The organism is Mesorhizobium sp. 1M-11, from assembly GCF_001303895.1.
Taxonomy (GTDB): Bacteria; Pseudomonadota; Alphaproteobacteria; order Rhizobiales; family Rhizobiaceae; genus Mesorhizobium.
In genome coordinates, this window is record NZ_LJSD01000062.1 from 55913 (window position 1) to 108466 (window position 52554).

The window sequence follows — 52554 nt, forward strand, 5'->3', positions numbered from 1 at the left end:
CACCGACATTTTTCGCAGCCGCTTCGAGGAGCAGGCACGGAAGAATCTCAGGCGCTCTGTCGATGTGCTTGAGGCACGCTCCGGCAGTTAATCCGGAAACCTCTCCATCCGCCTTTCGCGAATGGCAAAGCCGGCGCGCAGATAGACGGACAACGCCTTCGGATGATCATTGGTATCGGTGTGCAGCCATACGCGCTCCGGCTGGCTGGCCCAGACCGCACGCAACGAACCGTCCAGCAGATAGAGGCCCAACCTCTTCCCCCGAAAGGCATCGACCAAACCGAAATGAGCCAGTTCGACGACCGGCTCGCCGACGCCGTTGAATTCGCAGAAGCCAGCGGCGACGCCATCGACCCGCAGGACGTTCAGCCATGTGGACGGGCTGGCCAACAGGACCGCGAGATCATTCTTCGGCATGCGCAGCCTCTGATCCCAATCCAGCGACGCGCCGACCGCGCGATAAAGATCCAGGTAGTCGACGAGCGGGAGGTTTTCGCGCTTCAGGCAGGCCGCGCTATCTGGACTGCTCAGTGCCGCCCCCGACGGCGACGCAGTCATATCCAGATATGTTACGAGAAGGTCGACCATCACGCCGTTCAGAGCGGGTGTTCGGCGTAAAACTCCAGCACCCGCTTCTTGAAGGTGTGGTCCCCTACCGACAGCATGTGATCGCGTCCTTCGATGTGGAATGCCACCGCGTTGGGCATCAGCGCCGCGAGGTCGTCGGCCGAACCGGCGATGTCGTCGGTCGTGCCGACCGCCACCAGCGTTGGTTGCGCGATGCGCGAAACCTCGTCCTCGGAAAGCAGTTCTCGCGAGGTGACGATGCAGGCGGCAAGTGCCTGTCGGTCGCTCCTGGTCTGGTCGGCAAAGCTGCGGAACATCTTGCCGCGTGTGTGCGTGATGGCGGCGGCATCCGGCGCCATCAGTGCTTCGGCGATCGGGTCCCAGTCGCCAACGCCGTCAACCATGCCGATGCCCAGTCCGCCCAGCACCAGCGTGGCGACCTTGTCGGGGTTGGAAAGCGCGAGGAACGCTGACACGCGCGCGCCCATGGAGTAGCCCATCACATGAGCCCGCTCGATGCCGAGATGGTCGAGCAATGCCGCCGCATCCGAAGCCATCTTGTCCGGCGTATAATCCGCGCCTTCATAGCTTTTCGTCGATGCGCCATGGCCGCGATGATCGAAGGCGATGGCACGGTAGCCGGCATCGTTCAGCGTCTTGAACCAGCCCGGCGAGACCCAGTTGACATAGTGGCTGGAAGCAAAGCCGTGGATCATCAACACCGGATCGCCGCTACCTGTGGCAGGTTGACGATCAAGAAACGCGAGGTCGAAGCCGTCATGGCTGAAAAACTGCATTGCGTGGAATGACCTTCAGTTGATGCCAGAAACAGCGTTGACGGCGGGGTGCTTGACCAGGTCGCCTTCCTTGATGTTTTCGCGCTCGGCGGTGCCGGCTTTCAATTCCAGGACGAAACGCACCGGTTCGTTGGGCGCAATGACGGCCTCCGATTGCGGCTCACCCTGGCGGATCGCCTTGATGCGGCCATCCTGCCCGATGAACAGCAGATCAAGCTGCATCGGCGTGTTCTTCATCCAGAAACCGACGCCTTCGGTTTGCGGGAAGACGAACAGCATGCCGCGGTCGTTCGGCATGGTCTGGCGGAACATCAGCCCAGCTTCGCGCTCGGCATCGTCGTCGGCAATCTCGATCTGGAACGGACGGTCGCCCTTGGCGGTGACCGCCACCAGCGGCACCGGGTCGACGGGTAACATCATCGCCTGTCCTTCCGCCGCCATCGACCTGCCGGCGAGAAGGAAGACAACAGCCATGACAGCGAGGCTGAACCGCGGCAGGAACTGCCAAAGCGAAAATCGAACCATTTCCAATCCTTGCTCGAGACCAGCCCGAGACCTCACCCTAGAGCAATTCCAGCAAAAGTGTGTAGCGGTTTTGCGTCCGGAATTGCGTAAAAACAAAGAGTTGGAGCATTTCCATGAAAACGAAAACGCTGCCAGACAGCACGCGAACCGGCGCAAGCGCCTTGCAATATGGTGCCCCAGCAAAGCCAGGCAAGGGCCAACAAAATCATGACGTCGGCCAATGGCCACATCCATGCATCGGCAAGTGCCGGATAAACAAAAAGGCCGCATAAGCGGCCTGGTTCTCAAGAATGCTGGAGGGGCGCCTAGTGAGCCACCGGCAGCGTTCCCATATCCGGATGGATTTCCGCCGCCATCAGGCCCTTGTCACCGCGACCGTAGCGCACAAGGACAACCTGACCGGGCCTGAGCTCCGTCACACCGTAGCGGCGCAGCGTTTCCATATGCACGAAGATATCCTCGGTGCCCTCACCCCGGCTCAGGAAACCAAAGCCCTTGGTGCGGTTGAACCACTTGACCAGCGCGCGCTCCAGCCCGCTTTCCGGCGTGACTGTAACGTGCGTGCGCTGCTCCTGCTGTTCGGCTGGATGGACTGCCGTCGAGGTATCCATCGAGAGAACGCGAAATGCCTGCAGGCCACGGTCGCCCTGCTTGACGAGGCAGACCACGCGTGCGCCCTCCAGCGCAGTCTGGAAGCCGTCGCGTCGCAAGCACGTTACATGCAACAGAATATCGCCGGAGACACCGTCGTCAGGAAGAATAAAGCCGTATCCCTTGGCAACATCGAACCATTTGATCGCGCCGGAAACCTCCAGCAGATCCGCAGATTCGCCGATCTCGTCATGTCCAGCGGTGTCGCCAAGAGGCGCATCCCGACCGGCCAGAGAGGCTTTTTCCCCCATCAGAATGCCCCCTTTCTCCGAAACTGCAGCCACTGATTCTTTACACGAGATTAACACTTCGGCTTCCCGGGTGTGCAAGACCTGACGTGCCTTTTTTCACCAGCTCATTCTAAGATATATTCAATCAGCCTCATATAGACTGTTTGTTGGCTGCCGTTACGTTGCTTTTCCGCGTTGCGGCATACACCGACCACCCCTATGGTGCGCGCGATCCTAAGCAGACTTGCGCAGCTTCGACAACGCTTCGTCAGCTTAGCTTGTTCTTTTTCTTTTGTTGCAGGTTCTCATCGCAAAACCGTGGGACACTTTTGCGGAACCTGCTTAGGTCTGGAGACGAATATGCGCTATCTGCACACAATGATCCGCGTGACTGATGTCGGAGAATCCCTCGATTTCTATTGCAACAAGCTGGGCCTCAAGGAAGTCCGCCGCATCGAGAACGAACAGGGTCGCTTCACGCTGATCTTCCTGGCCGCGTCGGAGGACGAGAAAAGTGGCGCCGAGGCACGCGCGCCGCTGATCGAACTGACCCACAATTGGGACCCCGAGGAATACAAGGGCGGGCGCAATTTCGGCCACCTCGCCTATGAGGTCGACGATATCTATGCCACCTGCCAACGCCTGCAGGATCAGGGGGTCACCATCAACCGTCCGCCGCGGGACGGCTACATGGCCTTCATCAAATCGCCCGACGGCATTTCGATCGAACTCCTGCAAAAGGGTGCAGCCAAGGAAAAGGCGGAACCCTGGACCTCAATGGCGAATACTGGAACCTGGTAATTTCCAAAGCGGGAGCAAACGCCATCCCATCACTTCCGGCGGGACCGGCCGATATGAACCGGGCCCGCTCCATCAGCCAGCGTGACGCCAGCCAGACAGCCGAACGGAGAATTCCATGTCGACCAGCAATGCCGACGTCACCACCGAACACGCCAGCCGCTACCTGCAGCAACTCTGCAAGCACTGGGCGCACAAGTTTCCCGTCACTTTCGACCCGAACCACGGCGAAATCGAACTGACCATCGGTAGCACGGTAATGGACGCGAACGCGACAACGCTGCACATCGCGCTGACCGCGAGCGACGCAACTCAGATCGAACAGCTCGAACGCGTCGTGGAGGACCATATCAAGCGTTTTGCCTTCCGCGAGGAACTGGCATTCCGCTGGCGACGCGCCGCGGCATAGCTCAGCCTGATGCCCGACCGATCATTTCGGCCAGCGCGAGAACGCTGCGCCAGTTGCGCATGGTGCCGGGCACTTTGAGCGTGCGCGGCAGGATTTCGGCGAATTTCGATTTGCCCAAGCCATCTGGGGCATGCAGGTAGAGGACGTCGCCCTTCACCTCGAACCGCTCCGGTCCTGTGCATTTCTCGGCCAGCCTGCCGATCTCCTCCGGGGTGGGTTCACGCTCCAGGGCCATCGCGTGCAATTTGGTCGGATCCTCCGCTATCTCTGGATAGGGATTGTCCGCCACCAGCCGCGCAAACCAGGTCGCGTCACGCACCATGATGCGCGAATGAAAACCCCAGCGTTTCTCGAATGCGTCCTGCAGTGCCTTCGTCAGCGACACGACGTCGGCCTGTGTCGAGCGGAAAACCACATTGCCGCTCTGCACGTAGCTTGCAACATCGGCGAAGCCAAGCTCCTCGAAAAAGGCACGCAGTTCCGCCATCCTGACAATGCGGTTGCCACCGACATTGATACCGGAAAACAGCGCGACGAACCCGCTCATATGATGAAACCCGCCAGCGTCTCGTTGTCGGTGATATCCTGATACTGCACTCCATGCGTGGCGAAATTGGCGGTCAGCAGATCAAAGTTGCGGCGATCCTTCGTCTCGATGCCGATCAGCACCGAACCGAAGTTGCGCGCCGATTTCTTGAGATATTCGAAGCGTGCGATATCGTCGTCGGGGCCCAGCATCTCGAGGAAATCACGCAGCGCGCCCGGCCTCTGCGGGAAACGGATGATAAAATACTTCTTCAAGCCCTCGAAACGCAGCGCCCGCTCCTTGACGTCGGGCAAGCGCTCGAAATCGAAATTGCCTCCCGACACCACCGCAACGACGGTCTTGCCCCTGATTTCCTTACGCGGAAAATCCTTGAGCGCATCGATCGCCAGCGCCCCCGCAGGCTCCAGCACCACGCCCTCGACATTCAGCATCTCGACCATGGTGGCGCAGAGCCGGTTTTCCGGCACCAGCCGCACGTCGTCCTGCGAATAATCCTTCAGATGACGAAATGGCTCGCGGCCGATCTCGGCAACGGCGGCTCCATCAACGAAGTTGTCGACCCGGGCGAGTTTCACGCGCTTATCCGAGGCAAGGCTTTCCCTGAGGCTCGGCGCGCCGGCGGGTTCGCAGAAAACGAAACGCGGCGCTCTCCCAGCCTGAGTGAAGTAGTGTGAAACGCCGGCCGAAAGTCCGCCGCCGCCAACCGGTAGCATGATGATGTCGGGCAGCCGCGCGCCTGGCATCTGGTCGGCGATCTCATAAGCCACGGTCGCCTGGCCCTCGATGATGTCCTTATGATCGAAGGGGGGCACCATATGCGCCCCGCTCTGCTCGGTGAATTCAAAGGCGGCGCGGTAGCATTCGTCAAAGAAGTCGCCGACCAGCTTGATTTCGACGAACTCGCCGCCAAACAGCCGCGTCTTGTCGATCTTCTGCTGCGGCGTCGTCACCGGCATGAAGACGACCCCCTTGCGGCCGAAATGCCGGCACACGAAAGCGAAACCTTGCGCATGGTTGCCTGCCGACGCACAGACGAACAGCTCTGCTTCGTTGCCTTCCGCCAGGGCCTTGCGGAAAAAATTGAAAGCGCCCCTGATCTTGTAGGAGCGCACGGGCGTCAGATCCTCGCGTTTCAAAAGCACGCGCGCGCCATATTTGCGCGACAGGTAATCGTTCTCCTGCAGAGGCGTCTCGGGAAAGATCTGGCGCACCGCGGCGGCTGCGTTGGCGACCCGGTCGGCAAAGCTGGTCATGAGGCAAGTCCTTGTAGAAATTGCAGCAATCGTTCCTGCCGTCATTTTGGCTTTGGTGCAACACCTTGCTCCCGACGGACACTCCGTGGCGTAATTTTCACGGCCATGGACTTACTTTAGCCGTACTTCGCCTGTCCGGAGACTGCTTTCAAAAGATAAGAACCGACCGGAGTCGGATTTAGCAGGGCTGGACGTATCGTGCGCTTGAGAAGGTTCCTGATCGTTGCGATGACGCTTGTTGCCGCCGGCTGCGCCAGCCAAGGGCCGCAGGAGGTTCTGGGCAGCGCCATCGTAACGGCTTCGGTTTCCGACATCGTCGGAAACCACGCGATCTTCATCACCACAACGCGCAAGCGCTCCGACGATCCCAACCAAGGGTTCGACGGAAGCCGCTCTTCAACGCTGAACTACGCACGCGTCAACGTCACCGTGCCGAAGGTACACGAGGTTGGTCAGATCGAGCGGAAGAGCCGCGGCAGGTCTGATGATCCCTCGAAATACTTCATGGCCTCGCAGATGGTCGGCTATGACACCGAACCGAAGTTCGAGGCAGCGCTCAATGCCGATATCGCCGCTCGCGGCGGTCGCGCCATGGTGTTCGTGCACGGCTACAACACTTCTTTCGACGACGGTGTCTACAGACTGGCGCAGGTCGTCAACGATTCAGGTTATCCCGGCACGCCGGTTCTGTTTTCCTGGGCCTCCGGGGCTTCGACGACCGGCTATGTCTACGACCGCGAAAGCGCCAGCGTCGCCCGTGACCAGCTCGAAGTGACTTTGCGAACGCTGGCCCGTTCCGGCGCCCGCCGCATCGATATCGTCGCGCATTCGATGGGTACGTGGGTGACGATGGAGGCGCTGCGCCAGCTGGCCATCACCGGTGACCGCAACCTGAACGGCAAGCTGGGCGACGTGGTGCTCGCCTCGCCAGATATCGACGTCGACGTGTTCAAGAGCCAGATGCGCCGCTACGGCAAGCCCGACAAGCCGTTCATCGTGCTTCTTTCCGATGACGACCGGGCGCTGCGTCTGTCCGGCATGCTGGCCGGCTCGCGACCCCGCCTTGGCGACTACAAGGACGCCGCCGAGCTTGCCGACTATGGCGTGACTGTCGTCGACCTGTCATCCAAGGCCGGTACGGACCGGTTCAACCACAACAAGTTCGCGGACAATCCCGAGATGGTCAAGCTGCTCGGCCAGCGGCTGCGCGAGGACGACGGCTATGCCAGTGACCGTTCGGTCACAGATCGCATGAAGCAGTTGGGCATGATGTAAGCTGCGGCTCAATTAATCTGGACTGAGGCTGCTTCTGCCTCTATTCGAGATTGGAGGCGCCACGCTCGGGCGCCAAGGCATCGGGATCGGCTTCATGCGCTGGAAGGCATTGTTCTTCGTCGCCGTCGCGCTCTCAGTCACCGGTTGCGCCGGATCCAACACGCACGACTTGCTCAACAAGACGGCGATCGAAGCGCCTGCTTCAACGATTGCCGCCACGCACGACATCTATGTCGCAACCACGCGTCAGGCTGCAAAAACCGAGCCACGCCAGGTATTTGCCAGTGAACGCTCACTGCGCACGCAATATGCGCGCATCGATGTTTCCGTGCCGAAGATCCATCAAGTCGGCCAGATCGAGCGGGCGAAGGGGCGCGCGCAGAGCAACCCTGCCAAGCACTTCACCGCAACCCGCGCTGTTCTCTACGGCAACACAAAGGAATTCGAACAGGCGGTAAGCGCCGATATCGCCCGCGGCGACGGACGTGTGCTTGTCTTCGTGCACGGCTACAACAACGGCTTCGACGACGGCGTCTTTCGTCTGACCCAGATCGTGCAGGATACGAACTACCCCGGCACGCCGGTGCTGTTCTCCTGGGCCTCTGCCGGCAAGACCACTGGCTACATCTACGACAAGGAAAGCGCCAACGCCGCCCGCGACGACCTCGAGGCAACGTTGCGGCTCCTGGCCAAGACCAAAGCCAAAAGCATCGACATCATCGCGCATTCGATGGGCAATTGGGTGGCGATGGAGGCCCTGCGGCAGTTGGCCATCACAGGCGACCGCGACCTTTCCGGCAAGCTTGGCTATGTCGTGCTCGCTTCGCCCGACATCGATGTCGACGTGTTCAAGAAGCAGATGATCCGTTACGGCAAACCGGATCGGCCATTTACGGTCCTTCTGTCGGCGGACGATCGCGCGCTTCAGATCTCCTCCTTCATCTCCGGCGCCAAGCCGCGCGTGGGTGACTATGGCAATGCCTCCGATCTCGCCCAATATGGCGTCACGGTCGTCGACCTGACCAAGACCACCGGCGGCGACAGGCTGAACCATGCCAAATTCGCCGACAATCCGCTTCTGGTTCAGTTGCTGGGCAAGCAGTTGCAGACGCCGGCGGCGCTTTCGGAGGCCGAGCCCGCCGGCAACCAGCCGATCGAACAACTTGGGACCGGTCTGGGGCAAGCGGTCGGATCCGTGGCGGAAATCGTCATCACCACACCGTTCAAGGTTCTGACTGTGGTCACCGGCGGGCAATAGGCGCAGGCGAAAGACAAGATTACCGGACAGACAGATATTGCTGTTCTGAAACGACAGTCGTCACAAAGTCCATGACCGCCCGGACCGCCGGTGTCTTTCGCAGATCGCGGTGAACCACCAGCCAGATGTCACGCGCGAAGGACGGAGCGCTATCGTCTATCCTGACCAGATCGCGGTCGTGTTCTCCGATAAAACAAGGCAGGCCGGCAACGCCAACCCCTGCCTTGACGGCGACCAGATGTTCGCTGGAATAGGTCAATTCGCAGACCACGGGACGATCGCCGGCAATGCCGAGCAGCCATGATTGTGCAGGCATGTCGGCAAAGGTTTGCGCCCAAACGATGAACTCCCAGCGCTCCTGCGAAGCCAGATGAGCATAGGACCGATGTGCGTAGAGACCGAACGGCATCGTGCCGATCTTACGCGTCACGCTGTCGGGCTCATCCGGCCTTACGAACCGCACCGCGACATCGGCTTCGCGGCGGGCCAGCGAAACCCGCTCCGCTTGCGCGGAAAGCGAAAGCCGGATGTCAGGGTAGTTCGCCCTGAAGCGCGGCAGATGTTCGGCCAGAAGATGCGTGACGAGAACCGGCGGGGCACTGAGTGCGATCCGTCCAACAAGCGGAGCTCGAGAGGCCTTGGCCAGGCGTGCGATACCGTCTGCCGCGCCTTCCATCTCCCGCGCCCGCTCGAACACTTGTCTGCCCAGGGTGGTAAGGCGGCTGGATCGCGGCAGCCGATCGATGAGCCGCACGTCGAGCGCCGTCTCCAGTGCAGCCAGCCGCCGGCTGACGGTTGCATGATCCACCTTCAGGCTGCGGGCGGCACCGGAGAGCGTGCCGTTCTGCGCGACGGCGAGGAAATGCCGGACGTCTTCCCAATCGATCATCTGTGCGAAATCTCAAGGTTGATCCGCAGATATGCCGAATTTTCGCATGGAATGCACTGGGGTATTTTCGATCGCAAGCAAACCCCAGCGAGGATCACCGCATGACCGAACGCCGCTTCAAGGTTGGCATCGTTGGCTTGCAGCCAGGAAGGAGTTGGGCTGCGAGAGCGCATGTGCCTGCGCTGCGAGCCCTATCCGACACCTTCGAAATCGCCGGCGTCGCCAACTCCAGCCTGGCCAGCGCGCAAGCAGCGGTGGCCGACATGGATCTGTCCTCGAACGCCTTCGCCAGCGTAGCCGAACTGGTGGCGGCACCGGAAATCGACATCATCACCGTCGCGGTGAAGGTACCGCCGCATTTCGAGATCGTGAAAGCGGCGATCGCTGCCGGCAAGCATGTCTATTGCGAATGGCCGCTGGGCAACGGCTTGGCGGAGGCCGAAGCAATGGCAAAGCTTGCACGGCAAAAGGGCATCTTGGGCGTGGTTGGAACCCAAGCGCGCCTCGCTCCGGAAATTGACTATTTGAGGCAACTGATTGCCGACGGCTTTGTCGGCAAGGTGCTGTCAACCACCCTGGTTGGCCGCGCCGGGGCCGCACTCGGTGCCGGCACCATTTCCGATACAAGAACCTACGGTTACCTTCTGGACCGCGCCAATGGTGCCACCGCGCTTACAATCCCCGTGGGGCATACGCTGGCGGCGCTGCGCGATGTGCTCGGCGAGATCGCGGAAGTCTCCGCAGTGCTGGCGACGCGGCGACCCACTGCGCTCGCGCTCGACACACAGGAGTGGTTGCCGGTATCCGCCCCCGACCAGGTGCTGGTCAACGGCGTCATGGCCAGCGGTGCGCCAATCTCCATCCACTACCGCGGCGGCCCAGCGCGCGATGGTGACGGCCTGTTCTGGGAAATCCATGGCACCGAAGGCGACATCCGGATCACGGGTGCTTCCGGCCACACGCAGATGGTTCAGCTCTCGCTCACGGGCGCGCGCGGTGATGACAAGGTGTTTCGGCCACTGGAAGTTCCCGCCTCGCACCGTGCTGGCTGGTCGAAGGAAGTGGAGGCAGGCAATGTTGCCCGGCTCTATGCCAGAATGGCGGAGGACCTACGCAACGGCACGCACACCGCACCGAGCTTTGACGACGCCGTTGCTGTGCACCGTATCATCGCTGCCATCGAGAAAGCCGCGGAGAGCGGAAATCGTGTTTTTCTGGCCTGATCAAAATTGCGAGAAGTCGTCCCATGGATACCATGGGCCGCTATGTGTGCGTCACAGGCGACAGCATTATCCTGCGTAGGCAAAATAGACTTTGCCGCGCTTGGGATCGACAATCGCGATGCTTCGAGCTCCCGGAGATTTCCACTCGACTATTCAGGTCGCGATATTATTGATCACCGGCGATGGAGCCGGAAGACTGGTTTCGCCAAGCGACCTGCGCAGCTCGATCTCGATGTCCCGGCAAATCTGGGAAATCGGGACGTCGTTGGCGCCGCCCTCGAACGGATTTGCGCTGCTCTCGCCGACCAGGTCGAGCGACATGTAGACCCAACCCAGAAGCGCGCTGAACGGGATCGTCAGCCAGATCGCGACAGGACCGAGCAAGCCGCCCAGCTTGCCCATCTCCGCAAAGACCGGAACGATGCCGAAAGGCAGCATGGTGCAGAAGATGACCATGAACATCGAGCTGATGATCGCGTATTGGCGCGGGTAAGGGTTGTTCTTTATACGATCGCAGCGTGCCTGCTGATCATGGAAGTCGCGCATCAGCTTGGTAAGCTCGGAATAGACCTGCGTCGGAACGGCGGAGTTCTTGAGCAGGCCGTTGATCTGGACAGACTGCATCTCAAGAAGGGTTACCGCTGGCTGCGGTGTTTTCAGCACGCGCTCGGCATCTTCGGCCAGCAGCGCGCGCAATTCATCGGCGACCGCGCTTTTGTCCTCCTGGATGTGATAGCGCCGTCGGCGGAATTCGATATTGGCGGCGCGCGCCAGCGACTCCCATGGCATCGGCCGGCGCAACGAGAACCGCAGAGCCGTCAACCAGGCCAGGTGCCGGTAGATCAACTGCTTCGCGGTCGTCGCGTCGGTGAAGTCCCTGCGGAAATTGGACCACATCCGGCTGCTTGCCGTGATCTGGGAAAAAGCCTGCAGGGCCTCATTGCTGCGGGTGAACACCTGCGAATTCTTGAAGCCGGTGACGAGTGACACGGTGGTGCCGAGCACAAGCACGACGGACCACGGCACAGAGAAACCCGCAGTGGCGGGAAGGCGATAAAGCGCGATCGCCAGTCCGCTCACCACGACCATGTAGATGACGCTGCGCCGCGACCAGAGCGCGAAATCCAGCAATCTGTAAGACCGGCCTACATACATGGGATGTCCCGAAATCCTTGACGCTCAGACGAACAGGTCAACCTTCTCGAAGGTCCTCACGTCGACCAGCCCGACGTCCGAGATGCGCAATTCCGGGATCACCACCAGCGCCAGAAGCGAGTGCTGCATGTAGGCGTTGTTCAGCGAGCAACCCATCTTGCCCATCGCCTCGGTCAGCTTCTCGGCCTTGGCGGCCACGATCTCGGCGCGCTCGTCGGACATCAGGCCGGCGATCGGCATTTCGACCAGTGCCAGTTCCTTGCCCTTCGAATAAAGCACCACGCCGCCGCCGACTTCCGCCAAGCGGTTGGCGGCCAGCGCCATGTCCTGCTTGTTGGTACCAACGACGATGATGTGGTGGCTGTCATGCGCGACCGACGAAGCCATCGCACAGTCCTCCCCGTAGCCGAAGCCAGACACAAACGCATTGGTGACGCCGCCGGTACCGCGATGGCGCTCCACCAGCGCGATCTGGCAGACATCCCCTGCCCGGTCGATGGCGACCAGACCATCCTCGACGGCCAGATCCGCCTCCAGCGCGCGGGTCGGCGCCTGGTTCTCGATGACGCCGATGACCCGGGCGCGCACCTTGTTGGCGCCTTCCGGCGCCTTGATGTCGAAATCGGTTGCTGCGAGCCGTTTGCCCAGCTTCACCGTGTTCTTGGCACTCGCGGGATAATCGTAGGCCGGGATATCAGCCTCCAGCCGGCCGCTCGCCGCGAGGCGAACGCCGCGACCATAGACCTCGTCGATGGTCATTTCGGCAAGGTTCGACACGATCAGGAGATCGGCCAGCCGCCCTGGCGCGATCGAGCCGATTTCGCGCTCCAGCCGGAAATGCTGGGCAGTGTTGATCGTAGCCATCTGGATCGCCGTCACCGGCTTCAAGCCCTGCTGGATGGCGTGCCTGACGACACGGTCCATGTGGCCCTCGTTCACCAGCGTGCCGGAATGGCTGTCGTCGGTGCACAGGATGAAGTTGCGGGGGTCAATGCCTTGTTCCGTCACGGCTTTTATCTGCTCGGCAACGTCGTACCAGGCAGAGCCAAGTCGCAGCATCGCCTTCATGCCCTGGCGCACGCGCGCAATCGCGTCCTCGGCACGCGTGCCCTCGTGGTCGTCCTCCGGCCCGCCGGCGACATAACCGTGGAACGGCAAGCCGAGGTCGGGCGAAGCATAGTGGCCGCCCACTGTCTTGCCGGCCCTGACCGTCGCGGCGATCTCGCCGGACATGACGGGGTTGTTGGCAGCGACGCCGGGGAAATTCATGACTTCGCCGAGCCCGATGATGTTCTCCCAGGTCATCGCCTCGGCGACGTCCTCGACGGTGAGCACCGCGCCAGCATTCTCCAGCCCGGGCGCGGAAGGCACGCAGGACGGCATCTGCACGTGCACGTTGATCGGCATGGCGAGCGCCTCGTCATGCATCAGCCGGACACCGGGCAGTCCGAGCACGTTGGCGATCTCGTGCGGATCGATGAACATCGAAGTCGTGCCATGCGGGATAACCGCACGGCTGAACTCAGTGACGGTGACCATGCCGCTTTCGACATGCATGTGCGCATCGCACAGGCCAGGCACCAGATAGCGTCCGCCGGCATCGACCACCACGGTCTGCGGGCCGATGGCATGTGAGGCGTCTGGCCCGCAATAGGCAAAACGCCCCCCGACCACGGCAATGTCGGTGCCGCCGATGATCTCGCCCGAATGAACGTTGACCCAGCGGCCGTTGCGCACCACCAGGTCGGCTGGCTTGCGCCCCGTTGCGACATCGACAAGCAACGTCGCCATCTCGGCCCAGGGTTTCGGTCGGGGGAATTTTGCTGGAATCACGTTTCACTTCCGTCGATCGCTGAATTTCCCAGTCTGGCAAAACTGCCGGCGGGAAACCAGTTCGATGATGACAAGCTAACGGCTCATTTGCGCCTGCGACCCCGCTCCACTCCACATTGCCCCTTTCGGGGGCAACGATCGGGTGAAGCAGAGAAGCAAGAAAACCATGTCAAAGGGCGGAATTTAAAACGTAAGTTCGACAGGAACGCCTTTTTCCAAGACCTTCAACCGGTGGGCGATGCCTAATGCTCCGAAGGCTTGGGCAAGCTGTTCCTGCGTTTCGGTGAAATGCTCCCAGCCCTCATTGTGGATGGCGACAATGGTGGCATTGGCAAAGGCGGCGGCCGCTTCGATCGCGTCATTGGCATCCATGGTGACATGGAAGGCGCCGCGCGGTTTGGCAGAGCCGGTGAACAGCACCGCCAGACGCACGTCGAAACGCCGCGCGACCTCGGCAACCCCCTCGAACCAGACCGTATCGCCAGAAATATAGAGGCTCGGCCCCTTTTCGTCGCCCAGCGATATGATGAAACCGATGACATCGCCGGAGATCGGCTCGAAGCCATGCGGGCCGTGACGCGCGGGCGCTGCCGTTATCACCAGACGCTGACCTTGCGGCGTCACAACGTCCACGCTCTGCCAGGGCGCAAGACCTTCAGTAAGACCTCCCAGGCGTTCGGCCCCCACTTTAGTGGTCAGAACGCGGCCTGCTTTAGGTAGGAAGGCGCGGCCGGCATGATCGAGATTGTCAAAATGCTGGTCATGGCTGAGGAGGACCGCATCGATGGGCGGCAGTTCGTCAGGGCCGAAAGCCGGACCGGTCAGCTTCACCAGGCGCACGCCGCCATCATAGGCCTGCGGCGTATCGAATGCCGGATCGGTGAGAAGATTGAGACCACCGATATTGATCAGTGCGGTCGGACCGCCGATCAGCGTTGCGGTGATGTCTGCAGGCAATCGATCAGGTCGGTTCGTCATGTCGCTCTCCATATCCTGGTACCCCCGGGAGAGCGGATATCGGGATCGCCGATCGATCATCCAACGCGTTTGCGGGAACAGCGGATGTGTCGAAATACGCCCGCGGCGGTTTCCCGTCAGGACGGATAGCGTGTCATGCGATTGCCGATCCGTTGAACAAGATGGCGCGCTGGCTATACTGCAGGCGGGTCAACCGGCGATGCTGATGTTCAAGCCTTTTTCCGATCGACGCTGGTTCTGGATCACGCTTCTGCTCGCAGTCACGGCGGCGCTCGCTTTCTATGGCAGCAGCTTTGCAACGCGTGCCTATCTCGACCAGGCGGCATCGCGCGGCAAAACCACGCTGAGGCTCGCTGTTGCCGCATTGCAGGGACAGTTGAACCGCTTCGAACCACTCCCGTCCCTGATCGCCGACAACGACAGCATCAAGGACCTTCTGGCGGCCCCAGACAACCCGGGACTTCGTGCGAGAGGTAACGCTTATCTCAGGCAAATCAACGCGTTGCTGCAATCTTCCGACATCTATGTGATAGGCCCGGACGGTGAAACGATCATTGCCAGCAATTTCGACCGGCCCGTCAGCTTCGTCGGGGAGAATTTCTCCTACCGTCCCTACTTCCAGGACGCGATCAAGGGCAAGCGCGGCCGCTTCTTCGCACTTGGCACCACCTCACTGAAGCGCGGCTATTATTTCTCGGCTCCCGTGCATGTCGGCGATGCCATCCGTGGCGTCGTGGTGTTCAAGGTCGAGGTGGACGCCATCGAAGCGTCATGGCTGGGCGGCGACGACGAGATCATCGTTACCGATCCGGAAGGCATCATCTTCATGGCGGAGCGGCCGGAGTGGCTCTATGCCAGTCTGCTGCCGCTGACGGCCGAACGACGCGCCCGCACGGCCGCCTCGCGGCGCTATGCGAACGCCACGTTGCGCGAATTGCCGGTCACACGCGGCAATTTCGAAGACCGGCTTTCGCTGATGACGGTGAATTTCGACAGACAGCAAAGTGAGTATCTGGTCTTGTCGGAGGCCATGGCTGACGCCGGTTGGACGATCAACGTCCTGCTGGATACGCGCTCGGCGCGTACGCAGGCTTTGACCACGGTAACCGCCGCACTCCTGATGCTGGGGCTCGCTGCCCTTGCAGGCTTTGTTTTGCTGCAGCGGCGGGCGCGGCTGGCGGAGCGCATGGAAATGCAACGCTTTGCGCGCGAAGAACTCGAGCGTCGCGTCGAGGAACGCACACATGACCTCGCACTCGTCAACACACGCCTTGAGACGGAAGTCGCCGAACGACGTACCGCTGAGCAACAGTTGAGGCAGACACAGGCGGATCTTATCCAGGCCGGCAAGCTGGCTGCGCTTGGACAAATGTCGGCTGCTCTATCGCATGAATTCAACCAGCCGCTGGCCGCTGTGAAGACCTATGCCGACAATGCCGCCGTGCTCATCGAGCGCGAACGGGCCGCCGAGGCGCGCGACAACGTTGCGCGCATCTCGAGCCTCGCCGACCGCATGGCCTCGATCAGCCGGCATCTTCGCAATTTCGCGCGCAAGCCGAACGAAAAACTCGGCGCGATCGATTTGGCCGATGTGGTGCGTGACACGCAGGAAATCGTTGCCTGGCGTCTCAAGGCAGCCGATGCGACGCTGCTTGTCGATCTCGGCCGTACGCCGCTGACGGTGAAGGCGGGAGCAATCCGGCTTCAGCAGGTGCTGGTGAACATCATCACCAATGCTGCCGACGCCGTCGAAGGCCTGCCCGACAGGCGCATCGAACTGCAGGCGCGGCGAAAGGCGGGTAAAGTGCTGATCACGGTTCGCGATCATGGCCCCGGCGTTGCCGATGCCATCGCGGAACGGATATTCGACCCGTTCTTCTCTACGAAGGGCGTTGGCAAGGGGCTGGGTCTCGGGCTTTCGATTTCCTACAACATCATCAAGGACTTCGGCGGAAGTCTTGGCGTCTTGAATCATTCCGAGGGTGGTGCCCTGTTCACGATCGAGCTCGAAGCGATGCGCAATGCAGTGCGCGAGGCGGCAGAATGAAACCGCCGATCGTGCTGCTTGTGGACGATGAGGAAGAGCCACGCAGGGCAGCTGCCCAATCGCTCGATCTTGCCGGGCTCACACTACAGGAGTGCGCCTCGGCGGAACGCGCGCTCGATTTCATCACGCAGGGCTTCAATGGCGTCGTCGTGTCCGACATCCGCATGCCGGGAATGGATGGCATGACACTTCTTTCCCGCATTCGCGAGATCGATGCTGATATTCCCGTCATCCTCGTCACCGGTCACGGCGATGTCCAGCTCGCCGTGCGTGCGATGCGCGAGGGTGCCTATGACTTCCTCGAAAAACCCTACGTCGTGCAGCACCTGATCGAAATGGCCGGGCGCGCTATCGATCGGCGCAAGCTCGTGCTGGAGAATCGCCAGTTGCGCGCGGCCGCCGGCAAGAATGACGACCTCGAGGCCCGTCTGCCCGGCCGTACCCAGGTGATGGTCGAACTGCGTTACAAGCTGCGGGCCATCGCGGCCACCGATGCCGACATCCTGGTGATCGGCGACACCGGCACCGGCAAGGAAGTGGCGGCGCGCGCGCTGCATGACATCAGCGGGCGCGCCACCAAACCTTTCATCGCGATCAATTGTGCGGCACTCCCCGCCACGCTGATCGAAAGCGAACTGTTCGGCCATGAGGCCGGCGCTTTCCCGGGCGCCTTGCGGCCACGCTTCGGCAAGTTCGAGCATGCGAGAGGCGGCACCGTACTCCTCGACGAGATCGGCTCGATGCCAGTCGATCTGCAGGCGAAGCTCCTGCGCGTCATACAGGACCGGGTCATCTACCGGCTGGGGTCCAACGAACCGATACCGCTCGATGTGCGCTTCATCGCCACCAGCAAGGTCGATCTCGACGAAGAAGTCGCCGCCGGGCGCTTCCGTGCCGACCTGCTTTATCATCTCAACGTGGTGACGCTGAGGATGCCGGCGCTTGTCGCACGGCGCGAGGACGTTCCCTTGCTTTTCCTGCAATTGGTGCGCGAGGCGGCGGGACGTTATCGCCGGGATGATGCCGAGGTGCCGCCACACGTCATCGCGGACATTGCCAGCCGGGACTGGCCCGGCAATGTGCGTGAGCTCAGGAATGCGGCGGACCGTATCGTGCTGGGATTGAGCCCGCACGCCGGCGCGCAGACAACCGAAATTGCCAATGGTGATCTGCGTCTGGCGGACCGGGTCGCGGAATTCGAAAAGGATGTCATCTCCGCCGCGCTCGTTGCCCATGGCGGCAGCCTGAAGCCGGTCTACGAGCAGCTCGGAATCTCACGCAAGACGCTCTACGAGAAGATGCAGCGCTATGGGCTCGACAAGAAACAACTGGGCGCGCCGGAGACCGCAGATTAGTTCGCGCGCGTCATATGTGTGAAAATCCACACATGCTTGAGCCACAATGTTACGCTTTCCACCCATTGCAGGGGCATCGGATCAAGAATGCCGAGGTTTAATGCAATCGGACATTGCCGAACACGACGAAGGCTCTTCCTATGAGCCATCCGTTCGCGGTGCTGGAGGAGACCTGCACCGGAACGAAGACCTGGGAGGATTTCATGAAGAAGCTTATCGCCTCGCTGGCGACGGCTGCGACCTTTGCCATGTTGGCAAGCTCCGCCGTGGCACAGACCTATCCCGACAAAACGATCACCATGATCGTACCGTTCGCGGCCGGTGGCCCGACCGACACCGTGACCCGGCTCGTCGCCGAATCGATGTCCAAGGACCTCGGCCAGCAAGTGATCGTCGAGAACGTCGGCGGTGCCGGCGGTACGCTGGGCGCCGCGCGCGTCGCGGAAGCCGATCCTGACGGCTATACGCTGCTCCTGCACCATATCGGCATGGCCACCAGCGCCACGCTCTACCGAAAGCTCGCTTACGACACGCTGAACGCTTTCGACTATGTCGGCCTCGTCACCGAAGTGCCGATGACGATCGTCACGCGCAAGGACTTCGAGCCCGCCGATCTCAAGGGCATGATCGAATACGTCAAGGCCAACAAGGACAAGGTGACGCTTGCCAATGCCGGCATTGGCGCCGCATCCCATCTGTGCGGCATGATGTTCATGAATGCGATTCAGACACAGTTCGTGACGGTGCCATACAAGGGCACCGGCCCGGCGATGACCGATCTGCTCGGTGGCCAGGTCGACATCATGTGCGACCAGACCACCAACACGACCAAGCAGATCCAGGGCGGCACGATCAAGGCCTATGCCGTCACCTCGCCTGCTCGCCTCGATGTGCTGCCCGACATCCCGACCACGGAGGAAGCTGGCCTGCCGGGCTTCCAGGTCGGCATCTGGCACGGCGTCTACGCGCCGAAAGGCACGCCGCCGGAGGTGCTCGACAAGCTCAGCAAGTCGCTGCAGAAGGCGCTGAAGGACGAAAACGTCGTCGCCCGCTTCGCCGAGCTGGGCACCAAGCCTTCGCCGGAGGCGGATGCCACACCCGCAGCACTCAAGGCCAAGCTGGAAAGCGAAGTCGCCCGCTGGAAGCCAGTGATCGAGGCCGCCGGCCAGTACGCGGACTAGCACTTTCTGGACGGCCGGGTGAGGATATCACCCGGCCTTTCGCTTTATCGGCTGCCTTGGTCGTAGCGCGGCAACGCAAGCGACTCTCGGCCGGAGATGAATAAAGCGAAGTCCCGGCGTCAGGAGGGAACTGTGAACAAACTTTCCATCGATCCGACGAACGGAGCGTGCGGGGCGATCTTCGTCGCTGCCGGCCTGTTCTTCGGCTATCAGTCACTGGGCCAGGAGATCGGCACCGCCTTTCGCATGGGGCCGGGTTATTTCCCGCTTGTCTTGGCAGCAATTTTGATCCTGCTCGGCGCCATCATCGCCATCCAGGCGACCCGTGTCGCCGGCGAGCCGATCGGTGCGATCGCCTGGCGCGGCATGTTCTTCATTCTGCCCGCGCCGATCTTTTTCGGGCTCACGGTGCGTGGGCTGGGCTTTGTGCCTGCGCTGTTCTTCACCGCGCTGATCGCAGCCTTCGCCTCGCAGCGCATGCGGCCCGGAACCGCGCTCATTGTCGCGCTGGTCCTGACCATCTTCTCCACCATCGTGTTCAGCTATGCACTCGGCCTGCCGTTCCAGCGGTTCGGGCCGTGGTTGTCTTGGGTGGGAGCCTGAGCCATGGAGCTTTTCGACAATCTCGCACTTGGCTTCGTCACGGCTTCGACGCTTTGGAACCTGCTCTTTTGTCTGGTCGGCGTGCTGCTCGGTACGCTGATCGGCGTTCTACCCGGCATTGGCGCAACAGCGACAATCGCCATGTTGTTGCCAGTGACCTTCCAGATCGGCGATCCGGTTTCGTCGCTGATCATGCTGGCCGGCATCTATTACGGCGCGCAATATGGCGGCTCCACCACGGCCATCCTGATCAACATGCCGGGTGAATCCTCTTCCGCCGTCACCGCCATCGACGGCTACCAGATGGCACGTAAGGGCCGCGCCGGCGCGGCGTTGGCTACCGCCGCCCTCGGTTCCTTCTTTGCCGGCACCGTGGCGACCTTCCTGGTCGCGCTGTTTGCGCCGCCGCTCACAAAAATCGCATTGCAGTTCGGCTCAGCCGAGTATTTTTCGCTGATGGTCGTGGGACTGGTCTCCTCGATCGCACTCGCCCATGGTTCGGTGATCAAGGCGCTCGCCATGGTCGTGCTCGGCCTGCTGCTCGGCCTCGTCGGTTCCGACATTTTCGAGGGCACGCCACGTTTCACGCTCGGTATCCGCGAGTTCGCGGACGGATTGAACTTTGTCGCCGTGGCGGTCGGCGTATTCGGCGTCGCCGAAATCCTGCGCAACCTCGAGAACGAACACGATCGCTCGGTGATGATCCGCAAGGTAACCGGCTTGATGCCGACCCGCGAGGATTTCCGGCGCATGGCGGCTCCCGTCCTGCGCGGAACCGGCCTCGGTTCGGTGCTTGGCATCCTGCCCGGCGGCGGTGCCATTCTGGCCTCCTTCGCTTCCTACACGCTGGAAAAACGCGTCGCCAGAAATCCGGAGGAATTCGGCAAAGGCGCGATCGAAGGCGTGGCGGGCCCGGAATCGGCCAACAATGCCGCAGCGCAGACCTCGTTCATCCCCATGCTGACGCTGGGCATCCCCGCCAACCCGGTGATGGCGCTGATGATCGGCGCGATGATCATACAGGGCATCGTGCCCGGACCCGACGTCGCCGCCGAACGGCCGGCGCTGTTCTGGGGACTGATCGCCTCGATGTGGATCGGCAATCTGATGCTGATCGTGCTCAATCTGCCGCTGATCGGACTTTGGGTAAGGCTGCTCACCGTGCCGTATCAGGTGCTGTTTCCGGCGATCATGGCGTTCTCGGCCATCGGCGTCTATTCGGTGAAGTCGAGCGCCTGGGATCTCTACTCGGTCGCCTTCTTCGGCTTCTTCGGTTACGTGCTCGCCAAGCTGCGCTGCGAGCCGGCGCCTCTGCTGCTCGGCTTTGTGCTTGGCCCACTGTTCGAGGAAAACCTGCGCCGCGCCATGATCCTGTCGCGCGGCGATCCGTCGATCTTCGTCACCCGGCCGATCAGTGCCATCCTGCTCCTGGCGGCGGCTCTCGTCCTGGTCGTGGTCCTGCTGCCTTCGGTGCGCAAGAAGCGCGAAGAAGTGTTCGTCGAGGAGGATGCCTAAGGCATTTGTCGGATAGCGGCGGCAGTGCGGTCGCTGTTGACTTTCCAGAAGGGAAGGCAGTTGATCTCGCCTTCCCTTCCGGAGGATTGCCCGATGCCGCGTTTGTGGACTGCCCTGACCGTCACTGCCTTCATGCTGTTTGCCGGCGCAGCAACCGCCGAGGAACGCTGGCAGACCCTGCCCGAGCCGGCACCGATGCCCAAGGCCGAGGAAAGCGGCTACGCATCCGTCAACGGCATCCAGATGTATTATGCGGTTTACGGCAAGGGTGATCCGGTTCTGCTGATCCATGGCGGGCTGGGTCATGCCGACATCTGGTCAAGCCAGGTGACGGACCTTGCCAAGACGCACAAGGTGATCGTCGCCGACAGCCGCGGCCATGGCCGCTCGACTCGCACGGAAGAGCCCTTCGGCTACGACCTTATGGCGTCGGACTACATTGCCCTGCTCGACCACCTCAAGATCGACAAGACCGCCCTGGTCGGCTGGAGCGACGGCGGCATCATCGGCATCGACCTTGCCATGAGCCATCCGGACCGGCTGACGCGGGTGTTCGCGCAGGCAGCCAACGTCACCACGGATGGCGTCGATCCAGGCGTGCTGACCAACAAGACCTTCGCCGCCTATATCGAGCGTTCCGGCCGCGATTACAAAAAGCTGTCCAAGACGCCCGATCAGTACGACGCCTTCGTCGGTCAGATCAGCAAGATGTGGGAAACCCAGCCGAACTGGAACAAGGAACAACTCGCCAAGATCACCACGCCGGTTGCCGTCGTCGCAGGCGACCATGATGAGGCGATCAAGCGCGAGCACACCGACGCCATGGCCAAGATGATCCCTGGTGCCGCGGAAGTCATCCTGCCCAATGCCAGTCACTTCGCGATGCTGCAGGCGCCGGATGAATACAACAAGGCCGTGCTCGACTTCATCGATGCCAAATAAGACGCCGCTGTCGCGTCGACCACGGACAGCGCCCTAACCTGCTCCTTCCTCTGCCGCACAACGAAAATCGCGCTGAAAAAGCCATGAAACCGCTATTGAAATCGATTTCATACCTGATAATGTCGCCGCCGTCGCACTCAGGGAGGATCAAAAATGAAGAAGGCGATCGTATTAGCTTTGACGGCCACCACGGCGCTGGCCGTGTCGGCGTTTTCCACCTACGCAGCGGATTTCAAGATCGGCCTCTCCAATGGTTGGGTCGGCTCCGAATGGCGCACGCAGATGATCGAGGAAGCCCAGGCCGCTGCTGCCGCCTGGAAGGACAAGGGCGTCAATGTCGAGGTCGTGGTGCAGAGCGCCAATGTCGACGTGCCCGGCCAGATTGCCCAGGTGCGCAATTTCATGAGCCAGGGCGTGGACGCCATCATCATCAATCCGAACAGCCCGACTGCCTTCGACCCGATATTCAAGCAGGCCAAGGACGCGGGCATCCTGGTGATCGCCACCGACTCGGAAGTGTCATCGAAGGATGCCACCTATGTCGGCATCGACCAGAAGGCCTGGGGAGCTGCCGGCGCCAAGTGGCTGGCCGAGACGCTCGGCGGCAAGGGCAATGTCGTGGCCATCAACGGCGTCGCCGGCCATCCGGCCAACGAGATGCGGGTTGCCGGCTACAAGGAAGTGTTCGGCCAGTATCCCGACATCAAGATCGTCAACGAAGTGAACGCCAATTGGGACCAGGCGCAGGGCCAACAGGCCATGCAGAATCTGCTTGCCACCTACCCTGACATCACGGGCGTCTGGGTGCAGGACGGCATGGCTGCCGGCGCCTGGAAATCCATCATCGACGCCAACAAGCAGTCCTCCATCGCCGCGACCGGTGAAATCCGCAAGGACTTCATCGATCTGTGGAAGAAGGACAAGCTGAATTCCGGCGCTTCGGTGAACCCGCCCGGCGTCATGGCCAGCGCTCTCAACGTCGCTGTTCCGATGCTGCAGGGCAAGGAACTGAAGGAACCGGCGACGGCCGGCCAGTATGGCAACGCCATGTATCTGCCGATCCCCTTCATCGACAACAAGAGCCTCGACGAAGCGGTGAAGGCGGTGGACGGCAAGCCCGGCTACTATTCCTTCACCAGCCAGCTTTCGATCGAAGACGCTGAAAAGCTCTTCAAATAATCGGTCTCCGGACCTCCGCCCGGCAGCTTGTGCACCGGGCGGACCCGGAACGATTTTTCAAGTAAGCTGACAGTCCGGGGAGAGCCCCGACAGCCGGAGGAACGGCTTCGATGTCCGAACTTATCGTTCGCGGCGCGCGCAAGGCTTATGGCGCAACGGTTGCGCTGAGCCGAGGCGACCTGCATCTCAAACCTGGCGAAGTGCATGTGCTGATCGGTTCGAACGGGTCGGGCAAGAGCACGCTGTGCAAGATCGTCGCCGGCAGCGTGAAGCCGGACGCCGGCGAAGTTCTGCTGGACGGCAAGCCTGTCACCATCGACGGTCCGCGCGCCGCACGGGCACTCGGCATCGGCATCTTCTACCAGGAACTCAGTCTGGCCGCGCGTCGCACGGTGGCCGAGAACATCCTCCTGCCGGCAATGCCGGTGAAGGGCGGCATCTTCGTCGACCGGACCGAGCTCGAGGAACGGACCGCCAGGATCATCGCCGAATTCCAGGACGTCGCCGGCGAAGGCTTTGCCGCAGACGTGACCGTGGACAGGCTGCGTGCCGACCAGCGCCAACTGGTGGAAATCATGAAGGCGCTCGCCACCGATGCGCCTATTCTCATCTTCGACGAACCCACCTCCGCACTCGACCGCGCACAGGTCGATCGTTTCTTCGAGATCCTGCGCCGCCTGAAACAGGAGGGTCGCGCCATGGTGTTCATCTCGCACCGCATGGACGAGATCTTTTCGATCGGCGACCGTGTCACCGTCATTCGCGATGGCGCGACTGTCGCGTCCTCAGCCATTGCCGAGACGAACGCCGATGAAGTGATCCGGCAGATGGTGGGCGAGCGTGAAGCGCTGTCGGCTGAAAGCAAACCTCCCGTACCAGCCGCCGCAGGCGAACCCATGCTGTCCGTGGCCAATCTCAACGGCGCCGGTTTCCGTGACGTTTCCTTCACCGTCGGCAAAGGCGAGATCCTCGGCTTCGGTGGGTTGCATGGCCAGGGACAGTCTTCGGTGCTGCGCGCCATTTTCGGGGCGTTGGCCCACAACGCCGGCACGATCGAGGTCCATGGCAAAGCTTGCGCTGCACGCTCGCCAGCCGAGGCCATCCGCAACGGCATTGCCTATGTCTCCGGCGATCGCGGCCGTGATGGCACGCTGACCGGCCGCCCGATCCTGGAAAACGTCACGCCGATCCATTTCCTGCGCAACAGGTCGCATCTCGCGCGCCCCGGCGCACTCGCCACGCTGGCCGATGGACCGCTGAAGGCACTGAAGACCAAGTTCCAGGATATCGGCCAGCCGGTGAATTCGCTGTCCGGCGGCAACCAGCAGAAGGTGGTGATCGCGCGCTGGCTGATCGATCGTCCCGCGATCCTTCTGCTCGACGACCCGACCAAGGGCATCGACCTTGCCGCGAAGTCGGACCTTTTCCAGCTCATCCGCTCCCTGGCGGCCGAGGGCATGGGCATTGCGCTGTATTCTTCGGAGGACGCCGAGTTGCTCGCCAATGCCGATCGTATCCTGGTCTTCAATTCAGGCGTGGTGACGCGCGAACTGCAGGGCGAAGACCGAACCCGCTACAATCTTTATCACGCCGCATATGAGGCTGCCTGATGAGCAACGCAGCCACCCAGACCAATACCGGCGGCCTTGGCCGCCTGATCCGCCGTTATCCTTTCCTGCCGGCGCTGATCATTCTCGTCCTGCTTCTGGCCCTCAACGGCATTTTCGAGCCGCGCAGCCTGAGTTTCCGCTCGATGACCGGGCTCATCTCAACCTACCTGGCTCTGATGATGCTCTCGGTGGCGCAGACCTATGTCGTCTTTTCCGGTGACATCGACCTGTCGGCAGGAAGCATCGTATCGCTGGTCAACGTCTCGGTGATCGTGCTGATGCAGAAATGGGGCGGCGACGGGTTCAGCGTCATCGCGGCCTGCCTGGTCGGCGCGCTGATCGGCCTGGCTTGCGGGTTGATCAACGGCATCGTCGTCGCGGGTTTGAGATTGCAGGCGATCGTCGCCACTTTCGCAACCTCCATCTTCTTCACCGGCCTGGCCCTCACCGTATTGCCAGTGGCCGGCACGCCGGCGCCCGAAGCCTATTGGACGACCTATGGCGGCCGCTTCCTCGGCATTCCCTTCGTGTTTTATGCCGTTGCAGCAGTGGCAATCCTGCTTGCGATCCTGATGCGCATGCGTTTGACCACACAGATGCTGGCAGTCGGCGATGACCAGCAGGCGGCGTTCCAGAGCGGACTGCCGGTGACCGCGATCCGCATCAAGGGGTATGTCTTCTGCGGCCTGTTCGCAGCGCTCGCCGCGCTCTGCATCACCGGCGACACCGCAAGCGGCGATCCGCTGGTCGGCGGCAAGATGACGCTTTATTCGGTCGCCGCCGTGGTTCTGGGCGGCTCGGCGTTGGCCGGAGGGTTCGGCACGGTGACGGGCTCGCTGATCGGCGCCCTCATCATCGGCCTCATCAATGCCCTGGTCTTCTTCGTCGGAACGCCTTCGGAATGGCAGAACTTCGTACAGGGCCTCGCCATCCTGCTGGCTTTGATGACCGGCATCCTCGTCAGCCGCGGAGCACGGGCATGAGCACCGACGCCCTCCCCTCCAAATCAGGCGGGAACGCCGCGCTGGCTTTCGCGAAGAAGCCGCTCGTGGTGGCGCTGATCCTGATCGTGTTGCTGCTCGCCGTCGGCGAATGGCTGTCCCCGGGCTTCGCCTCGCCGGGACAGGTCCTGAGGCTGCTGATCGTCGCTGCACTGCTCGGCATCGTCGCGGCCGGCCAGAACCTGGTCATCCTCGGTGGCCGCGAAGGCATCGACCTTTCGGTCGGCGGCATCGTCTCGCTGGCCGCGATCCTGGCCGGCAATGTCATGAACGGCGCCGATAGCGGCATCCTGCCGGCAATCCTTGTCTGCATCGTCGTTGGAGGCCTGTTCGGCCTCATCAACGGTGTCGGCGTGACGCTGCTGCGCATCCCGCCATTGGTGATGACGCTCGGCATGCTCGGCGTGCTGCAGGGCCTGCTGGTGGTTATCCGCAACGGCATCCCCTCCGGTCGCGCCGCACCTGGCCTGTCCGACTTCGTCGTCAAACCGTTCCTGCTCGGCCTGCCCGGCATCATCTGGCTCTGGCTGCTGATCGGGCTTGCCATGGCCTTCCTGCTGCGCCGCACCGTGTTCGGCTACCGCGTCTATGCGATCGGCTCCAACGAGCAGGCCGCCTTCATGGCCGGCGTACCGGTGAAGACCATCCGCGTCGCGCTGTTCATGCTGTCAGGTGTCTTCGCTGCCATCGCCGGCATGTGCCTGCTCGGCTATTCCGGCTCCTCCTTTGCCAATGTCGGCGAGCAATACATGCTGCCCTCGATCATCGCCGTGGTGCTCGGCGGCACGCCGTTGTCGGGCGGCAAGGGCGGCTACACCGGCACGATGGCCGGCGCCGTGCTGCTGGTCCTGCTCCAGAGCATCCTCACCACGGTGCACATCGACGAAGCCGGCCGGCAGATGGTGTTCGGCGCGACATTGGTGGCGCTGATGCTGTTCTACGGGCGCGCCAAGGCGATGCGGGGCTGATCGGCATGGCCGGGCCCGCCAAGATCAAGGACATTGCCGCGCGCGCGGGCGTCTCCCCGGCCACGGTCTCGCGCGCGCTTTCCGATACCGGCCTGGTGGCCGAGCCGACGCTGTCGCGCATCCGCGAAGTCGCGCAGATGCTGAACTACCGGCCCAATGTCAGTGCCCGTAACCTGCGCACCCAGAAATCCATGGCCGTCCTGATGGTGGTGCGTGACGTCGGCAACCCCTTCTATCTCGAGATCATGAAGGGGGTAGAGGCAACTGCTCGTGCCGCCGGCTATTCGGTGCTGATGGGCAATACCGAAAACAACGCCGAGCGCGAGGTCGAGTATTTCGACATGCTGCGCGACGGCCATGCCGACGGCATGATCCTGATCACCGGCAAGCTGCCATGGCCGGCCGAGGAAAGCCGGTCGCATCTGCAGGGCCTGCCGGTGGTGGTGGCGCTGGAAACGATCGAAGGCATGGGCCTGCCGCATGTGCAGATCGACAATGTCGGGGCCTCGCATGCCGCGGTCGAGCACCTGATCGGGCTCGGTCATCGAGCCATTGCCCATATCTGCGGCCCCGTCCCTGAAATCATGGCGGTTCGCCGCCGCGAAGGTTTTCGCCGGGCGATGCAGGCAGCGGGGCTCGCCATACCGGACGGCTACGAACCTGTCGGTGACTATCTGCTGCCTTCGGGTGAAACGCTATGCCGCGCGCTGTTCGAGCGACCGGACCGACCGACCGCGTTGTTCGTTGCCAATGACGAGATGGCTTTCGGCGCGATCAACGAATTGCGCCGGCTGGGCCTCGACGTGCCCGGCGACGTTTCGGTGGTCGGGTTCGACGACCTGTTCCTCAGCCAGGCCTTCTATCCGCCGCTGACAACCGTGCGCCAGCCACGCGCGGAGATCGGACAGGAGGCGATGCGGCAGTTGCTGCGGGTGCTCGCCGGAGAAGAGATCGAAGTCGAGACACTGGAAATGCCCACGGTGCTGCAGATCCGTGGCTCGACCGCCCGGCCAAAACCAATCTGAAAGACAAGAAGCAGGAAAGGACGACCATGGCACAGCTGCCGAAGGAGAGATTGCGCGTCGGTTTCGTGGGCACGGGCTTCATCGCCCAGTTTCACCTGAAATCGCTGGTCGGCGTGCGCAACATCGATGTCGTCGGCGTCTACAGCCGCAGCAACGAAAAGCGGGAGCACTTCGTCAAGCTGGCCGATGAACTCGGCCTCGGTTCCTGCAAAAACCACGACAGCCTGGAAAGCCTGCTTGGCGACCCGACGCTCGATGCCGTCTGGATCCTGTCGCCGAACTACACGCGCCTCGACGTCATGCGCACGCTGCATGCCGAGATCAAGGCCGGCCGATCCAAGGTGTTCGCCGTCGCCTGCGAGAAGCCCCTGGCGCGCACCGTTGCCGAAGCGCGCGAAATGGTGCGGCTCGCCGAAGATGCCGGGCTGAACCACGGCTATCTCGAAAACCAGGTGTTCGCGACGCCGGTCATCCGCGGCAAGGAAATCGTCTGGCGGCGCGCCGCCTCGACCACCGGCCGTCCCTACCTCGCCCGCGCGGCGGAAGAGCATTCCGGCCCGCATGAAGCCTGGTTCTGGCAAGGCGACAAGCAGGGCGGTGGCGTGCTGTCGGACATGATGTGCCACAGCCTCGAAGTCGCGCGTCATCTGCTCACGGCACCTGGAGCGGCGCGGGGTTCGCTGAAGGTCAAATCGGTCAATGGAACCGTCGCCAACCTCAAATGGACGCGCCCGCACTATGCTGACGATCTTGCCCGCCGCTTCGGTCCCGGCGTCGATTATCGCAACCATCCCTCAGAGGATTTCGCCCGCGGCGTGGTGGCGCTGGAGGACGAAGCCGGCAACGAGCTGATGATCGAAGCCACGACGTCCTGGGCCTATGTCGGGGCTGGCCTGCGCATCCAGCTCGAACTGCTCGGCCCCGAATATGCGATGGAATTCAATTCGCTGGGCACCGGCTTGAAGATCTTCATGTCACGCGCGGTGCAAGGCTCGGAAGGCGAGGATCTTGTCGAGAAGCAGAATGCCGAACAGGGCCTTATGCCGGTGCTGGAGGACGAGGCCGGCGTCTATGGCTACACCGACGAGAACCGTCACATGACCGAGTGTTTCCGCAAAGGCGAGACGCCGCTGGAAACCTTCCATGACGGGCTTGCCGTGGTGGAAATGATGATGGGCCTCTACAAATCGGCGGAAACCGGCGAGACGGTGCGTTTCCCGGCTCCGGAGCTTGAGCACTATGTGCCGCCGGTGGCGCGCCGCTGACAACGCAGATCCGGATTCCTTGGGCAAGGTGCCATTCGCACCCTGCCTCTCTTTTCGGCACGAAGGGGAATGGGGCTTGTCCCGTCCCTTTGTGCTGTGGCTTATCCGGCCAACCAATCGACAAGCCCTGCGCACCAAATTATCTATGAAACATGGGCGCACAAAAAGAAGACACTCTCGCGGTCCGCATCTCGAAGACGCTGGCCGATCGCATCATCGCAGGTAAGATCGAGCCCGGCTCACGGCTGCGGCAGGATCACGTCGCCGAGGAATTCGGTGCCAGCCATGTCCCCGTGCGCGAGGCCTTTCGCAGGCTGGAGGCACAAGGCCTCGCGGTCAGTGAACCGCGCCGAGGCGTGCGTGTTGCCAGCTTCGACCTAGCCGAAGTGAAAGAAGTGGCGGAAATGCGCGCAGCCCTCGAGGTGCTGGCGTTGCGTCACGCTGCGCCACATCTGACGCCTGCCATTCTCGACGCGGCCGAAGAAGCCACCAAGGCCGGTGACAATTCGCGTGACGTACGCTCCTGGGAAGAGGCGAACCGGCGCTTCCACCGTCTCATCCTGGAACCCTGCGCCATGCCGAGGCTGCTATCGGCCATCGATGACCTGCATGCCGCCAGCGCCCGTTTTCTTTTCGCCGCATGGCGATCCGACTGGGAAGCACGCACCGATCACGACCATCGCACTATCCTTTCCGCCTTGCGCAAGGGCCAGATCGATGCGGCGTGCACCACGCTGGCCGGTCATGTTCAATGGATCGGCCGTCGGCCCCAGAAATCGGCCAGCGGCGGCGTCCGCGACGCTTTCGCGATCGTCGGATAAAAATATCTATAATCCTATTGCGACTCGTTTCCTTTTGTGGATTCACTGTAGATATAGATCATAAATTATCTATAATTTACGAAAGGAAGACCATGAGCCAGACCCTCACGCTGCGCGGCATCAAGCCGCGCGAGGCGGCAAGAACTGTTGGCATCATCATCGCGGGCGTCGCCCTGATCACGCTCTGCGCCAAGCTGCGCATTCCGTTCTGGCCGGTGCCGCTGACCTTATATACGCTGGCGGTCATGGGCATTGCGGTCGCCACTGGCCCGCGCATGGCGACAGCCACCTTCTTCACCTTCCTGGCGGTAGGGGCAGCCGGCTTGCCGGTGTTCTCCGGCTCGCCTGAGCGCGGTATCGGCCTCGCCTACATGATGGGCCCGACGGGCGGCTACCTGCTGGGCTATCTCTTCGCCAGCTGGTTGACCGGCTGGCTGGCCGAGGGCCGGCAGATGTTCGGCCGCATCATAGCCATGCTGGCAGGCCTTGCAGTGACTTACGCAGTCGGCCTGCCCTGGCTCGGCCTGTACATCCCCGCCAAGGATGTCATTCCGCTGGGCTTCACCCCTTTCATTCTGGGAGATCTTATCAACATCGCCATGGTCGCCGTCGGCTCGGCCATGATCCCGGCACGTCTGCTGGGAAAGATCGGCCGGTGAGTGCGTCCGTAACGCCGGATCGCTCGTCTCTTCCTGAGACGGGCGATGTCCGTACCGACTGGACACAGGCAGAAGCGGAAGCGATCTACGCCTTGCCGCTGCCCGACCTGCTCCATCGGGCGCAAAGCGTTCACCGCAGCCGCTTCGATCCGACCGTGGTCGAAACCGCCAGCCTGCTCAGCGTCAAGACAGGCGGCTGTCCGGAGGATTGCGGCTACTGCTCGCAGAGTGCGCATCACAAGACCGGCGTCAAGGCGACCAAGCTGATGCCGGTGGAGCGCGTGCTCGAGGAGGCACAGCGCGCCAGGGCCGGCGGGGCGACGCGGTTCTGCATGGGTGCTGCCTGGCGCAGCCCGAAGGACCGTGACATGGACAGGGTTTGCGCCATGATCGAAGGCGTCAGGGCGCTGGGCATGGAAACCTGCGTCACCCTCGGCATGCTGACAGGGTCCCAGGTCGAACGGCTGAGGGAAGCGGGCCTCGATTATTACAACCACAACATCGACACCTCCCGGGAATACTATCCCGAGATCGCCACCACCCGCACCATCGATGACCGCCTGGAGACCCTGGCACTGGTGCGCTCCGGCGGCATCAAGGTCTGTTCCGGCGGCATTGTCGGCATGGGCGAAACCATGGCGGACCGCATCGCCATGCTGGTCATCCTGGCCACGCTCGAGAGGCACCCGGAAAGCGTTCCGATCAATATGTGGAACGAAGTCCAGGGTACGCCGGTGATGGAGAAGAGCCGGCCGGTGGAGCCGATCGCCTTCGTGCGGCTGGTCGCGCTCGCGCGCATTCTGATGCCGCAAAGCGTGGTGCGGCTTTCGGCTGGTCGCCATGCCATGAGCGATGAATTGCAGGCACTCTGCTTCCTGGCCGGCGCCAATTCGATCTTCACCGGCGACGTGCTTCTGACCACCGGCAATCCGGAGCGCAACAAGGACTTCGCGCTGCTGAAAAAGCTCGGCATGCGCGCCGCCGAAGCACCGGTCCATGCAGGCACCGGGCCGGATCAGAAATACCGCTCTCAGCCATCCCCGCCCTTGTCCGCGACTGGCGCGCTTTGAATACGCGCATCGTCGTCACCGGCACCGATACCGACATCGGCAAGACGGTCTTCGCCGCAGGACTGACCAGTCTGCTCGGAGCATCTTACTGGAAGCCGGTGCAAGCCGGACTTGGCGGAGAGAGCGACAGCGAAACCGTGATGCGGCTCGGCGACGTTTTGCCGGGCCGTATCCTGACCGAGGCATGGCGACTGAACACCCCCGCCTCTCCACACCATGCTGCGGCGATCGACGGCGTCACGATCATCCCCGAAGAGTTGAATGTACCGGAAGTCGATGGGCCGCTGGTTATCGAAGGCTCCGGCGGTGTGCTGGTGCCACTGACACGGACCACCACCTTCGCCGACATCTTCGCACGCTGGGAATTGCCAGTGGTCCTGTGCGCACGCACCCGGCTCGGCACCATCAACCATACGCTTCTGTCACTGGAAGCACTGCGCGCCCGCAATGTTCCGGTTCTGGGAGTTGCCTTTATCGGCGGCGCCCAACCCGAGACCGAAAGCATAGTCTGCGAGATCGGCAGAACCAGAAAACTGGGACGCCTGCCCATGCTCGACCCGCTGACGCCCGCAGCGTTGCGGCAGGTCTTCACCGTTGCCTTTTCGGCTGACGACTTCTGAAAACTCAATCAGCGAATTGAGTTCGATCGAAGATGGGTATAGGCAAGGAACCACTACCGCGTTGGAACGTTCATGTGCGTTCCCTGCCGAGGCCGGCGTTCGTTTTGGCCTCCTTTCCATTTTCAGAAAGGCCTTCCCATGCACAATTTGCTGGCGTTCACGCCTGTCACCGTTACTGCAGAAGTTGGCGATAAGCGCGAAATCTCTTCGATTTGCGACATGATCGAATTCCTGACCGAGTGGGCCAAGACCGGCGAAAGCAAGACCTGGGAAATTGCGATGAAGGCCTGCAACGCCGCCCAGGCGGGAGAGCTCGACCCTCAGATCGCGCGGGACGCGTTTCTTGCCTTTGCCCGACGTTCCAAGATCCTCGTTCCCGAGGATACCAAAAACATCACCGTTAAGCCCAGCGTTGCAGGATTCGGTGGATTTGCCGTCTAGCACGGCGCCAATAGCCTCTACGCGCCAATAGCCTCTACGCACTTGCTCGACGTGCACAGCAGTTCGCCACGACGCAAAACATGTGTTGACTACGCACGCTAACTAATTGAAGTGACGGCAAGTGCGGACGTGGCGGAACTGGTAGACGCAAGGGACTTAAAATCCCTCGATCCTCGATCGTACGGGTTCGATTCCCGTCGTCCGCACCATACCGCCAACGACGACAGGTTCTCAGCCGTTTCCTTTCGCAAACGATCTTGCTAGCCTGTCGTCATGAAAGCGATCGCCCCGAGGCCCATGGCAACCGCGTTTCTGCTTGGCCTGCCCTTGCTGGCCGGCTGCGGTTCGATGAAATCGGTCGACCCATCGCAATACGCATCGATGAACTGCACCGAGCTCAATGTCGCGCTGGGCGAGTTGGCGACAGGCGTCACGTCGACGGCAATCAGCCGCGGCAATATCTCGAACACCCGCATCCCGTTCTGGCTGCCCGGCGGGCAGAAGGCGGTCTCCGTGCTCAAGAACCGGCGAACGGCGGAAATCGAGCGCCTTCAGGCACAGGAGGCAGCCATCGAAGCAAGCCGCAAGCAGCGCTGCCGGGGCGAGCTCTAAGATAGCCGACGCGGCTTGTCTGAATCCTAGCCGAACAGCGTCGGGTTCAGCTTCAGATGCTGCAGCAGAAGAATCGTCTTGGCGTCGATGATGCGGCCGTCGGAAATCGCGGCCATCGCTTCGTCGACCGGCATTTCAAGCACTTCGATGTCCTCGCCCTCTTCCGGAGCGCCGCCGCCTTCCGAAATGCGATCGGCCGGCGAATAACGCGCCGCGAACAACCATAGACGCTCGGTGACGCTGCCGGGGCTCATATAGGGCGTGAATAGCAACTTCACGCCGTTCAGCTGATAGCCGAGCTCCTCTTCCGCCTCCTTGCGGATACAGGTCTCGGGATCATTCTTGTCCAACAGGCCGGCGCAGACTTCGATCAGTGGCTCCTTGTGACCGGTGACAAAGGCCGGCCAGCGGAACTGCCGCACCAGCAGCACCGTGCCGCGGTCGGGATCGAAGGGAAGGATAGCCGCCCCGTCACCACGATCATAGGTCTGGCGCACCTGAGTTTCCCAAATACCATCGCGACGGCGGTAGTCGAAGGTGGTCTTTTTCAGGATGGCCCAGTCGTCGGAAAGGATTTCCTGCGTACGGATGCGGATGCGGTCGTCCATGCTTGCCTCGTTTCGGGGAATGGGCTGGGATAGCGTGCGATGAGCCGGACCGCAATGACGTCTGGTGGACTAGGCCGGGCGGCCTTGCAGCCATCTGGCACGCAAGGCAACCGCAGCCTAGAAGAAGATCACATCAAACCGGAGCCATCATGACAGCCGCCCTCTTCCAGCCCATTTCGCTCGATGGCCTCGAATTGCCGAACCGCATCGCCGTGGCGCCGATGTGCCAATATTCGGCAGATGACGGCTCGGCCACCGACTGGCATCTCTACCACTGGATGAACCTTGCCATGTCGGGCGCCGGCATGGTCACGGTGGAGATGACCGATGTCGAGCGACGGGGCCGCATCTCCCATGGTTGTCTCGGCCTCTATTCGGATCACAATGAAGCAGCCGCCAGGCGCACACTGGATGCAGCCAGGCGGGTCGCGCTGCCGGGGGCCAAATTCGGCGTGCAGCTTGCCCATGCCGGACGCAAGGCCTCCTGCCAGCGACCTTGGGAAGGCGGTGGCCCGCTGAAGCCGGAGCAGGATCCATGGCCGGTCGTCTCTGCCTCAGCCCTCGCCTACGACGCCGGCTGGCAGGTGCCACACGAACTGAGCGACGAGGAAGTGCTTGGTGTCATCCAGCGCTTTGCGGACGCCGCAAAACGCGCCGACCGCGCCGGCTTCGACTTCATCGAACTGCACGCTGCCCATGGCTACCTGATCTTCCAGTTCCTGTCGCCACTCTCCAACCGGCGCACGGACCGCTGGGGCGGTTCGCTGGAAAACCGCATGCGTTTTGCGGTCGAGGTCGCCAGGGCCGTGAAGGCGGCAGCACCGAGGCTGACACTGGGCGCGAGGCTTTCGGTGAAGGAATGGGTGGATGGCGGCTTCGACGTGCCGGACGCAATCGAGGTGGCAAAAGCGCTGAAGGAGGCTGGTCTCGCCTATCTGTGCTGCTCCAGCGGCGGCAATTCTCCGCTTCAGAAGCTGCCGACCGGCGCAGGCTACCAGGTGCATCTGGGCGAAGCCGTCCGCAACGCGGTCGGTATCACCACGCGCACCGTCGGTCTCATCACCGATCCGGAGCACGCCAATGCTGTCGTCGCGGAAGGGAAAGCGGACATCGTGGCACTTGGGCGGGCTTTCCTGGCTGACCCCCGCTGGGGTTGGCGCGCGGCGGCAAGTCTCGGCGAAAAGATCCAGCCGGCGCCGCAGCTCGCCCGCGCCGTCACCACCATGGAGCATTGGATCCGCGATGAGGATTGAGGAAATCCCTCCCCTTGCCGGCTAAAACGGCAAGAGGTTGAAATCCGTCTCAAAGTGCAGGAAAGTCTTGGCTAGAGCGTTTCCGTTTTTCACGGAAACGCGGAAACGCTCTAACTTCTATTTTTACGCAATTCCGGACGCAAAACCGCTCACACTTTTGCTGGAATTGCTCTAGAAGGAGTGCCGTCACCGGAGGCTGTCATGGCGAAGTTGACCTACAAGATCATCGAGCACGATGGGGGGTGGGCCTACAAGGTTGGCGACACCTATTCGGAAACCTTTCCGAGCCATTCCGACGCCCTTCAGGCCGCCAGAATCGCTTCCTCGGAACAGCAGATCGCCGGCCAGACCGACGGCATCGAATATGAGGACACCAACGGCAAGTGGCATTCGGAACTTGCCGACGGACGCGACAGGCCGGAAACCGAAGTGCAGGACGATCCGGCTGTCTGATCACGACCTCTCGGAGTTGACATTTTCAGGCGGAAACACGGCCGGCAAACGCACGCTCGGCGATGCGACGAACAAAAGCCGCTACCTGCTCAGGTCCGATGAATTGCGGCATGTGGCCGAGGTTTTCCGCGATCTCCAGATCCAGCCCTTCGATCTTCTGCTTGACCGGTGTACCCTGCACTTCAAGCCTGATGATAGGGTCGACCCCGCCGAACAGAAGACCTGATGGCACTTTGATCTCGCTGTAGCGCTCCGACAGCCGCGGCAAATCCATCTCGATGACCGCGAAATCGGTCGCGCTGGCATAGTAGTGGCTCGGCCTCAACCCGATATAGCCACCATTCTCGGTCATGTAGTTTTCCGGAGGCGGATGCGGGGCAAAGATCAAGGCCATCGTCTTCATGCCGTATTTCAGCCCTGCCGGCGCGGAGACCGTATGCGCAAGGACAAAACGCTTGAGCGGCGAGGATACGAACAGCGCCTTGAATTCCGGTCTGAGATCGACCTCCTTATGGGTGAGCGCCGCCAGAAGCACGAGCCCTGAGATCGCTTCCGGATGCTCGACGGCAATCGCCAGCGCCACCGAACCACCCAACGAATGGCCGACGATGACCGGCTTTTCGAGGCCCAGTTTTTCCATGAAGGCGCAGATGATATCGGCCTGCTCCGGCAGACGCCCGGTCGAACCACGCGCCCGCGTCGAATAACCGGAGCCCGGCCGATCGAGTGCAATCAGCCGGTAGCCCGGCCCGAATACCTTGAACAATGGGTGCGTGAAATGGTGCAGCTGCGCGCCGAGCCCATGGAGGAAAACGATAGGAGGCCCCTCGCCCACGTCAACGTAATGGATACGGTTGCCTTTGATGTCGACGAATTTGCCTGCCGGCGGCATGGTGCGCTCTACCCAGGCAACGATGCGCCATGTCTTGAAGACAAAAAACCCAACGACGGCGAGACCGGCCAGAGCGAGAGCCGCAAGCAGCCAGAGAAGCGCGGTCAGCAACATCAGGAACCTCTAATCAGACCGCGACATATCGGCGTGCCCGCCTCATCCATGTCAAGGCGGCAGTGCCGCGCCAAGGAAGGAATACGGAGCCCCCCGGGCGCATGCGGATCAGATATGGGCTCCCAACCCTCAAAACGCAGAAAATCCGAACCGTTTCCGGTCCGGATTTCCTGCAAGTCCTTGAACACCCCGCCCAAAACCGGACCTTGCCGTGAAAGAATATCAAGGCGGGCCACGTGATGGCATACGGCAAATGCCGTATTTCGGATCTGCAGATCGGAAAATACCCAATGATCAGACGATTGGAGAGGGCATGCCGTGATCCTGGGCGTCGCACTCAGGCCAACGCGGCAATCTGCCTATCGCGGAAAGCTCGAGCTGTATCCGTCAGGATAATATCCGCCGTCGCCGCCATTGCCGTTCGGTTCGGCTTCGCCAGTGGCGGCGCGAAGGTCCTGGGAGACATCGTCGAGACGGGCAAGCAACTCGCGTGAGCCGTTACCCCGGGCGGCTTCGTTGCGAATCTGCCGGGCCTCGGACGCCAATTCGCGCGCCTTCGACGTGTCGATGAGATTGAGCCGCTCGGCATCCTGGATGCCCTGACCGACACCATCGGCCTGGTTGAAAATCACGCGCGCCATGCTGTTGTCAGGCATAGCAACCGCGTGAGCCGATTTGCGGGCTTGATGGTGCTCTGCGGCCAGAGCGCCGTCGGCGACCGGAACCAGAGCAACAACAGAAGCAAGAAGAATTAGCCTGGAAGAAAAGGGAGACATGATTGTTCCTCCGCAATTGAGAACGAGCGACGTCCGCTCCGCAGCCCGTTCGGCTGCTGGATCGTCCAGTTCCACCTGTCGCGATTTGTTTTCTTCGCCGGAAGTTCCCGATCCGCACGAAGAAAATGCCGTTTCAAGAAGGGTGTTCCAGCCTCACGGAAATATCATCCGCCGTGATGAAACAGGGAGCTCCGCCATGTCTCGACCGACGCTCCAGGTCGATGACGTCCGAAAGGCCAAGCCCCACAGCAATAAAAACGGGCGGCCCTCGCGAGCCGCCCGCCTGCCTTGTGCCAGCCGTGAGACGCTCAGCCGTGCAGCTTGGCAGTGATTTCAGCCACCCGCTTGCCCTGGAAGCGTGCGCCTTCCAGTTCCTGCGCCGAAGGCTGACGCGAACCGTCGCCATCGGAGGTCGTGGTCATGCCGTAGGGCGCGCCGCCACGGACGACATCGTTGCCCATCTGTGCCTGGTAGGCATAAGAAAGCGGCACGATGATCATGCCATGGTGCTGAAGCGACGCCTGCGTGGTGATGATCGCGAGTTCCTGGCCGCCATGCTGGGTGGCGGTGGACGCCATCACCGAGGCGACCTTGTTGACCAAGGCACCCTTGACCCAGAGCGGGCCGGTCTGGTCGAGGAAATTCTTCATCTGCGCAGCCATCATACCATAACGTGTCGAAACACCGAAGATGATGGCATCGTAGTTTTCCAGTTCGAGCGGATCGGCGATCGGCGCGTCCTGATCGAGCTTGTAATAAGCTGCCTTGGCGACAGCTTCCGGCACCAGTTCGGGTACCCGCTTGATGGTCACATCGGCGCCAGCTTCGCGCGCGCCTTCGGCTGCGGCCTTGGCCATCTGTTCCATGTGTCCCCAGCTCGAATAGTAAAGCACCAATACCTTTGCCATGCGGGCATCTCCTACGATTGGACCGATGGAACGTCGTCGTTCCGTTGCGCCGCAATCTAGTGTCCGGACCGTTCACCGGAAGCCGCCAAATCTGACACGCACTGTTCACCGTTTCAGGAGCATTGCCCACACCCGGCCACCGCGCTATTCGACAGCGTCCAATTCGGAGTGCGCCATGCCAGACATTGTTACAGCCGCCATGATCGTCATCGGCGACGAGATCCTGTCGGGGCGCACCAAGGACAAGAACATCGGCCACCTTGCCGACATGATGACGGCGATCGGTATCGACCTGAAGGAAGTCCGTGTCGTGCCCGACGAAGAAGGCGAGATCGTCGCCGCGGTGAATGCGCTGCGTGCCCGCTACACTTACGTCTTCACCACCGGCGGCATTGGGCCCACGCATGACGACATCACCGCCGACTCTGTCGCCAAGGCGTTCGGAGTGCCTTGCGAATATGATGCCAAGGCACTCGCTTTGCTTGCTGACAGCTATGAAAAGCGCGGCATCGAGTTCAATGATGCCCGCAAGCGCATGGCACGCATGCCGCGCGGCGCCGAGCACATAGACAACCCCGTTTCGGTCGCGCCCGGTTTCCGCATCGGCAACGTCCATGTCATGGCCGGAGTGCCCTCGATCTTCCAGGCGATGCTGGACAATGTCGTGCCGACGCTGAAGACCGGAACGAAGCTGCTTTCCGCCACGGTGCAGTGCCCCTATGGCGAAGGCCGTATCGGCGGTCCACTCGCCGAAATCCAGAAAGCGCACCCGGACACCATCATCGGCTCCTATCCAAAATACGCAGACGGAACATTCTGGACGGAACTGGTTGTACGCGCGCGTTCGCCCGAGGTGCTGGAAGCTGTCCGCAACGAGATAGAAGCCATGGTGGCGGGACTCCCCAAGGAAGGCTGAGTTCGCTGGCCGACCGGGAACCTGTCCTATATCCTCGACGTTCTAATCATATCCGGGAAGTGCTCGACATGTCCGCCGTGGACGATGTCGGCAACGGACGGAGAGTGCAGGAGGAGGGTTCCATGCCGTTCAAGACCATCGTCGCCATCGTGCAGAGCGAACAGGACGCCGAGCGCGTGCTGGACGGCGCCATTGCCCTGGCATCCCGCTTCAAGGCGCATGTCATCGGTGTCCACGCAGAGGCGCTGCCGATGCCCTACACTTCGGCCACCGGCTTCCCCGACACCGAATTCATGCAAGTCTCGGCCGACCTCAACAAGGAACGTTCGGCCAAGCTGCGTACCGTCTTTCAAAAGAAACTGCAGCCCTCCGGCCTCTCCTTCGAATGGCGGGCCGAAGAAACATTCTCGGGCGACAGCGCGCTTTCCAGCCTCGCCAGTGTGCGAACCGCGGACATTGTGGTCGCCGCCCAGCGTGATGCCGACAGCGACACCAATGCCGATATCGGTTCGCTTGTCTATGACGCGGGGCGGCCGGTGCTTGTAGTGCCGCACAGCGGACCGATCGCCGCCAGCTTCCGCCATGTGATGCTGGCCTGGAACGGCAGCCGCGAGGCGGCGCGTGCGGCTTTCGATGCCCTGCCTTTCATGATCGAGGCCGAAAAGGTCGAAGTCTTCGTGGTCGATCCCGGCGAGGACAGCGACGAGGAAGGACTGGGAGGCGCTGGAATTGCAGCGGCGCTGACCCGCCATGGCGTGAAAGCCAGCGTGGCGACCCGGCAGGCAAAGGGTGGCACCGTCGAGGATGCCGTTCAGAACCGCCTTGTCGAGACCGGAGCGGATCTAATCGTCATCGGCGCCTACAGCCACTCCTGGATGCACCGATTGCTCTATGGCGGCGTGACAAGAACGGTGTTGCGTTCCTCGCCGGTGACGGCGTTCCTGTCCCGGTAGCGCGAAAGCGATCTCTTTCAGAAGGCCGGGGAGAGGCATAACAGCGTGGCAACGTGCTTCATGGCCGTGGATATCCTGGCACCACGCCACCGCGCCCACTGCACGCCTCTTGCCAAAGGCGCAGCTTTCCGGCTAATTCCGCCCGCATTCCTCAAATCTTGCGCGCGACCGGCGCGCCTGCGGAGTGCGCGATGTCCCTACCCGAAAAGGCCTTTCCCGTTTCCTGGGACCAGTTCCACCGCGATGCGCGTGCGCTCGCATGGCGGCTGTCCGGCGTCAACGGACAATGGAAAGCAATCGTCTGCATCACCCGCGGCGGGCTGGTGCCTGCGGCAATCATCTCGCGCGAACTCGGCATCCGCATCATCGAGACGGTGTGTGTCGCTTCCTACCACGACTATACATCCCAGGGGCAGTTGCAGGTTCTGAAGCATATCGAGTCTTCCCTGCTCGCTGATGATGGCGTCGGCGTCCTCATAGTCGACGACCTCACCGACACCGGCAAGACAGCCGGCATCGTTCGCGCGATGATGCCAAAGGCGCATTTCGCCACCGTCTACGCCAAGCCGAAGGGCCGCCCTCTGGTCGATACCTTTGTCACCGAAGTCAGCCAGGATACCTGGATCTATTTCCCATGGGATATGGGTTTCACCTACCAGAAGCCGATCGCCGACGATCACGCCGGCTAGACTGACTTATAGTTTCTTTGCCGTTCCGAACGGCTTCGCTCAAGGGGCGCGCATCCGAATCAAGGACGCGGGGCTCGCCTGAACGATGGGCATTGGCCATCTGCAAGGCGGAAATGTTCCTTTTTCAGCCCGCTTTGCACAGTTTTTCCCGCCTGCATGCATGTTTTTCGGAAGTTGTGTGCGGTTTTTACTTTTGTTTCGCAAAATAGCGCCCATATTTCGTGAGACGGCAAAGAAGTTTCGGTTTCTTGCGGTGACTTTCGAATGTTGAACGGACCTCTAGCAAACGCCAATCTGGCCGAAAGGGTAAGAAAACTTTTCGGCACGGTTCCGTTGCGCCTGCAGGTCGCCGCCCTGCCCTGGCGCTCGCATGGCCGTTCCATCGAAGTGATGCTCATCACCAGCCGCGATACCGGCCGCTGGGTTCTGCCCAAGGGCTGGCCGGAAGCACGCGAACCGCTGTGCGAGGCGGCAGCCCGCGAGGCGGGCGAGGAAGCCGGGCTGAGAGGTGCCGTTTCGACGCTCGAAGTCGGCCGCTACTTCTACGCCAAGGCTTTGTCGACCGGCCAGCAGGTGCCTTGCGAGGTGCTGGTGTTTCCGCTCAAGGTCACGGATGTGGCCTCCAAGTGGAAGGAACGGCATGAGCGTGAGCGCAAATGGGTGACCCCGGCCCAAGCCGCCCGCATGGTCAACGAGCCGGATCTTGGCCAGATCATTGCGTATTTCGGCGAAAACCCGAAGCGTTTCGCCGCCTGAGTCTCTTCGCAGACGCCATTTCAGCCGCCGCATCAATGCTGCCCGACCGGAACCAAGACGGCTCGGTCGAGTTTATTGTCGTCTTTGTCTCGGGCAAAGCTGGAGATGAGCGATGTCATTCTATGACAGTGCTTCCGGTACGGTGCGGCGGATCTATGAAAGCCGGATCCATACTCCGCCAATTCTTAGCGCCGCGGCCGATTTCCCCAATTCGCCACGTTTCACCGACGCCTGGCAGGCAATCCGCGACGAAGCGCTTGTCGTGCGAACGAAAAAAGTGCCGCGCTTTCACGAGATCATGCCCGAACAGGCCGACATCTCCGCCAATGACGGGCTGGACTGGCGCATGTTCGTGCTCAAGGCCTATGACATCCCGGTGGCGGCAAACCTTGCGCGTATGCCGGTGCTCGCCTCGATCCTTGCCGAGTGTCCGGAGGTGAAGTCGGCGGCGGTCTCCTTCCTCGCTCCCCACAAGCATATCCCGCGCCATCGCGGTCCGTTCCGCGGCATCATGCGTTTTCATCTAGGGCTGCAGATTCCACGCCTGCCCGACGGCAGACCGGCGACGATCATGATGATCGATGACAAGGAGCACCGCATCTCCGATGGTGAATGCCTGTTGTGGGACGACACCTATCCGCACGAGGTCATAAACCTGTCCGATGAGCCGCGTACGGCGCTGCTTCTGGACGTATGGCGTCCGCATATGCCAGCCGACATGGAAGTGCTGTCGCGCGCGATCGTCAGCGTCGTCCAGCTTGGCATGCGCTATCGTGGGGTATCCTATTCAGCCTGACCGGTAGCCCATCGCCGACCAGCCTCAAGTCTCGGTCTGCGATGAAGACCCGACGGCTTCATCGAGTGGTGCCGCATGTTTCGGCGAACCACCGGCGGTCGGGGCGCTCGTGCCAGACCATTCGCGGATCATCCTGAGCGCCGCCGACTTCAGCGGCTTCCATTCGAGTTCGCCGCCGTCGCGCAATTCGTCATCCCATTGCTGGGACAGGGTCACGCTCTCGAAACCGGTCTCGGAGCTGCCCTCATCAAGCGGCCATTGCGTCTGAGACGGGCCGGGAACCATCAGACCGCCCATCGGCGCCGCCGCATAGTCGCAGATCGCCGGGTCGCAGCATTCATCGACCAGCGCGGCAAGCAATACGAGTGATGGAGCAACAAACAGCCCGACGACTTCGCAGTCGGCGGACTTGCGGACGAAATAGGCTTTCAACTGTCACCCCAGTTGCGTGACGGCCGTTCCCTCTCAGCCATATTTCCCCCGCGCCTCTTTTACGCGCGCGGGCTGAACAAGCAAGCCGTCACCGGCAAATTACCGGCGGCGGCACTCACTTTTTCCAGATGATTTTCTCCCCATTATCCACATATGTGACACACAATATATTGGGGTCACAAAATCTACAAAAACGAACTCTTGACGCCTCAGGGCGAGTCGACTTTTATAGGTCATGTGCTCGTGTTTCGGGCGCGACCGGAAAGTTTCGAGGCCGGTCTTTTTCCCAGGAATTTGTGCGTTTTCGCTCGTTTTCCGCCTTAACCACTAGGCCGGCGGAGGCGTGGTGTTTGTCGGGTTCGAAACACCGAAAAGGAGACATTTACGGCTGGAATAAATGACCTGTTAACACTATATTTAGTGTTTGCAGCCAAGCTCGGCCCTAGATAATGTGAAGACCCCTCCAATGAGGGAATCGGAAATTTTTCAGATTTGAGAGACCCGCGCGGGTCTGTCGGCAGGCTGATCAAGGCTTCGCAAGAGGCAAAAAACGGCAAGTCGACGGCAGGGCGCGGTGAGGAACCCCGGCTGTTGCGAGGCGGCCGGAAAACTGGGACGTGCGCTTTTTGGAAAGGGATCGGGCAAACACCCGCAAAAAGCGCTATATATAGACAAGAAGGAACCACGACGATGCGCATCGAGCGGCGTTTCACCAAGCCAGGACAATCGGCTTATGCGGAGATCGAATTCCGCAAGGCGCTTTCCGAGATCAAGAATCCGGATGGCTCCGTGGTGTTCCGCCTCGACGACATCGACGTGCCCGCGCAGTTCTCGCAGGTTGCGGCCGACATCCTGGCGCAGAAATATTTCCGCAAGGCGGGCGTGCCTGCGCGTCTGAAGAAGGTCGAAGAGAACGACGTCCCCTCTTTCCTCTGGCGTTCGGTCGCCGACGAAGCCGAGTTGGCCAAACTGCCCGAGAACGAGCGCTATGGTTCCGAGCGCGACGCCCGCCAGGTTTTCGACCGTCTCGCCGGCACCTGGACCTACTGGGGCTGGAAGGGCGGCTATTTCGCTTCCGAGGAAGACGCTTCCGCCTTCCGCGACGAGCTGGCCTACATGCTCGCCACCCAGCGCGTGGCGCCCAATTCGCCGCAGTGGTTCAACACCGGCCTGCACTGGGCCTACGGCATCGACGGCCCCGGCCAGGGCCACTATTACGTGGACCCCTTCACCGGCAAGCTGACCAAATCCAAGTCGGCCTACGAACATCCGCAGCCGCATGCCTGCTTCATCCAGTCCGTCGGTGACGACCTCGTCAACGAAGGCGGCATCATGGACCTGTGGGTGCGCGAGGCGCGCCTGTTCAAATACGGCTCCGGCACCGGCTCGAACTTCTCCTATCTGCGCGGCGAAGGCGAAAAGCTGTCGGGCGGCGGCAAGTCGTCAGGCCTGATGAGCTTCCTGAAGATCGGCGACCGTGCCGCCGGCGCCATCAAATCGGGCGGCACGACACGCCGGGCCGCCAAGATGGTCATCGTCGACGCCGACCACCCCGACATCGAAGCCTTCATCGACTGGAAGGTGAAGGAAGAGCAGAAGGTCGCCTCGCTGGTCGCCGGCTCCAAGATCGTCAAGAAGCACCTCGACGCCATCATGAAGGCCTGCGTCAACTGCGAAGGCCAGGACGACGACTGCTTCGACCCAGCCATCAACACCGCGCTGAAGCGCGAGATCAAAGCCGCGAAGAAGAACGCCGTGCCGGAGAACTACATCCAGCGCGTCATCCAGTTCGCGCGCCAGGGCTACACCGCGCTCGACTTCAAGACCTACGACACCGACTGGGATTCGGAGGCCTATCTCACGGTCTCTGGCCAGAACTCGAACAACTCCGTCTCGCTGAAAGACGACTTCCTGCGCGCCGTCGAGACTGACGGCGATTGGCACCTGACCGCCCGCAAGGACGGCAAGGTCTTGAAGACGTTGAAGGCCCAGGACCTGTGGGAAAAGATCGGCTACGCCGCCTGGGCTTCGGCCGATCCGGGCCTGCACTTCAACACCACCATGAATGACTGGCACACCTGTGCGTCGGCCGGGGCCATCCGCGCGTCGAACCCGTGCTCGGAATACATGTTCCTGGACGATACCGCCTGCAATCTGGCTTCGATCAACCTGCTTCCCTATCGCCAGGAAAATGGCGAGATCGACATCGCAGCCTATGAGCACACCACCCGCCTGTGGACCATCGTGCTCGAGATCTCGGTGATGATGGCGCAGTTCCCATCCAAGGAGATCGCCAAGCTCTCCTACGATTACCGCACGCTCGGCCTCGGCTATGCCAATATCGGCGGCCTGCTGATGACCTCCGGCATTCCCTACGACTCGGCAGAGGGTCGCGCCATCTGCGCGGCGCTCACCGCGATCATGACCGGCGTCGCCTATGCCACCTCGGCCGAGATGGCCTCCGAGCTTGGCGCCTTCCCGGACTATGACCGCAACGCCGTCAACATGCTGCGTGTCATGCGCAACCACCGCCGCGCCGCCTATGGCGACAAGGACGGCTACGAAAAGCTGGCGGTCAATCCCGTTCCGCTCGTCCACGCCGACCTGGCGCAGGCCGAGCTCGGCCAGCATGCCAAGGCGGCCTGGGACCGCGCCATCGAGCTCGGCGAAGAGCACGGCTACCGCAACGCGCAGGCAACCGTGATCGCTCCGACCGGCACGATCGGCCTGGTGATGGATTGCGACACCACCGGTATCGAGCCCGATTTCGCTCTGGTGAAGTTCAAGAAGCTGGCCGGCGGCGGCTATTTCAAGATCATCAACCGTGCCGTGCCCGAGGCATTGCGTACGCTCGGCTATTCGGAAAGCCAGATCGCCGAGATCGAGGCCTATGCCGTCGGCCACGGCAACCTCAACCAGGCGCCCGCCATCAACCCGTCGTCGCTGAAAGCCAAGGGCTTCACGGATGAGAAGATCGAGGCGGTGAACGCAGCGCTGAAGAGCGCCTTCGACATCAAATTCGTCTTCAATCAGTGGACGCTTGGCGCCGACTGGGTGAAGGAGACCTTCGGCTTCACCGACGAACAGCTCGGCGATTTCTCCTTCGAGATGCTGCCGGCGCTGGGCTTCTCCAAGAAGGAGATCGAGGCCGCCAACGTCCATGTCTGCGGTGCGATGACGCTGGAAGGCGCTCCCTTCCTGTCGGTCGAGCACTATGCGGTGTTCGATTGCGCCAATCCCTGCGGCAAGATCGGCAAGCGCTACCTGTCGGTGGAAAGCCACATCCGCATGATGGCGGCCGCCCAGCCTTTCATCTCGGGCGCCATTTCCAAGACCATCAACATGCCGAACGAAGCGACGGTCGAGGACGCCAAGAGCGCCTACATGCTGTCGTGGAAGCTCGCGCTCAAGGCCAACGCGCTCTACCGCGATGGTTCGAAGCTGTCGCAGCCCCTCAACGCTTCGCTCATCGCCGATGACGACGAGGACGAAGACGACGCCGTCGAAGCGCTGATCGCCGCGCCCGCCGCCGCCAAGGCCGTGCAGGTGACGGAGAAGATCGTCGAGCGCGTGGTGGAACGGCTCTACCGCGACCGCGAGAAGCTGCCGAACCGCCGCAAGGGCTACACCCAGAAGGCGATCGTCGGTGGTCACAAGGTCTACCTGCGCACCGGCGAGTTCGATGACGGCCGCCTCGGCGAGATCTTCATCGACATGCACAAGGAAGGTGCTGCCTTCCGCGCCATGATGAACAACTTCGCCATCGCCATCTCGCTGGGTCTCCAGTACGGCGTGCCGCTGGATGAATATGTCGAGGCCTTCACGTTCACCAAGTTCGAGCCGGCCGGCATGGTCGTCGGCAACGATGCCATCAAGAACGCTACCTCGATCCTCGACTATGTGTTCCGCGAACTGGCGGTTTCCTACCTGTCGCGGCACGACCTCGCCCATGTCGACCAGTCGGACCTCGACAAGACCTCACTCGGCAAGGGCATCACCGAAGGCAAGACGACGCCGTTCTCCAAGGGGCTCTATCGCGGCGTCTCGCCGGTGAAGCTGGTGTCGAACCTCGGAGCCGAGCCCAAGGGCTTCGGCGGCAGCCAGGCACCCGCCGCCCCTGCTCGCCCGGCGTCGACCGCCTTCGCAGGCTCCAACGTGCTGGCGCTGAAGCCGAGTGCCGAAGACGCGCTTGCCTACAAGCGCGACTATGAGGAGCGCGCCAAGGAACTGGCCGAGGACATCGCTTTCGAAGACGTCGCCGAGGAAGAAACCCCAACGTCGGCGCTGTTCACCGACGCAGCCGCGCAGGAAGCCGCCGAGGCGAAGAAGCTCGCCGCCGACCGCCGCGCCAAATCGCTGCTGCAGGGCTACACCGGCAACAGCTGCTCGGAGTGCCAGAACTTCACGATGGTACGCAACGGCACCTGCGAAAAGTGCGACACCTGCGGCGCGACCAGCGGGTGCAGCTGATAGTCGTTTGAAATCATATTGTTAAGAAAACGGCCCGGTCGCAAGACCGGGCCGAATGTGTTTGACCAGGAACCTGACGCGTCACCATATCTTGCTCAGCGTCAAGATAGATGGCTCATCCGACACTCAAAGTTGTCTCACCTAGATAGATAAGGAAAAAAGCCCAGACATCTGTATGTCTGGGCTTTCACCTTCTGGCCTCTGTCCCTGGCTGAGGGTGTGAAGACAATCTCGTGGAACGGCACCCGTGTCTCCACGGAACGGTACATGCGATTGCCTCTGGGATCGGCATTCGCTCGCTTGGTCCAGCTGTTACATGCTGTCTGACGCTCTACCCAATCTCCTTCGTCTACCGCAACATTGCCAGCTGATCCCGTGTAGGGAACTCATCGTTTTGATCCCGTCGCCAAGAGGTAGCCCGCCGGCAAGAATCTCCTGTTCACCGTCAGGTAGAGGGCGGTACCGCACTCGCGCAGTTGCGCCCCGCGCGAACCTACCAGCAGCTGGGTTGTCCGCGCTTGCCTTTTTAGGTGTGTGGTGCGAGTCAGTAAGGACAATCACATGACTCTTCTGGTTTTAATGCATGACTACCAATCGCTTAGTCCTGGTCGACAATGCAACACTAAGTGGAGTTGAACGCCTACTCGGCGAAAGCCAGACGCTCAACTTGAACAACATCGACAACGACATTCTATGCTTGGAAAAGCTTGTAACTGCCATCCTGTTCAGCGACAGCATGGTCAGCGTCGATGACTACAAGGAAGAATACCGATCGCAACGATTGCGTCGATTTGAATTCATCGACTTCCTAAAGCTCCCTCCGGAGACATACGCAACTCTGTCCAACGAGTCCGCAGATTTTGCGAAGAGCATGGCTTTTTCGTTTGAAGGATCAAAGCCCGCTGGCGATGTAGTCAGCTTCTTCGAAGCACTTCGCCTCGACCCACAGTTGCGGTGGGACATTTTTGTCTCAAGCGAATACCTAACGATGTCCCTTCTGGTCAGCGACACCCGGGATATCCGCTATGAAACCGCATTGGATAGCGTATTCCGGAACGAGACAGCCAACGCCGACGCGGTAGTCGCGGGAGGTATTTCCCCACCAACCATCTCGGTCGAAGGGCACCCTGAAATCTCGGACGTGAAGGACTTAGTCCAGGCCTTTGCATCGGCAAACCCGAATTATCGCGGATCCGCATCCAAGAGCCTCTTGGGGCGCTGCATTTTTGGCTACGGATGGGCAGCTGAAAGGTCTTATTTTTACAATGCCGTCGCAGCCAAGGAGGGTGCAGATGCCTTCTTGGCCCCGCTCCGGGATGCCTTCTGCGAGAGTTGCTGCAGGCTGGAGTCGCGATCTCAAGTCAACAATTTGATCGAAAGTTTAAAATCCAGGTCTCAAGATACTTTGGCCAAAATCGTAGATGCAAGCGGACAAGCACGTTTTGCGATGAAGTTGCCATTTTTTACCGCATACTTAGTATCAAAATGTGACAACCCAAAACAATGCATAGAATATGCCCTACAGCTCCGCGGAAACAGCGATTTTCGCAAGTGCCGGGACATATTGCAAAACCTCAATCATCTTTCGACCCAAGATCGATATAGAGAAGTCAACAATATACTAAGATTACTGGAACAGTCTTGCTCGTCCCTATTGAAGTCATACGGCTTGTCAAATGATAGCGGACTACAAATGTCGATATCCTTGGGATTATCCGGATTCAGTCTCGATCCAGGTATTAAGATTGGCAGACTCTTCATGCCTTATCGGAACAAGCCATTCGCTCGTATCTTCAGAAACATTTCGCAAGACATGCTAAACATCGAACGACTTGGCGGCCTGTACGAAAAGCTTTGCACTTCCATTAGGAAACACAAAGAGTCATCCTATCCTCGGATAGCGGTGACACCAAAGTTCATGGAACGTAGAGAAAATGACAACGGCCGACCAGCCGAGCTTTGATTTGGGTGGAGAATTCGACACGACGCAGTAGATGTGGCTGTTGCGCGAAATCACGTATCGAGCATATCCCAGTCATCGCCAAGAACCCAGCGGATCGCAGACAGCTTACCGTTGATCATGCCCCATTCGAAGGTATCCCACGGCCCCAGATTGTCGATCCCGACCTCTGCTTCGGTCTTTCGCGCTGCCTCTTGGGCAAGTTGCCACACACTGTCGATAATAACTTTGTTGCGACTGCGGGGCTTCACCGCATCCCATTGCTCCTTGGTCACAACCTTCACCTTGCCCCGTTCTATATTGATGCGGCTGTTCCAGTGACGGTTATACCAAACTTGCTTGAACAGAAGTTCCTCGACCTCTTGTATCTCTGACAACGTTCGAGATTGGAGTGCTCCGTAGAGCTGCAGGTCATAGTTGGCCAACAGATCGATATCGAAGTCGTTGAGCAGATCGGCTAGAGATACCCAGTACTTCGACCTGACACCATCGAAATAGGGAAGTAGGTCAGCGTGCGGTTGGCGGTGATCGCCGTTATCTGCACTAAAGTCGGTCTTATTGTGTGTGACGAAGGCGAACTCAACGTCAGCGCGATCCTCCCGGCGCATCGCCTCTGCATACGTCTCGAAAATGACTGCATCGCCGACACTGTTTTTCCCTCTATGGAATGGTGCCATTCGGGAAAGAGCTCGTTCCGCAGCCTTAGCCTTGATGTCATCTGTCGTGGGCGACGAGGTAGATGATCTGAGCAGATCCTCAACCTTTTCAAGGGACTCATTCACCGCCTCGCCCTTGTGGATAGCCGCGTGATCAGCCTCGTCCAGAGCCTTGACCGTCACGTCTTTGTCCTTCGCGTCGCCAAATTTCCACACCGCCTCCCGCACGAGGCTGAAGTGCGAATGCAGACTGTGTGTTTCGGCGTGGAATAAGGACCCCGTTTCAGGGGTGACCGGCGTCCAAAAAGGACCCCTGTAACGCAGGGTTGTCACACTGCCTTCGGTTTCATCGGGGGCATTTGTTTTGGATGTTGGTTGTGGAGACGATTGCGAAGATACGTCGGCTTTCGCTGGTCCAGGGGAAGTCGATCAAGGAGATCTGCCGCGAGTTGAGGATATCGCGGAAGGTTGTCCGGAAGGTGCTGCGGTCGAACGCGACGGAGTTCCGTTACGAGCGTGAGCATCAGCCGATGCCAAAGATCGGCCCCTGGCAGGATCAGCTCGACGGGCTTTTAGGTGGCAATCACGGCAAGGCGGGGCGCGAGCGGCTAACGCTGATCCGAATCTTTGAGGAGCTCCGCGGTCTCGGATACGACGGCAGCTACGACGCGGTTCGCCGATACGCCAAGAGCTGGGCGAAGGCGCAGGGATCAGCGACGGCGGAAGCCTATGTGCCGTTGTTCTTCGCGCCGGGTGAAGCCTACCAGTTCGACTGGAGCCACGAGATCGTCCTCATCAATGGCGTGACTGTGACCGTGAAGGTTGCCCATGTCCGGCTTTGCCACAGCCGCATGATGTTCGTCAGAGCCTATCCGCGCGAGACGCAGGAGATGGTGTTCGACGCGCACGACCGGGCCTTCGCCTTCTTTGGCGGCACCTGCACGCGCGGCATCTACGACAACATGAAGACGGCGGTTGAGACGGTATTCGTCGGCAAGGACCGGCAATACAATCGCCGCTTCCTGCAGATGTGCAGCCATTATCTGGTGCAGCCGGTCGCCTGCACGCCGGCGTCGGGCTGGGAGAAGGGTCAAGTCGAGAACCAGGTCGGGCTGGTGCGCGAGCGCTTCTTCACGCCGCGGCTGCGCTTCAAATCCTATGAGGAACTCAACGCCTGGCTGCTCGACAAATGCATCGCCTACACCAAGACGCACCGTCATATCGATCAGCCGGAGCGCACGATCTGGGAGGTGTTCGAGGAGGAGCGCGGCAAACTTGTCGAGTATCGCGGCCCCTTCGACGGCTTCCACACGGTCCCCGCCTCGGTATCGAAGACCTGCACGGTGCGCTTCGACAACAACAAATACTCGGTGCTGTCGACTGCCGTGGGCCGACCGGTCGAGATCCAGGCCTATGCCAGCAGGATCGTCATCCGGCAGGATGGCGTTGTCGTCGCCGAACACGCCCGTTCGTTCGGGCGCGGTGAGACCATTTACGATCCCTGGCACTATGTCCCCGTGCTCGCCCGCAAGCCCGGCGCATTGCGCAATGGCGCGCCGTTCCAGGACTGGGTTCTGCCCTCGGCGATGGAGCGGACCCGGCGCCGACTGAAGTCCTCGGATGACGGTGATCGCCAGATGGTGGCGATCCTGGCTGCGGTGTTGACCGACGGGATCGATGCCGTGGAGGCCGCCTGCCAAGAGGCGCTCGACCAGAACGTCTGCTCGTCAGCTGTCATCATCAACATTCTGGCGCGGCGGCGCGATCCGGCGCCAGCCATCACCATTCTCACCCCGGACGCTCTTCGCCTGCGCCATGAGCCGCAGGCCGACTGTGCCCGCTACGACAGCCTCAGGAGGGCAAGCTGATGGAACGCACGCAGGTTCTGGATCTGATGGGAACGTTGAAGCTCTACGGCATGCGCAGTGCCTATGACGAGGTTATGGCGACCGGCATCAAGCGCCAGCACGAGCCGCCGAGGATCGTCGGCGATCTGCTGTCGGCCGAGATCGCCGAGAAGCAGGCGCGCTCCATCAAATACCAGCTCACCGTCGCAAAGCTGCCGATCGCCAAGGACATCGAGGAGTTCGACTTCGACGGCACGCCGGTCAACGAGGTGCTGGTCAGGGACCTTGCCAACGGCACCTTCGTCGCCGACCAGCGTAACGCCGTTCTCATCGGCGGCACCGGAACCGGCAAGTCACATCTGGCGATTGCCCTTGCCCGATCCCTCATCCGCAACGGGACGCGCGGTCGCTTCTTCAATGTCGTTGATCTCGTCAACCGGCTCGAGACCGAGCACCGCGGTGGCAAGCAGGGCCGTATCGCTGACTACCTGACCCGATTGGACTTCGTCGTCCTCGACGAACTCGGCTATCTGCCCTTCGCGCAAGCCGGCGGGCAGTTGCTCTTCCACCTGATCAGCAGGCTCTACGAGCGCACCTCGATCATCGTCACCACCAATCTGGCGTTCGGCGAATGGCCCGCTGTCTTCGGCGACGCCAAGATGACGACGGCGCTGCTCGACCGGCTCACCCATCACTGCGAGATCATCGAGACCGGAAACGAATCCTGGCGATTCAAGAACCGCGCCTGATCACCCCATAACGCCGATCCGCGC

General features: G+C 61.3%; 50 protein-coding genes, 1 tRNA gene and 1 pseudogene (1 of these 52 running past the window's edge). 36 read left to right on the top strand and 16 right to left on the bottom strand.

Annotation, left to right across the window (positions count from 1 at the left end; all coding sequences use genetic code 11):
• Positions 1–91 carry the 3' end of a hypothetical protein gene (locus tag AO692_RS26715; protein WP_054313101.1) on the top strand. Its footprint begins 518 nt before the window's first position, so only the last 91 of its 609 coding nucleotides appear in the window; the start codon falls outside the window, past its left edge; it ends in the stop codon at positions 89–91.
• On the opposite strand, the gene AO692_RS26720 is transcribed toward AO692_RS26715, so the two are convergent.
• From AO692_RS26720 to AO692_RS26735, 4 genes are all read right to left on the bottom strand, one after another.
• Complete coding sequence (locus AO692_RS26720) at positions 88–588, bottom strand: GNAT family N-acetyltransferase (RefSeq protein ID WP_054313102.1); 501 nt, start codon at positions 586–588, stop codon at positions 88–90. The two genes, AO692_RS26715 and AO692_RS26720, sit on opposite strands and share 4 nt — an antisense overlap.
• 8 nt (positions 589–596) lie before the next feature.
• A complete protein-coding gene (locus tag AO692_RS26725) occupies positions 597–1364 on the bottom strand; it encodes an alpha/beta hydrolase (protein ID WP_054313103.1) in 768 nt (255 codons plus the stop codon).
• Positions 1365–1379: 15 nt separating this feature from the next.
• The gene (locus AO692_RS26730) at positions 1380–1838 is read right to left on the bottom strand and encodes a DUF192 domain-containing protein (RefSeq protein WP_244483504.1); all 459 of its coding nucleotides are present in this window, start codon (positions 1836–1838) and stop codon (positions 1380–1382) included.
• A 356-nt stretch (positions 1839–2194) separates the two neighbouring features.
• Positions 2195–2791 (bottom strand): cold-shock protein, encoded by a 597-nt coding sequence (locus AO692_RS26735; protein WP_054313105.1) that lies wholly within the window; start codon positions 2789–2791, stop codon positions 2195–2197.
• 339 nt (positions 2792–3130) lie between these two features.
• Between AO692_RS26735 and gloA the strand changes: the two genes are divergently transcribed.
• The gene (gene gloA, locus AO692_RS26740; protein ID WP_054313106.1) at positions 3131–3571 is read left to right on the top strand and encodes a lactoylglutathione lyase; all 441 of its coding nucleotides are present in this window, start codon (positions 3131–3133) and stop codon (positions 3569–3571) included.
• A 115-nt stretch (positions 3572–3686) separates the two neighbouring features.
• Complete coding sequence (locus AO692_RS26745) at positions 3687–3977, top strand: DUF2218 domain-containing protein (protein ID WP_054313107.1); 291 nt, start codon at positions 3687–3689, stop codon at positions 3975–3977.
• A 1-nt stretch (position 3978) separates the two neighbouring features.
• Here the strand turns inward: AO692_RS26745 and AO692_RS26750 are convergent, their stop codons facing one another.
• Together AO692_RS26750 and ilvA are read right to left on the bottom strand one after the other, a co-directional pair.
• Positions 3979–4524, bottom strand: a complete 546-nt coding sequence (locus tag AO692_RS26750) for a DUF1697 domain-containing protein (protein ID WP_054313108.1) — start codon at positions 4522–4524, stop codon at positions 3979–3981.
• On the bottom strand, positions 4521–5777 hold the full coding sequence (gene ilvA, locus AO692_RS26755; RefSeq protein WP_054313109.1) for a threonine ammonia-lyase IlvA: 1257 nt from the start codon (positions 5775–5777) through the stop codon (positions 4521–4523). The genes AO692_RS26750 and ilvA overlap by 4 nt, the downstream gene beginning before the upstream one ends.
• Before the next feature lie 228 nt (positions 5778–6005).
• Between ilvA and AO692_RS26760 the strand changes: the two genes are divergently transcribed.
• Positions 6006–7052, top strand: a complete 1047-nt coding sequence (locus AO692_RS26760; protein ID WP_082407576.1) for an alpha/beta hydrolase — start codon at positions 6006–6008, stop codon at positions 7050–7052.
• A 94-nt stretch (positions 7053–7146) separates the two neighbouring features.
• Positions 7147–8310 (top strand): alpha/beta hydrolase, encoded by a 1164-nt coding sequence (locus tag AO692_RS26765; protein WP_054313111.1) that lies wholly within the window; start codon positions 7147–7149, stop codon positions 8308–8310.
• A 19-nt stretch (positions 8311–8329) separates the two neighbouring features.
• Here AO692_RS26765 and AO692_RS26770 read toward each other — a convergent pair whose 3' ends face one another.
• Positions 8330–9199: a LysR family transcriptional regulator gene (locus tag AO692_RS26770; RefSeq protein ID WP_054313112.1), complete on the bottom strand. Its 870-nt coding sequence runs from the start codon at positions 9197–9199 to the stop codon at positions 8330–8332.
• A gap of 101 nt (positions 9200–9300) precedes the next feature.
• On the opposite strand from AO692_RS26770, the gene AO692_RS26775 reads away from it, so the two are divergent.
• Complete coding sequence (locus tag AO692_RS26775; RefSeq protein ID WP_054313113.1) at positions 9301–10422, top strand: Gfo/Idh/MocA family oxidoreductase; 1122 nt, start codon at positions 9301–9303, stop codon at positions 10420–10422.
• Between the two features lie 153 nt (positions 10423–10575).
• Here the strand turns inward: AO692_RS26775 and AO692_RS26780 are convergent, their stop codons facing one another.
• The 3 genes from AO692_RS26780 to AO692_RS26790 form a co-directional block, all read right to left on the bottom strand.
• Positions 10576–11577 (bottom strand): bestrophin family ion channel, encoded by a 1002-nt coding sequence (locus AO692_RS26780; RefSeq protein WP_054313114.1) that lies wholly within the window; start codon positions 11575–11577, stop codon positions 10576–10578.
• A 24-nt stretch (positions 11578–11601) separates the two neighbouring features.
• Positions 11602–13368 carry an adenine deaminase gene (gene ade / locus AO692_RS26785; RefSeq protein WP_054313115.1) on the bottom strand — a complete coding sequence of 589 codons (1767 nt, stop codon included), beginning with the start codon at positions 13366–13368 and terminating at the stop codon, positions 11602–11604.
• A 225-nt stretch (positions 13369–13593) separates the two neighbouring features.
• On the bottom strand, positions 13594–14388 hold the full coding sequence (locus AO692_RS26790) for an MBL fold metallo-hydrolase (protein ID WP_054313116.1): 795 nt from the start codon (positions 14386–14388) through the stop codon (positions 13594–13596).
• Positions 14389–14593: 205 nt separating this feature from the next.
• Here AO692_RS26790 and AO692_RS26795 point away from each other — a divergent pair, with 205 nt between their 5' ends.
• The 19 genes from AO692_RS26795 to AO692_RS26885 all read left to right on the top strand — a co-directional run bounded on the left by AO692_RS26795 (position 14594) and on the right by AO692_RS26885 (position 33302).
• Positions 14594–16435, top strand: a complete 1842-nt coding sequence (locus AO692_RS26795; protein WP_082407581.1) for an ATP-binding protein — start codon at positions 14594–14596, stop codon at positions 16433–16435.
• A complete protein-coding gene (locus tag AO692_RS26800) occupies positions 16432–17790 on the top strand; it encodes a sigma-54 dependent transcriptional regulator (RefSeq protein WP_054313117.1) in 1359 nt (452 codons plus the stop codon). The genes AO692_RS26795 and AO692_RS26800 overlap by 4 nt, the downstream gene beginning before the upstream one ends.
• A 203-nt stretch (positions 17791–17993) precedes the next feature.
• Entirely contained in the window at positions 17994–18971 is a 978-nt protein-coding gene (locus AO692_RS26805; protein ID WP_054313152.1) for a tripartite tricarboxylate transporter substrate-binding protein, read from the top strand.
• A gap of 132 nt (positions 18972–19103) precedes the next feature.
• Positions 19104–19574 carry a tripartite tricarboxylate transporter TctB family protein gene (locus tag AO692_RS26810; protein WP_244483500.1) on the top strand — a complete coding sequence of 157 codons (471 nt, stop codon included), beginning with the start codon at positions 19104–19106 and terminating at the stop codon, positions 19572–19574.
• A 3-nt stretch (positions 19575–19577) separates the two neighbouring features.
• The gene (locus tag AO692_RS26815; protein WP_054313119.1) at positions 19578–21089 is read left to right on the top strand and encodes a tripartite tricarboxylate transporter permease; all 1512 of its coding nucleotides are present in this window, start codon (positions 19578–19580) and stop codon (positions 21087–21089) included.
• Between the two features lie 93 nt (positions 21090–21182).
• Positions 21183–22031 carry an alpha/beta hydrolase gene (locus AO692_RS26820; RefSeq protein WP_054313120.1) on the top strand — a complete coding sequence of 283 codons (849 nt, stop codon included), beginning with the start codon at positions 21183–21185 and terminating at the stop codon, positions 22029–22031.
• Positions 22032–22184: 153 nt separating this feature from the next.
• The gene (locus AO692_RS26825) at positions 22185–23210 is read left to right on the top strand and encodes an ABC transporter substrate-binding protein (protein ID WP_054313121.1); all 1026 of its coding nucleotides are present in this window, start codon (positions 22185–22187) and stop codon (positions 23208–23210) included.
• 110 nt (positions 23211–23320) lie between these two features.
• The gene (locus tag AO692_RS26830; RefSeq protein WP_054313122.1) at positions 23321–24820 is read left to right on the top strand and encodes a sugar ABC transporter ATP-binding protein; all 1500 of its coding nucleotides are present in this window, start codon (positions 23321–23323) and stop codon (positions 24818–24820) included.
• Positions 24820–25803 (top strand): ABC transporter permease, encoded by a 984-nt coding sequence (locus AO692_RS26835; RefSeq protein ID WP_054313123.1) that lies wholly within the window; start codon positions 24820–24822, stop codon positions 25801–25803. The genes AO692_RS26830 and AO692_RS26835 overlap by 1 nt, the downstream gene beginning before the upstream one ends.
• Entirely contained in the window at positions 25800–26789 is a 990-nt protein-coding gene (locus tag AO692_RS26840; protein WP_054313124.1) for an ABC transporter permease, read from the top strand. The genes AO692_RS26835 and AO692_RS26840 overlap by 4 nt, the downstream gene beginning before the upstream one ends.
• A gap of 5 nt (positions 26790–26794) precedes the next feature.
• Complete coding sequence (locus AO692_RS26845; RefSeq protein ID WP_054313125.1) at positions 26795–27814, top strand: LacI family DNA-binding transcriptional regulator; 1020 nt, start codon at positions 26795–26797, stop codon at positions 27812–27814.
• A 26-nt stretch (positions 27815–27840) separates the two neighbouring features.
• Complete coding sequence (locus tag AO692_RS26850) at positions 27841–29079, top strand: Gfo/Idh/MocA family oxidoreductase (protein ID WP_054313126.1); 1239 nt, start codon at positions 27841–27843, stop codon at positions 29077–29079.
• A 152-nt stretch (positions 29080–29231) separates the two neighbouring features.
• Positions 29232–29900, top strand: coding sequence for a GntR family transcriptional regulator (locus tag AO692_RS26855; RefSeq protein WP_054313127.1), 669 nt, complete (start codon positions 29232–29234; stop codon positions 29898–29900).
• A gap of 92 nt (positions 29901–29992) precedes the next feature.
• Complete coding sequence (locus tag AO692_RS26860) at positions 29993–30559, top strand: biotin transporter BioY (protein WP_054313128.1); 567 nt, start codon at positions 29993–29995, stop codon at positions 30557–30559.
• Complete coding sequence (gene bioB, locus AO692_RS26865; protein ID WP_082407577.1) at positions 30556–31629, top strand: biotin synthase BioB; 1074 nt, start codon at positions 30556–30558, stop codon at positions 31627–31629. Before AO692_RS26860 ends, bioB begins: the two co-directional genes overlap by 4 nt.
• Positions 31626–32249, top strand: a complete 624-nt coding sequence (gene bioD / locus AO692_RS26870; RefSeq protein WP_054313129.1) for a dethiobiotin synthase — start codon at positions 31626–31628, stop codon at positions 32247–32249. The genes bioB and bioD overlap by 4 nt, the downstream gene beginning before the upstream one ends.
• Before the next feature lie 138 nt (positions 32250–32387).
• A complete protein-coding gene (locus AO692_RS26875) occupies positions 32388–32690 on the top strand; it encodes a DUF982 domain-containing protein (protein ID WP_054313130.1) in 303 nt (100 codons plus the stop codon).
• A gap of 123 nt (positions 32691–32813) precedes the next feature.
• A tRNA-Leu gene (locus AO692_RS26880) sits at positions 32814–32899 on the top strand.
• 88 nt (positions 32900–32987) lie between these two features.
• Positions 32988–33302: a hypothetical protein gene (locus AO692_RS26885; RefSeq protein ID WP_054313131.1), complete on the top strand. Its 315-nt coding sequence runs from the start codon at positions 32988–32990 to the stop codon at positions 33300–33302.
• Positions 33303–33328: 26 nt separating this feature from the next.
• Here AO692_RS26885 and AO692_RS26890 read toward each other — a convergent pair whose 3' ends face one another.
• Positions 33329–33910, bottom strand: a complete 582-nt coding sequence (locus AO692_RS26890) for an NUDIX domain-containing protein (protein WP_054313132.1) — start codon at positions 33908–33910, stop codon at positions 33329–33331.
• Between the two features lie 149 nt (positions 33911–34059).
• On the opposite strand from AO692_RS26890, the gene AO692_RS26895 reads away from it, so the two are divergent.
• Both AO692_RS26895 and AO692_RS26900 read left to right on the top strand, forming a co-directional pair.
• Complete coding sequence (locus AO692_RS26895; RefSeq protein WP_054313133.1) at positions 34060–35163, top strand: NADH:flavin oxidoreductase/NADH oxidase; 1104 nt, start codon at positions 34060–34062, stop codon at positions 35161–35163.
• A 201-nt stretch (positions 35164–35364) separates the two neighbouring features.
• Entirely contained in the window at positions 35365–35616 is a 252-nt protein-coding gene (locus tag AO692_RS26900; RefSeq protein WP_054313134.1) for a DUF2188 domain-containing protein, read from the top strand.
• A 25-nt stretch (positions 35617–35641) separates the two neighbouring features.
• On the opposite strand, the gene AO692_RS26905 is transcribed toward AO692_RS26900, so the two are convergent.
• The 3 genes from AO692_RS26905 to wrbA all read right to left on the bottom strand — a co-directional run bounded on the left by AO692_RS26905 (position 35642) and on the right by wrbA (position 38306).
• Positions 35642–36622 (bottom strand): alpha/beta hydrolase, encoded by a 981-nt coding sequence (locus AO692_RS26905; RefSeq protein WP_054313135.1) that lies wholly within the window; start codon positions 36620–36622, stop codon positions 35642–35644.
• A 359-nt stretch (positions 36623–36981) separates the two neighbouring features.
• The gene (locus tag AO692_RS32965; protein WP_152979984.1) at positions 36982–37473 is read right to left on the bottom strand and encodes a hypothetical protein; all 492 of its coding nucleotides are present in this window, start codon (positions 37471–37473) and stop codon (positions 36982–36984) included.
• Between the two features lie 233 nt (positions 37474–37706).
• Positions 37707–38306, bottom strand: coding sequence for an NAD(P)H:quinone oxidoreductase type IV (gene wrbA / locus AO692_RS26915; protein WP_054313137.1), 600 nt, complete (start codon positions 38304–38306; stop codon positions 37707–37709).
• A 175-nt stretch (positions 38307–38481) separates the two neighbouring features.
• Between wrbA and AO692_RS26920 the strand changes: the two genes are divergently transcribed.
• The 5 genes from AO692_RS26920 (at position 38482) to AO692_RS26940 (ending at position 42416) form a co-directional block, all read left to right on the top strand.
• On the top strand, positions 38482–39222 hold the full coding sequence (locus tag AO692_RS26920) for a competence/damage-inducible protein A (protein ID WP_054313138.1): 741 nt from the start codon (positions 38482–38484) through the stop codon (positions 39220–39222).
• 68 nt (positions 39223–39290) lie between these two features.
• A complete protein-coding gene (locus AO692_RS26925; protein ID WP_244483501.1) occupies positions 39291–40175 on the top strand; it encodes a universal stress protein in 885 nt (294 codons plus the stop codon).
• A gap of 191 nt (positions 40176–40366) precedes the next feature.
• Entirely contained in the window at positions 40367–40864 is a 498-nt protein-coding gene (gpt, locus tag AO692_RS26930; RefSeq protein ID WP_054313139.1) for a xanthine phosphoribosyltransferase, read from the top strand.
• 264 nt (positions 40865–41128) lie between these two features.
• Positions 41129–41620 carry an NUDIX hydrolase gene (locus AO692_RS26935; protein ID WP_054313140.1) on the top strand — a complete coding sequence of 164 codons (492 nt, stop codon included), beginning with the start codon at positions 41129–41131 and terminating at the stop codon, positions 41618–41620.
• Positions 41621–41732: 112 nt separating this feature from the next.
• Positions 41733–42416 (top strand): aspartyl/asparaginyl beta-hydroxylase domain-containing protein, encoded by a 684-nt coding sequence (locus tag AO692_RS26940; protein WP_054313141.1) that lies wholly within the window; start codon positions 41733–41735, stop codon positions 42414–42416.
• A 24-nt stretch (positions 42417–42440) separates the two neighbouring features.
• Here the strand turns inward: AO692_RS26940 and AO692_RS26945 are convergent, their stop codons facing one another.
• The gene (locus AO692_RS26945; protein ID WP_054313142.1) at positions 42441–42848 is read right to left on the bottom strand and encodes a hypothetical protein; all 408 of its coding nucleotides are present in this window, start codon (positions 42846–42848) and stop codon (positions 42441–42443) included.
• Between the two features lie 690 nt (positions 42849–43538).
• Here AO692_RS26945 and AO692_RS26950 point away from each other — a divergent pair.
• The gene (locus AO692_RS26950) at positions 43539–47318 is read left to right on the top strand and encodes a vitamin B12-dependent ribonucleotide reductase (protein WP_054313143.1); all 3780 of its coding nucleotides are present in this window, start codon (positions 43539–43541) and stop codon (positions 47316–47318) included.
• A 583-nt stretch (positions 47319–47901) separates the two neighbouring features.
• The gene (locus AO692_RS26955) at positions 47902–49281 is read left to right on the top strand and encodes a hypothetical protein (RefSeq protein WP_054313144.1); all 1380 of its coding nucleotides are present in this window, start codon (positions 47902–47904) and stop codon (positions 49279–49281) included.
• Between the two features lie 50 nt (positions 49282–49331).
• Here AO692_RS26955 and AO692_RS26960 read toward each other — a convergent pair whose 3' ends face one another.
• Entirely contained in the window at positions 49332–50267 is a 936-nt protein-coding gene (locus tag AO692_RS26960) for a PIN domain-containing protein (protein WP_054313145.1), read from the bottom strand.
• Between the two features lie 35 nt (positions 50268–50302).
• Here AO692_RS26960 and istA point away from each other — a divergent pair.
• Positions 50303–51869, top strand: a pseudogene (gene istA / locus AO692_RS26965) (IS21 family transposase).
• The gene (istB, locus tag AO692_RS26970; RefSeq protein WP_054308547.1) at positions 51802–52530 is read left to right on the top strand and encodes an IS21-like element helper ATPase IstB; all 729 of its coding nucleotides are present in this window, start codon (positions 51802–51804) and stop codon (positions 52528–52530) included. The pseudogene istA and the gene istB overlap by 68 nt, the downstream one beginning before the upstream one ends.
• The last annotated feature ends 24 nt before the right edge of the window (positions 52531–52554 follow it).

Bases quoted from the DNA above. Each gene is read 5' to 3' on its own strand.
- AO692_RS26775 (WP_054313113.1), top strand. From the start codon at position 9,301: ATGACCGAACGCCGCTTCAAGGTTGGCATCGTTGGCTTGCAGCCAGGA.
- istB (WP_054308547.1), top strand. From the start codon at position 51,802: ATGGAACGCACGCAGGTTCTGGATCTGATGGGAACGTTGAAGCTCTAC.
- AO692_RS26885 (WP_054313131.1), top strand. From the start codon at position 32,988: ATGGCAACCGCGTTTCTGCTTGGCCTGCCCTTGCTGGCCGGCTGCGGT.
- AO692_RS26805 (WP_054313152.1), top strand. From the start codon at position 17,994: ATGAAGAAGCTTATCGCCTCGCTGGCGACGGCTGCGACCTTTGCCATG.
- AO692_RS26860 (WP_054313128.1), top strand. From the start codon at position 29,993: ATGAGCCAGACCCTCACGCTGCGCGGCATCAAGCCGCGCGAGGCGGCA.
- AO692_RS26955 (WP_054313144.1), top strand. From the start codon at position 47,902: ATGACTACCAATCGCTTAGTCCTGGTCGACAATGCAACACTAAGTGGA.
- AO692_RS26890 (WP_054313132.1), bottom strand. From the start codon at position 33,910: ATGGACGACCGCATCCGCATCCGTACGCAGGAAATCCTTTCCGACGAC.
- AO692_RS26745 (WP_054313107.1), top strand. From the start codon at position 3,687: ATGTCGACCAGCAATGCCGACGTCACCACCGAACACGCCAGCCGCTAC.
- AO692_RS26795 (WP_082407581.1), top strand. From the start codon at position 14,594: ATGTTCAAGCCTTTTTCCGATCGACGCTGGTTCTGGATCACGCTTCTG.
- AO692_RS26800 (WP_054313117.1), top strand. From the start codon at position 16,432: ATGAAACCGCCGATCGTGCTGCTTGTGGACGATGAGGAAGAGCCACGC.
- AO692_RS26770 (WP_054313112.1), bottom strand. From the start codon at position 9,199: ATGATCGATTGGGAAGACGTCCGGCATTTCCTCGCCGTCGCGCAGAAC.
- wrbA (WP_054313137.1), bottom strand. From the start codon at position 38,306: ATGGCAAAGGTATTGGTGCTTTACTATTCGAGCTGGGGACACATGGAA.
- gpt (WP_054313139.1), top strand. From the start codon at position 40,367: ATGTCCCTACCCGAAAAGGCCTTTCCCGTTTCCTGGGACCAGTTCCAC.
- AO692_RS26940 (WP_054313141.1), top strand. From the start codon at position 41,733: ATGTCATTCTATGACAGTGCTTCCGGTACGGTGCGGCGGATCTATGAA.
- AO692_RS26790 (WP_054313116.1), bottom strand. From the start codon at position 14,388: ATGACGAACCGACCTGATCGATTGCCTGCAGACATCACCGCAACGCTG.
- AO692_RS26825 (WP_054313121.1), top strand. From the start codon at position 22,185: ATGAAGAAGGCGATCGTATTAGCTTTGACGGCCACCACGGCGCTGGCC.
- ade (WP_054313115.1), bottom strand. From the start codon at position 13,368: ATGGCGACGTTGCTTGTCGATGTCGCAACGGGGCGCAAGCCAGCCGAC.
- AO692_RS26765 (WP_054313111.1), top strand. From the start codon at position 7,147: ATGCGCTGGAAGGCATTGTTCTTCGTCGCCGTCGCGCTCTCAGTCACC.
- AO692_RS26845 (WP_054313125.1), top strand. From the start codon at position 26,795: ATGGCCGGGCCCGCCAAGATCAAGGACATTGCCGCGCGCGCGGGCGTC.
- AO692_RS26855 (WP_054313127.1), top strand. From the start codon at position 29,232: ATGGGCGCACAAAAAGAAGACACTCTCGCGGTCCGCATCTCGAAGACG.
- AO692_RS26840 (WP_054313124.1), top strand. From the start codon at position 25,800: ATGAGCACCGACGCCCTCCCCTCCAAATCAGGCGGGAACGCCGCGCTG.
- AO692_RS26835 (WP_054313123.1), top strand. From the start codon at position 24,820: ATGAGCAACGCAGCCACCCAGACCAATACCGGCGGCCTTGGCCGCCTG.
- AO692_RS26895 (WP_054313133.1), top strand. From the start codon at position 34,060: ATGACAGCCGCCCTCTTCCAGCCCATTTCGCTCGATGGCCTCGAATTG.
- AO692_RS26815 (WP_054313119.1), top strand. From the start codon at position 19,578: ATGGAGCTTTTCGACAATCTCGCACTTGGCTTCGTCACGGCTTCGACG.
- AO692_RS26735 (WP_054313105.1), bottom strand. From the start codon at position 2,791: ATGGGGGAAAAAGCCTCTCTGGCCGGTCGGGATGCGCCTCTTGGCGAC.
- AO692_RS26830 (WP_054313122.1), top strand. From the start codon at position 23,321: ATGTCCGAACTTATCGTTCGCGGCGCGCGCAAGGCTTATGGCGCAACG.
- AO692_RS26875 (WP_054313130.1), top strand. From the start codon at position 32,388: ATGCACAATTTGCTGGCGTTCACGCCTGTCACCGTTACTGCAGAAGTT.
- AO692_RS26780 (WP_054313114.1), bottom strand. From the start codon at position 11,577: ATGTATGTAGGCCGGTCTTACAGATTGCTGGATTTCGCGCTCTGGTCG.
- AO692_RS26850 (WP_054313126.1), top strand. From the start codon at position 27,841: ATGGCACAGCTGCCGAAGGAGAGATTGCGCGTCGGTTTCGTGGGCACG.
- ilvA (WP_054313109.1), bottom strand. From the start codon at position 5,777: ATGACCAGCTTTGCCGACCGGGTCGCCAACGCAGCCGCCGCGGTGCGC.
- AO692_RS26730 (WP_244483504.1), bottom strand. From the start codon at position 1,838: ATGGCTGTTGTCTTCCTTCTCGCCGGCAGGTCGATGGCGGCGGAAGGA.
- gloA (WP_054313106.1), top strand. From the start codon at position 3,131: ATGCGCTATCTGCACACAATGATCCGCGTGACTGATGTCGGAGAATCC.
- AO692_RS26920 (WP_054313138.1), top strand. From the start codon at position 38,482: ATGCCAGACATTGTTACAGCCGCCATGATCGTCATCGGCGACGAGATC.
- AO692_RS26760 (WP_082407576.1), top strand. From the start codon at position 6,006: ATGACGCTTGTTGCCGCCGGCTGCGCCAGCCAAGGGCCGCAGGAGGTT.
- AO692_RS26725 (WP_054313103.1), bottom strand. From the start codon at position 1,364: ATGCAGTTTTTCAGCCATGACGGCTTCGACCTCGCGTTTCTTGATCGT.
- AO692_RS26820 (WP_054313120.1), top strand. From the start codon at position 21,183: ATGCCGCGTTTGTGGACTGCCCTGACCGTCACTGCCTTCATGCTGTTT.
- AO692_RS26905 (WP_054313135.1), bottom strand. From the start codon at position 36,622: ATGTTGCTGACCGCGCTTCTCTGGCTGCTTGCGGCTCTCGCTCTGGCC.
- AO692_RS26750 (WP_054313108.1), bottom strand. From the start codon at position 4,524: ATGAGCGGGTTCGTCGCGCTGTTTTCCGGTATCAATGTCGGTGGCAAC.
- AO692_RS26935 (WP_054313140.1), top strand. From the start codon at position 41,129: ATGTTGAACGGACCTCTAGCAAACGCCAATCTGGCCGAAAGGGTAAGA.
- AO692_RS26925 (WP_244483501.1), top strand. From the start codon at position 39,291: ATGTCCGCCGTGGACGATGTCGGCAACGGACGGAGAGTGCAGGAGGAG.
- AO692_RS26950 (WP_054313143.1), top strand. From the start codon at position 43,539: ATGCGCATCGAGCGGCGTTTCACCAAGCCAGGACAATCGGCTTATGCG.
- AO692_RS26720 (WP_054313102.1), bottom strand. From the start codon at position 588: ATGGTCGACCTTCTCGTAACATATCTGGATATGACTGCGTCGCCGTCG.
- AO692_RS26900 (WP_054313134.1), top strand. From the start codon at position 35,365: ATGGCGAAGTTGACCTACAAGATCATCGAGCACGATGGGGGGTGGGCC.